This is a genomic window from Streptomyces sp. DG2A-72, from assembly GCF_030499575.1.
Taxonomy (GTDB): domain Bacteria; phylum Actinomycetota; class Actinomycetes; order Streptomycetales; family Streptomycetaceae; genus Streptomyces.
Window position 1 is genome coordinate 1,986,918 of the sequence record NZ_JASTLC010000001.1, and the last position, 56,467, is coordinate 2,043,384.

The 56,467-nt window shown below is 70.4% G+C and carries 53 protein-coding genes and 4 pseudogenes (2 of these 57 only partly in view); 15 read left to right on the forward strand and 42 right to left on the reverse strand.

Annotated features, from left to right (window positions below):
* From QQY66_RS09535 to QQY66_RS09575, 9 genes are all read right to left on the reverse strand, one after another.
* Positions 1-452: the start of a hypothetical protein gene (locus tag QQY66_RS09535; RefSeq protein WP_301978700.1), read on the reverse strand. It extends 634 nt beyond the left edge of the window; the window shows 452 of its 1,086 coding nt (coding positions 1-452); the start codon lies at positions 450-452; its stop codon lies beyond the left edge, outside the window.
* 38 nt (positions 453-490) lie between these two features.
* Positions 491-1,348 carry a phage tail domain-containing protein gene (locus QQY66_RS09540; protein WP_301978701.1) on the reverse strand — a complete coding sequence of 286 codons (858 nt, stop codon included), beginning with the start codon at positions 1,346-1,348 and terminating at the stop codon, positions 491-493.
* Positions 1,345-2,544, reverse strand: a complete 1,200-nt coding sequence (locus tag QQY66_RS09545; protein WP_301978702.1) for a hypothetical protein — start codon at positions 2,542-2,544, stop codon at positions 1,345-1,347. The genes QQY66_RS09540 and QQY66_RS09545 overlap by 4 nt, the downstream gene beginning before the upstream one ends.
* A gap of 43 nt (positions 2,545-2,587) precedes the next feature.
* Complete coding sequence (locus QQY66_RS09550; RefSeq protein ID WP_301978703.1) at positions 2,588-3,262, reverse strand: hypothetical protein; 675 nt, start codon at positions 3,260-3,262, stop codon at positions 2,588-2,590.
* Positions 3,263-3,289: 27 nt separating this feature from the next.
* Positions 3,290-3,661 (reverse strand): hypothetical protein, encoded by a 372-nt coding sequence (locus QQY66_RS09555; RefSeq protein ID WP_301987242.1) that lies wholly within the window; start codon positions 3,659-3,661, stop codon positions 3,290-3,292.
* 47 nt (positions 3,662-3,708) lie between these two features.
* Positions 3,709-3,999 (reverse strand): hypothetical protein, encoded by a 291-nt coding sequence (locus QQY66_RS09560; RefSeq protein ID WP_301978704.1) that lies wholly within the window; start codon positions 3,997-3,999, stop codon positions 3,709-3,711.
* 38 nt (positions 4,000-4,037) lie between these two features.
* Positions 4,038-4,613, reverse strand: a complete 576-nt coding sequence (locus QQY66_RS09565; protein WP_301978705.1) for a phage tail protein — start codon at positions 4,611-4,613, stop codon at positions 4,038-4,040.
* A gap of 86 nt (positions 4,614-4,699) precedes the next feature.
* A complete protein-coding gene (locus QQY66_RS09570) occupies positions 4,700-5,107 on the reverse strand; it encodes a hypothetical protein (RefSeq protein ID WP_210574670.1) in 408 nt (135 codons plus the stop codon).
* Entirely contained in the window at positions 5,104-5,262 is a 159-nt protein-coding gene (locus QQY66_RS09575) for a hypothetical protein (protein WP_301978706.1), read from the reverse strand. The genes QQY66_RS09570 and QQY66_RS09575 overlap by 4 nt, the downstream gene beginning before the upstream one ends.
* A gap of 235 nt (positions 5,263-5,497) precedes the next feature.
* Between QQY66_RS09575 and QQY66_RS09580 the strand changes: the two genes are divergently transcribed.
* Together QQY66_RS09580 and QQY66_RS09585 are read left to right on the forward strand one after the other, a co-directional pair.
* The gene (locus QQY66_RS09580; protein ID WP_301978707.1) at positions 5,498-6,511 is read left to right on the forward strand and encodes a DUF3533 domain-containing protein; all 1,014 of its coding nucleotides are present in this window, start codon (positions 5,498-5,500) and stop codon (positions 6,509-6,511) included.
* 39 nt (positions 6,512-6,550) lie between these two features.
* Positions 6,551-7,738 carry an AAA family ATPase gene (locus tag QQY66_RS09585; RefSeq protein ID WP_301978708.1) on the forward strand — a complete coding sequence of 396 codons (1,188 nt, stop codon included), beginning with the start codon at positions 6,551-6,553 and terminating at the stop codon, positions 7,736-7,738.
* A 169-nt stretch (positions 7,739-7,907) separates the two neighbouring features.
* Here QQY66_RS09585 and QQY66_RS09590 read toward each other — a convergent pair whose 3' ends face one another.
* Positions 7,908-8,990 (reverse strand): S1 family peptidase, encoded by a 1,083-nt coding sequence (locus QQY66_RS09590; protein ID WP_301978709.1) that lies wholly within the window; start codon positions 8,988-8,990, stop codon positions 7,908-7,910.
* 277 nt (positions 8,991-9,267) lie between these two features.
* Positions 9,268-10,137 carry a slipin family protein gene (locus QQY66_RS09595; protein ID WP_301987244.1) on the reverse strand — a complete coding sequence of 290 codons (870 nt, stop codon included), beginning with the start codon at positions 10,135-10,137 and terminating at the stop codon, positions 9,268-9,270.
* A 90-nt stretch (positions 10,138-10,227) separates the two neighbouring features.
* On the opposite strand from QQY66_RS09595, the gene QQY66_RS09600 reads away from it, so the two are divergent.
* Positions 10,228-11,112, forward strand: a complete 885-nt coding sequence (locus QQY66_RS09600; protein WP_301978710.1) for an alpha/beta fold hydrolase — start codon at positions 10,228-10,230, stop codon at positions 11,110-11,112.
* A 169-nt stretch (positions 11,113-11,281) separates the two neighbouring features.
* Here QQY66_RS09600 and QQY66_RS09605 read toward each other — a convergent pair whose 3' ends face one another.
* The 3 genes and pseudogenes from QQY66_RS09605 to QQY66_RS09615 form a co-directional block, all read right to left on the reverse strand.
* On the reverse strand, positions 11,282-12,184 hold the full coding sequence (locus tag QQY66_RS09605) for a S1 family peptidase (RefSeq protein WP_301978711.1): 903 nt from the start codon (positions 12,182-12,184) through the stop codon (positions 11,282-11,284).
* 208 nt (positions 12,185-12,392) lie between these two features.
* Positions 12,393-12,973: pseudogene (locus QQY66_RS09610) on the reverse strand (DUF1684 domain-containing protein).
* Positions 12,974-13,022: 49 nt separating this feature from the next.
* Positions 13,023-13,622, reverse strand: a pseudogene (locus tag QQY66_RS09615) (LLM class flavin-dependent oxidoreductase); the annotation flags it as partial.
* A gap of 533 nt (positions 13,623-14,155) precedes the next feature.
* Between QQY66_RS09615 and QQY66_RS09620 the strand changes: the two are divergent.
* Positions 14,156-14,593 carry a cell division protein SepF gene (locus tag QQY66_RS09620; RefSeq protein WP_210574660.1) on the forward strand — a complete coding sequence of 146 codons (438 nt, stop codon included), beginning with the start codon at positions 14,156-14,158 and terminating at the stop codon, positions 14,591-14,593.
* Positions 14,594-14,633: 40 nt separating this feature from the next.
* On the opposite strand, the gene QQY66_RS09625 is transcribed toward QQY66_RS09620, so the two are convergent.
* Both QQY66_RS09625 and QQY66_RS09630 read right to left on the reverse strand, forming a co-directional pair.
* Positions 14,634-15,812: an acyl-CoA dehydrogenase family protein gene (locus QQY66_RS09625; RefSeq protein ID WP_301978712.1), complete on the reverse strand. Its 1,179-nt coding sequence runs from the start codon at positions 15,810-15,812 to the stop codon at positions 14,634-14,636.
* Positions 15,813-15,869: 57 nt separating this feature from the next.
* Positions 15,870-17,465 carry an MFS transporter gene (locus QQY66_RS09630; protein ID WP_301978713.1) on the reverse strand — a complete coding sequence of 532 codons (1,596 nt, stop codon included), beginning with the start codon at positions 17,463-17,465 and terminating at the stop codon, positions 15,870-15,872.
* Positions 17,466-17,725: 260 nt separating this feature from the next.
* Between QQY66_RS09630 and QQY66_RS09635 the strand changes: the two genes are divergently transcribed.
* A complete protein-coding gene (locus QQY66_RS09635; RefSeq protein ID WP_301978714.1) occupies positions 17,726-18,937 on the forward strand; it encodes a mannosyltransferase family protein in 1,212 nt (403 codons plus the stop codon).
* Between the two features lie 250 nt (positions 18,938-19,187).
* On the forward strand, positions 19,188-20,324 hold the full coding sequence (locus tag QQY66_RS09640; protein ID WP_301978715.1) for a phosphatase PAP2 family protein: 1,137 nt from the start codon (positions 19,188-19,190) through the stop codon (positions 20,322-20,324).
* A gap of 66 nt (positions 20,325-20,390) precedes the next feature.
* Here the strand turns inward: QQY66_RS09640 and QQY66_RS09645 are convergent, their stop codons facing one another.
* Positions 20,391-20,606, reverse strand: a complete 216-nt coding sequence (locus QQY66_RS09645; RefSeq protein WP_301978716.1) for an I78 family peptidase inhibitor — start codon at positions 20,604-20,606, stop codon at positions 20,391-20,393.
* A 433-nt stretch (positions 20,607-21,039) separates the two neighbouring features.
* Here QQY66_RS09645 and ctaD point away from each other — a divergent pair, with 433 nt between their 5' ends.
* Positions 21,040-22,719, forward strand: coding sequence for a cytochrome c oxidase subunit I (ctaD, locus tag QQY66_RS09650; protein ID WP_301978717.1), 1,680 nt, complete (start codon positions 21,040-21,042; stop codon positions 22,717-22,719).
* Here ctaD and QQY66_RS09655 read toward each other — a convergent pair.
* From QQY66_RS09655 to QQY66_RS09665, 3 genes are read right to left on the reverse strand one after another with little or no spacing between them, the layout of a single operon-like run.
* Positions 22,610-23,638, reverse strand: a complete 1,029-nt coding sequence (locus QQY66_RS09655) for a YafY family protein (protein ID WP_301978718.1) — start codon at positions 23,636-23,638, stop codon at positions 22,610-22,612. The genes ctaD and QQY66_RS09655 overlap by 110 nt on opposite strands.
* A 48-nt stretch (positions 23,639-23,686) precedes the next feature.
* Positions 23,687-24,982 carry an ABC transporter substrate-binding protein gene (locus QQY66_RS09660; protein WP_301978719.1) on the reverse strand — a complete coding sequence of 432 codons (1,296 nt, stop codon included), beginning with the start codon at positions 24,980-24,982 and terminating at the stop codon, positions 23,687-23,689.
* Positions 24,951-25,508: a hypothetical protein gene (locus tag QQY66_RS09665; RefSeq protein WP_301978720.1), complete on the reverse strand. Its 558-nt coding sequence runs from the start codon at positions 25,506-25,508 to the stop codon at positions 24,951-24,953. The genes QQY66_RS09660 and QQY66_RS09665 overlap by 32 nt, the downstream gene beginning before the upstream one ends.
* Positions 25,509-25,639: 131 nt before the next feature.
* Here QQY66_RS09665 and QQY66_RS09670 point away from each other — a divergent pair, with 131 nt between their 5' ends.
* From QQY66_RS09670 to QQY66_RS09680, 3 genes are read left to right on the forward strand one after another with little or no spacing between them, the layout of a single operon-like run.
* Positions 25,640-26,116: a hypothetical protein gene (locus tag QQY66_RS09670; RefSeq protein WP_301978721.1), complete on the forward strand. Its 477-nt coding sequence runs from the start codon at positions 25,640-25,642 to the stop codon at positions 26,114-26,116.
* Positions 26,116-28,848 carry an ATP-binding cassette domain-containing protein gene (locus QQY66_RS09675; protein WP_301978722.1) on the forward strand — a complete coding sequence of 911 codons (2,733 nt, stop codon included), beginning with the start codon at positions 26,116-26,118 and terminating at the stop codon, positions 28,846-28,848. Before QQY66_RS09670 ends, QQY66_RS09675 begins: the two co-directional genes overlap by 1 nt.
* The gene (locus QQY66_RS09680) at positions 28,845-29,552 is read left to right on the forward strand and encodes an ATP-binding cassette domain-containing protein (protein WP_301978723.1); all 708 of its coding nucleotides are present in this window, start codon (positions 28,845-28,847) and stop codon (positions 29,550-29,552) included. The genes QQY66_RS09675 and QQY66_RS09680 overlap by 4 nt, the downstream gene beginning before the upstream one ends.
* Here the strand turns inward: QQY66_RS09680 and QQY66_RS09685 are convergent.
* Together QQY66_RS09685 and QQY66_RS09690 are read right to left on the reverse strand one after the other, a co-directional pair.
* Entirely contained in the window at positions 29,458-30,084 is a 627-nt protein-coding gene (locus QQY66_RS09685) for a transglycosylase family protein (RefSeq protein ID WP_301978724.1), read from the reverse strand. The two genes, QQY66_RS09680 and QQY66_RS09685, sit on opposite strands and share 95 nt — an antisense overlap.
* Positions 30,085-30,198: 114 nt before the next feature.
* The gene (locus QQY66_RS09690) at positions 30,199-30,831 is read right to left on the reverse strand and encodes a transglycosylase family protein (RefSeq protein ID WP_301978725.1); all 633 of its coding nucleotides are present in this window, start codon (positions 30,829-30,831) and stop codon (positions 30,199-30,201) included.
* A 535-nt stretch (positions 30,832-31,366) separates the two neighbouring features.
* Here QQY66_RS09690 and QQY66_RS09695 point away from each other — a divergent pair.
* Positions 31,367-32,148 (forward strand): annotated as a pseudogene (locus tag QQY66_RS09695) (hypothetical protein).
* Between the two features lie 175 nt (positions 32,149-32,323).
* Positions 32,324-32,707, forward strand: a complete 384-nt coding sequence (locus QQY66_RS09700; protein ID WP_301978726.1) for a hypothetical protein — start codon at positions 32,324-32,326, stop codon at positions 32,705-32,707.
* A 47-nt stretch (positions 32,708-32,754) separates the two neighbouring features.
* Here QQY66_RS09700 and der read toward each other — a convergent pair whose 3' ends face one another.
* The 5 genes from der to aroH form a co-directional block, all read right to left on the reverse strand.
* A complete protein-coding gene (der, locus tag QQY66_RS09705; RefSeq protein WP_301978727.1) occupies positions 32,755-34,233 on the reverse strand; it encodes a ribosome biogenesis GTPase Der in 1,479 nt (492 codons plus the stop codon).
* A gap of 73 nt (positions 34,234-34,306) precedes the next feature.
* Entirely contained in the window at positions 34,307-34,894 is a 588-nt protein-coding gene (locus tag QQY66_RS09710) for a 1-acyl-sn-glycerol-3-phosphate acyltransferase (RefSeq protein ID WP_301987245.1), read from the reverse strand.
* Between the two features lie 53 nt (positions 34,895-34,947).
* On the reverse strand, positions 34,948-35,643 hold the full coding sequence (gene cmk / locus QQY66_RS09715; protein WP_301978728.1) for a (d)CMP kinase: 696 nt from the start codon (positions 35,641-35,643) through the stop codon (positions 34,948-34,950).
* Positions 35,644-35,743: 100 nt separating this feature from the next.
* Positions 35,744-36,829 (reverse strand): prephenate dehydrogenase, encoded by a 1,086-nt coding sequence (locus QQY66_RS09720; RefSeq protein ID WP_301978729.1) that lies wholly within the window; start codon positions 36,827-36,829, stop codon positions 35,744-35,746.
* Entirely contained in the window at positions 36,826-37,188 is a 363-nt protein-coding gene (gene aroH / locus QQY66_RS09725) for a chorismate mutase (protein WP_301978730.1), read from the reverse strand. Before aroH ends, QQY66_RS09720 begins: the two co-directional genes overlap by 4 nt.
* A gap of 500 nt (positions 37,189-37,688) precedes the next feature.
* Between aroH and QQY66_RS09730 the strand changes: the two genes are divergently transcribed.
* Both QQY66_RS09730 and QQY66_RS09735 read left to right on the forward strand, forming a co-directional pair.
* Positions 37,689-38,366 carry a DUF6529 family protein gene (locus tag QQY66_RS09730; protein WP_301987246.1) on the forward strand — a complete coding sequence of 226 codons (678 nt, stop codon included), beginning with the start codon at positions 37,689-37,691 and terminating at the stop codon, positions 38,364-38,366.
* A gap of 22 nt (positions 38,367-38,388) precedes the next feature.
* Positions 38,389-39,132: a nucleotidyltransferase domain-containing protein gene (locus tag QQY66_RS09735; protein WP_301978731.1), complete on the forward strand. Its 744-nt coding sequence runs from the start codon at positions 38,389-38,391 to the stop codon at positions 39,130-39,132.
* Here QQY66_RS09735 and QQY66_RS09740 read toward each other — a convergent pair.
* From QQY66_RS09740 to QQY66_RS09815, 15 genes and pseudogenes are all read right to left on the reverse strand, one after another.
* Entirely contained in the window at positions 39,058-39,813 is a 756-nt protein-coding gene (locus tag QQY66_RS09740; protein WP_301978732.1) for a nucleotidyltransferase domain-containing protein, read from the reverse strand. The two genes, QQY66_RS09735 and QQY66_RS09740, sit on opposite strands and share 75 nt — an antisense overlap.
* A gap of 3 nt (positions 39,814-39,816) precedes the next feature.
* On the reverse strand, positions 39,817-40,836 hold the full coding sequence (locus tag QQY66_RS09745) for an ADP-ribosylglycohydrolase family protein (RefSeq protein WP_301978733.1): 1,020 nt from the start codon (positions 40,834-40,836) through the stop codon (positions 39,817-39,819).
* Entirely contained in the window at positions 40,833-41,561 is a 729-nt protein-coding gene (locus QQY66_RS09750; RefSeq protein ID WP_301978734.1) for an NUDIX domain-containing protein, read from the reverse strand. Before QQY66_RS09750 ends, QQY66_RS09745 begins: the two co-directional genes overlap by 4 nt.
* A gap of 78 nt (positions 41,562-41,639) precedes the next feature.
* A pseudogene (locus QQY66_RS09755) lies at positions 41,640-42,758 on the reverse strand (MFS transporter).
* A gap of 329 nt (positions 42,759-43,087) precedes the next feature.
* Entirely contained in the window at positions 43,088-43,645 is a 558-nt protein-coding gene (locus QQY66_RS09765; RefSeq protein WP_301978735.1) for a TIGR03086 family metal-binding protein, read from the reverse strand.
* Positions 43,642-44,604 (reverse strand): sigma-70 family RNA polymerase sigma factor, encoded by a 963-nt coding sequence (locus QQY66_RS09770; RefSeq protein ID WP_301978736.1) that lies wholly within the window; start codon positions 44,602-44,604, stop codon positions 43,642-43,644. The genes QQY66_RS09765 and QQY66_RS09770 overlap by 4 nt, the downstream gene beginning before the upstream one ends.
* Positions 44,605-44,700: 96 nt before the next feature.
* Positions 44,701-45,789 (reverse strand): pseudouridine synthase, encoded by a 1,089-nt coding sequence (locus QQY66_RS09775; protein WP_301978737.1) that lies wholly within the window; start codon positions 45,787-45,789, stop codon positions 44,701-44,703.
* Positions 45,790-45,800: 11 nt separating this feature from the next.
* Positions 45,801-46,451 (reverse strand): SMC-Scp complex subunit ScpB, encoded by a 651-nt coding sequence (scpB, locus tag QQY66_RS09780; protein ID WP_301978738.1) that lies wholly within the window; start codon positions 46,449-46,451, stop codon positions 45,801-45,803.
* Positions 46,448-47,491 carry a ScpA family protein gene (locus QQY66_RS09785; RefSeq protein WP_301978740.1) on the reverse strand — a complete coding sequence of 348 codons (1,044 nt, stop codon included), beginning with the start codon at positions 47,489-47,491 and terminating at the stop codon, positions 46,448-46,450. Before QQY66_RS09785 ends, scpB begins: the two co-directional genes overlap by 4 nt.
* Before the next feature lie 18 nt (positions 47,492-47,509).
* Positions 47,510-48,094, reverse strand: a complete 585-nt coding sequence (locus QQY66_RS09790) for a hypothetical protein (protein WP_301978741.1) — start codon at positions 48,092-48,094, stop codon at positions 47,510-47,512.
* A complete protein-coding gene (locus tag QQY66_RS09795) occupies positions 48,079-49,257 on the reverse strand; it encodes a ParA family protein (protein WP_301978742.1) in 1,179 nt (392 codons plus the stop codon). The genes QQY66_RS09790 and QQY66_RS09795 overlap by 16 nt, the downstream gene beginning before the upstream one ends.
* A gap of 373 nt (positions 49,258-49,630) precedes the next feature.
* Positions 49,631-50,755 carry an alanine dehydrogenase gene (gene ald, locus QQY66_RS09800; protein WP_301978743.1) on the reverse strand — a complete coding sequence of 375 codons (1,125 nt, stop codon included), beginning with the start codon at positions 50,753-50,755 and terminating at the stop codon, positions 49,631-49,633.
* A 130-nt stretch (positions 50,756-50,885) separates the two neighbouring features.
* Complete coding sequence (locus QQY66_RS09805) at positions 50,886-52,943, reverse strand: tetratricopeptide repeat protein (protein ID WP_301978744.1); 2,058 nt, start codon at positions 52,941-52,943, stop codon at positions 50,886-50,888.
* Between the two features lie 161 nt (positions 52,944-53,104).
* Positions 53,105-53,731 carry an NUDIX hydrolase gene (locus tag QQY66_RS09810; protein WP_301978745.1) on the reverse strand — a complete coding sequence of 209 codons (627 nt, stop codon included), beginning with the start codon at positions 53,729-53,731 and terminating at the stop codon, positions 53,105-53,107.
* 81 nt (positions 53,732-53,812) lie between these two features.
* On the reverse strand, positions 53,813-55,462 hold the full coding sequence (locus QQY66_RS09815; protein ID WP_301978746.1) for a CTP synthase: 1,650 nt from the start codon (positions 55,460-55,462) through the stop codon (positions 53,813-53,815).
* Between the two features lie 459 nt (positions 55,463-55,921).
* On the opposite strand from QQY66_RS09815, the gene QQY66_RS09820 reads away from it, so the two are divergent.
* Positions 55,922-56,467, forward strand: the 5' portion of a protein-coding gene (locus QQY66_RS09820) for a glycoside hydrolase family 15 protein (RefSeq protein ID WP_301978747.1). It continues 1,257 nt past the right edge of the window; 546 of the gene's 1,803 nt are visible here — the first part of the coding sequence; it begins with the start codon at positions 55,922-55,924; its stop codon lies beyond the right edge, outside the window.

The window sequence follows — 56,467 nt, forward strand, 5'->3', positions numbered from 1 at the left end:
CCGCGCACCGTGGGCGCGCCCGGCGTCGCCGCGGGGGCCCCGGCCACCACATGGACGAGCATGCCGTCGCTCGCGTCGCCGTACTGCCGGTCGGTCTGCTGGGCCACGACGAGGGCGATGCGGGGGTAGGACGAGTCGGCGGGGGCCGCGGTCAGCACGTCGAGGGTCTTCTGCTGGGCGAGCGTGATCAGATACGCGCCCGCCGCGGTCCTCCGGGTGCCCTGGACGACGCCTTGGAAAGGGCGCACGGTCACGTTGCGGGACGGTGTGGCGGTCGCCTCGACGGCGCCCGGGTTGCCGGGGCCCGGCTTGATTCCCGTACGGGCGGCGATCGGGTTGCCGGGGTCGGCGGACGCCGCGGCGAGCACACCGGTGGCGAGCCGGGCATCCTCGGCGTCGACGACACTGCCCGAGAGCCATCCGGAGTCACGTTCGAAGTTAGAGTCAGCCATGCGGGTGCGTTCCTTCTGTAGCTCTTTTGGTGTGCGGGTCAGAGCCAGGCGTCGCGCCACTCGGCGGTCAGCCGGGCGGCCGGGGCGTAGTCGCGGGCGCGGAAGAGCACGGGCGTCGAGCCCGGCCGCAGCGGGAACCAGTCCGAGCCGGGCCGCAGCGCGGAGCGGCGGGAGGCGGTGCCCTGGAGGAGGACCGAGCGCGCGTCGGTGTCGATGACCAGGAACTCGCCTTCCTGGAGGGTGAGTTCGAAGGCGAGTTCCTCACCGGTCGCGGTGTTGGTGATCACCGGCTGGACACAGGGCCCGCCGATCCGCCAGACGGGCCAGGTGGGGACGGTGCCCTGGTTCTCCAGCAGCAGCCGGCCGCCGGAGGAGCCCGATCCGAAGTCCAGGGGGAAGGTGAGCGGAAAGACGACGCCACCGCTGGAGGAGGGCAGCGGGCAGGTACTGGAGTTGAGCCCGAACGAGTACCGCAGCGGATCCGGCGCGGTCATGGTGAGGGAGAACTCGAAGCCGGACTTGCGGTCGACGATCTTCGTCTCGGCGGTGAGCCGGACCAACGCCCGCCGGGTGCGGTGCGGTTCGGTGACGACGAGCGGCGTGAGCGTACTGCCGTCGGCGAGTACGGCGGCCAGCCGGTCCTTGGCCGCTTCGCGGGCCGCCCGGCCGGGGACGACGGCGGTGCCCTCCAGGGTGATCACGCGAGAGCCCCGGTAGGAGGGGGCGTCGAACGCGCCGTGCCGCTCGGGCCGGTCGGTCAGGGTGAGCCGGAGGGGCGGGGTGCCGGCCCAGCCCTGCTCGCTGGTGACCCACCATTCGACGCCGGAGTCGTCGACGGTGTTCCCGGCCCAGCCGTCCACCTCGAACACCGGCTGCTGGAGCTGCTGCCCGCTCATCGCTTGGCCGCCCAGGCGAGTTCACGGGCGGTGATACGGCCGATCTCGTACTCGGACTGTCCGGGGCGGGGGTGGACGTTGACGGTGACCGGGGAGGCCGCGGTGGCGCCACCGGCACCGGCCCCCGAGCGGGCGGCGACTCCGGCGAGGCTGTAACCGGGTCCGATCGCACTCCGCGCGGTGGCGGTGGCGAGCCGCCCGGCGGCCCCCGCCACCCGGTTCCCGGCCCCCTCCATGCCCAGCGCGAGACCTTCGCCGACGTCACCGCCGAAGCCCATCATCACCTTGGACGGCGACGAGATGCCGAGGATGCTGCGGATGGGCCCGGGAATGGTGTTGATGATGAAGTTCTTCACGGTGTTGAGAAGGGCCGAGGCCGAGTTCTTGATGCCGTTGATGAGCCCCATGATGAGGTCGCCGCCCAGACCCATCAGCCGGTCGGGCAGTTCGGCGAAGAAGCCCCAGATCTTCCCGGGTACCCCCCGTAGAAAGTCAACAATCGCGTTCCACTTGTCGACGATCCAGTCCCGCACCGTCCCGACCGCCTCTTTGATCCGGTCCCAGTGCTTCACGATCGCCAGCACGGCGATCCCCACCGGCCCGGTGAGAATCGCCACGAGCAACGGCCAGTTGGCCTTCAGCCAATTGACCACGCTCTTCCCGGCATCGACCAGCCAATTGATGGCGGCCGACGCCCCTTTCATGACCGTCCCCACCACCTGCCCGATAATCTTGAACGCCGCCTGCACGACGGCCTGCACGGTCTTCGACTGCATGGCCATGTCGATGAGCTTGGTGATGAGCGGCATGATGAGCGCGAGGATGGCACCGAGGATGTTGGCCTTCATGGCGGTGTTGAGCCCGCGCTGGGCCGTGGTGGCCGTACGCAGCCCCTGACTGAACCGATTGAAGAACCCACCGCCCGACGCCGCGCTGCGGCCCGCCGACTGGACATCACGAGAGGCCCTGTTGGCAGCGGACCGCACCTGGTTGAGGCCGCTGCTCGCCTGGGTGGCCGAGGTCCTGAGGCGGCTTGTGGCCGTACTCGCCTGAGTCGCCGAGTTTCTGAGCCGGTCGACCGAACCACTGGCGCTGGTCGCCGCGCTCCGCAGCCGGCTGCCGGCCGTGCTCGTCTGGGTCATGGCGCTCCGGAAGCGGGTGAGCGCGCCCGTTGCCTGCACCAGTGCGGTTCTCATGCTCGACTCCTGTAGGGCGGGCGGGGTGGACGGACCAAGGAACTTATTTCTTCAACTGCCGTTCGATCGCGGCCATTTCATCGGCAAGGGCTGCCGTTTCGGGAACCGCGCCCTTCACCACGCGGACGAATTGCGCGATGGTCTTTCTGAGTTGCTGTTCCTGCTGTTGCAGCCGGTGGACGCTCGGGAAAGGGGCGGAGCCCTTGACCCGGGCGAGATCCTCGCGCGGGTTCTTCTTGCCTCTCAGCTGATCGAACTGCTGCTTGGCCCACGCACGGTTCGCACTGATGTCCTTGCGCATGTCACCGATGCTCCGCGGCTTGTCCAGCCTCTCCTCCACCGTGGCCAGCCGGTTCTTGGCCCTGGCGATCTCTTCCTTGGCTTTGTTGGCCTCTGCCAGGAGGTTCTCGGGCTTCTGATCCTTGACTTGCTTCCTCTCCTCCTCCGAGCGGAACCTGTTCAGGATGAATTCGTCGTACCTGTCCTGGAGTCCGAGCATCTTGATGGGGTCGAAGAAATTGAACTCGGCCTTCACCGCGTTGACCGCGATGTTGGCCACCACCCCTTCCACCTTTCCCGGCCCAAGGGCCAGCGCCACCTTTTCCGCTGTGGTGACCTCGATGAATTTCAGCAGGATGGGTTTCGACGCCTCCTTTTCAAGGGCGCTGATCCGCTGCTGCAACTGCTCGATCGGATTCGGTGGTGGAGGAGTGGCCATCTTCAGTCTTCTCTCGTGGAAGGCGTCTCAGGGCGAGCCGAGAAACGCCACGATCTCGGCCGCGGTCGCGGAACGTTCCTCTCCGGCGGCCGACAGGCCGGCGGCCGAGGCGCCCGCAGCCGAGTCGGGTCCGCCCGGTCGCGGCACCGGCTCCGGATAAGGCGCCGGCTCCGTGTCCTCGTCCCGGTTGGCCGTCGCGAACATCCAGTTGGCGACCGCGAGATGGTCGACGACCGCCGCCAGCAGATGATCCGTGACCGTCCAGTCCGCCTGTTCGCCATGGACGGCCCGGGCGAAGGACGAGTCGGCGGGCAGGTGTTCGGTCAGGACGCGCAGGCGGCGGGAGGAGAGGTGGCCCCGGTGCCAGTCGAGGAGGTCGACACCGTAGTGGCGGAGCAGGTCCGCCTCCAGGGCCTCGGCGTGCTCGTCGACCAGCGCGCCGAGGCTCAGCCTTCCCCCAGCGTCATGCCCGTCTCGTTGCCGTACGCCTCCAGGATCGCGGAGACGTCCTGGACGCTGATGTCGTACTTGCCCAGCCGCTCGAACTGCTCGGGCCCGAGCAGCAGCGCCAGCAGGCCGTCGATGTCGTTGTCGTCCAGCGCCGCGATCTGCTTGGCGATGCTGCGCGGGAACTCGGTCGGCAGGTGGAACACATCGCTGTCCACCTCGAACTCCCAGTCCTTCCCGAGGGTTTCGAGACGCTGGGCACGGGCGGCGTTGACGTTGAAACGGGCCATGGCGCGTAGGGCTCCTAGCTGGAAAGAAGGGGAATCGGTCAGGCCGCGCTGAAGCTCGGGTCCTTCATCAGGAACGTCGCCAGCGGCGCGTCGTCCACCGTCGCCAGCGCCGTGAAGGTGACGCCCAGCTTCACGGGGGCCGTACGGACGAGGGCGATCTCCTCCGTCTCGGTCACCTGACCACGGGCGACGATCATGCGATACGTCACCTCGTCCCCGTCGGCGAACTCCAGCCCGAGCATCCGCTCGTCGAACTTCGGCTCGGCCGCCATCTCGTACTTGTAGAGGCCGGACCCGGTCGCCGTCTCCTTCACCTGCCCGCCGCCGAAGAAGAACGGCAGGGTGTCCTCGTTCAGCTGAAGCAGCTGGAACTTGAAACTGAGGTCGCGGTCGGAGTAGACGAACCTCGCCGAGCTGACGCTCTGCCAGGTGTCCACGGGGTCCAGCTTGTCCTTCTTGGAGATCTTGACCCCGTCGGTGGTGGTGTAGCCGAGGTCCTTCCACTCGGCACCCCACGCCGCACCGGTGTCGGCGGGCGGTGCGGTGGCGAGCGGGGCGATGAGGACCCGGCCACTGCCCGCGACCCGGATCTCCTTGGCGTTCGTTCCGGCCATCACTGCTCCTTGGTGGGAGATGGACATGACGTGCTACGGATGTGGTGCGCACCAGGCGCTGAGGGGACGTACGAGAGGGAACCGGCTCAGGCCGGGCGGACCACCAGCCGGGTGGTCGAGACATAGCGGTTGGCGGTGGCGTGCCGATAGTCGGGCAGCCAGCGCGGCCCGTCCTCCTCGACGACGTCCACGACGGTCGCCGCGCCGTGCACCGCGCCCCTGAGCTGGAGCATCAGAGCGCGGGCGACGAGGGAGACGGTATGGGCCGCGGCCTTGGACGGCCCGTACACCTCAAGATCGACCAGTGGATTGTCGAGCCGGGGATCCTCCGCCCAGGCCCCGCCGACCCGGGAGACCAGCACGGCACGCTGCGAGCCGTCGAACCCGGAGGGCGGCTGGACGTCCACAAGGACACCGGCCAGCTCACTACGGTCCTTCAGGAGATCGACGACCAGCTGCTCCACGTCCGGAAAGGTGACGTACGGCTCGCTCATCCCCGGGGCTCCGGCTCGCCGTCCCGCTCGGCCTCGGCCTCCGGCACGGGCCGCGCGATCACACCGAGCACTCCGCGCGCGGTCGAGTCGTCGACCTCGACGACATCCCCCGGCTCATGCCCGTTCCACCAGTAGGTCAGCTGGATTTTCTGCACAGCGCTTTCCCCCGAGCGTTCGGCTGTACGGCTGTGAAAGAACTGACGGGAGATCAACTTCCGCTGCGGTCAACAAGGTTGAGGTCCCCCGGAGCCCCAAATGTAACGGGCACCCCAAGCACAGCGTGAGCCACAAAAGATCTCGAACAGATAACGATAATGAAGAACGTGTGTACGACACCCATTCGGCCGCACCCCACCTGCGGAAACGCCCACCCCCTCGGACCGTAGGGGCATGACACAGAACAGCTTCCTCTCCGAGGTGAAGGACGCCGTCACCCCAAGAGCCACCCTGCTGGTCATCGGAGTGATCGCCCTCCAACTGCTGTTCATCGCCTCCTACGTCGGGGCACTGCACAACCCGAAGCCGAAGGACGTCCCCTTCGGCGTGGTCGCACCCCAGGTCGCGGCCGAGCAGGCGGTGACCCGGCTGGAGCGGCTGCCCGGCTCGCCCCTGGACCCGCGCGCGGTGGCCGACGCGGCGACGGCGCGCGAGCAGATCCTGAACCGGGACATCGACGGGGCGCTGATCATCGACCAGGCGGGGACGACGGACACGCTCCTGGTCGCGACCGGCGGTGGCACTGTCCTCGCCACCGCCCTGGAGACGATCGCCACCACCCTGGAGAAGGCCGAGCAGCGCACGGTCAGGGTCGTCGACGTGGCCCCGGCCTCGCCCCAGGACTTCGACGGGCTGTCGTCCTTCTACCTGGTCGTCGGCTGGTGCGTCGGCGGCTATCTGTGCGCCTCGATCCTGGCGATCAGCTCCGGCGCCCGGCCCGCCGACCCGCGCCGCGCGACGATCCGGCTGGTCGCCATGGCGCTGGTGTCGATCATCGGAGGGCTCGGCGGAGCGGTCATCATCGGGCCGATCCTGGGCGCCCTGCCCGGGAGCGTGGCCGCCCTCTGGGGGCTCGGCGCGCTGATCACGTTCGCCGTAGGGGCCGCAACGCTCGCGCTCCAGGGCATCTTCGGGATCGTCGGCATCGGCCTGGCGATCCTCATCGTGGTGATCGCGGGCAACCCGAGCGCGGGCGGCGCCTTCCCGCTGCCGATGCTGCCGCCGTTCTGGAACGCGATCGGCCCTGCGCTGCCGCCGGGCGCGGGGACGTGGGCGGCGCGCTCCATCGCGTACTTCAAGGGCAACGACACGACGGCGTCGCTCCTGGTGCTGTCGGCGTGGGCGGCTGCAGGGATCGTGATCACGATGGCCGCGGCGACGTTCCGACGGAGGCGGGCGGCAGGCTGACCCGGGCCCGTTGTCAGTCCCGTCTGCAAGCCTGGACACATGCTTCGCACACTCGCCGTCGAGAACTACCGGTCCCTGCGTCGCCTGATCGTGCCCCTGGACAGACTGAACGTGATCACGGGAGCGAACGGCACGGGCAAGTCCAGCCTGTACCGCGCCCTGCGGCTGCTGGCCGAGGCCGCGCGCGGCGGCGCCGTCGCGGCTCTCGCGCGCGAGGGCGGGCTGCCGTCGGTGCTGTGGGCGGGGCCCGAGAAGATCAGCCGTGCGGTGCGCGAGGGCCGCCTTCCGGTGCAGGGCACCGTCCGCTCGGGCCCGGTCAGCCTGCAACTGGGCTTCGCGGGGGACGAGTTCGGGTATGCGGTGGACTTCGGGTACCCGGTCCCGGCAGGTGCGCCGTCCATGTTCGACGTCGACCCGGAGATCAAGCGCGAGTGCATCTGGAGCGGGCCGGTGCTGCGCCCCGCCGCCGTGCTCTCGGACCGCACGGGGGCGGCCGTGAAGGTGCGCGGCGCGGGCGGCGCCTGGTCCCGGGCGCACGGGACGCTACGGCCGTACGACAGCATGCTCGGCGAAATGGCCGACCCCCAGCACGCGCCGGACGTGCTGGCGGTGCGCGAACTCATCAGATCCTGGCGGTTCTACGACCATGTCCGCACCGACGCCCACGCCCCGGCCCGCGCCGCCGTGATCGGCACCCGCACGCCGGTGCTCAGCGGCGACGGCTCCGACCTGGCGGCGGCGCTCCAGACGATCCGCGAGGTCGGTCACCGCGAGGCGCTGGACGAGGCAGTCGACGCGGCCTTCCCCGGCAGCCGGGTCGAGGTCATGAACCACGGCGGCCGGTTCGAACTCGCCCTGCGCCAGCACGGACTGCTGCGCCCGCTCACCGCGGCCGAGCTGTCCGACGGCACCCTGCGCTATCTGCTCTGGGCTGCCGCGCTGCTCACACCCCGGCCGCCGTCGCTGCTGGTCCTCAACGAGCCCGAGACCAGCCTCCACCCGGACCTGATCCCCCCGCTCGCCGATCTGATCCTCACCGCGACGAGGGACATCCAGATCATCGTCGTCACCCACGCGAGGCCGCTGGCCGACGCCTTGGCCAAGGGCGCGATACGTCACCGCCTGGACGTCAACTCCATAGAGCTGGTCAAGGAGTTCGGACAGACAGAGGTGGCGGGCCGCGGAGGCCCGCTGGACGAGCCCCTGTGGTACTGGCCGAAGCGCTGAGTGGGTCCGGCGAGTCCCCGTCCGGTTCGGCAGCGCCCCAAAGAGGCGCGGGGAACTGCGCGACCAGCCACGACGCAACCCGCAGCCGACACACCGGACTTCCAACCGCACGCGAAAGTCCCGCCCCTCATACAAGGGGCGGGACTTCACGGTGTTACAAAAGCGGCGGTCAGCCGATTTCCGTGCCCGTGGCAGACAGCGCCTCGGTCACCGGCTGGAAGAACGTCTCGCCGCCGGAGGTGCAGTCGCCGCTGCCGCCGGAGGTGAGGCCGATCGCCTGGTCGCCGGAGAACAGCGAGCCGCCGCTGTCACCGGGCTCGGCGCAGACGTCGGTCTGGATCAGGCCGTTGACGATGTCGCCGTTGCCGTAGTTCACGGTGGCGTCCAGGCCGGTGACCTTGCCGTCGTGCACCTGCGTGGTCGAGCCGCTGCGGGTGACCTCCATGCCGACCGTGGCCTCGGAGGCGCCCGCGATGGCCTGCGAGGAGCCGTTGTAGAGGTTGACCTCGCTCGGGTGCTCGACATCGGCCGTGTACTTGACCAGGCCGTAGTCGTTGTCCGGGAAGCTGGAGACCTCGTTGGTGCCCAGCTCGTTGCCGTCCGAGTCCTGCCAGTTGGTGATGGACTCGGTGCAGTGACCGGCGGTCAGGAAGAACGGCTCGCCGCCCTTGACGACGTTGAAGCCGAGCGAGCAGCGACCGCTGCCGTCGGTGATGGCGTCGCCGCCCGCGATGAAGGGCTTGAACTCGCCCTTGGTGCGCTTGAGTTCCGCCGTGGCGCCGAGCCCGTCGACCACCTTGGTCAGCTTGGCCCACTCGGCCTTGGAGACCGTGCGGTCGGCGGTGACGACGACCTTGTTGGTGGCCGGGTCGGTCATCCAGGAGGTGCCCGGGATGGTCGCGTCCTGCTTCAGGGTGGTCCGGGCGCTCTTGAGTTCGGCGAGGGAGTTCGCCACGACTCTGGCCTTGGCGCCGGCCTCCTCGACGGTCTGGGCGGCGGCCTCGTCGAGCACGTTGACGACTAGGTTCTTCGTCTGCGCGTCGTAGTAGGTGCCGGCCGCGTCGGTGCCGAGTTCCTTGCCCAGCGTCGAGGCGAGCTTTCCGGCCGCCATGACCGAGAGCGTCTCGGGCGCGGAGTTCTCCGTGCTCTCGCTGGCGTTCGCAGTCTGCAAGGTGACACCCGCGGCTACGAGTGCGGCGATGCCCGCACCTGCTACGGCGGCACGCCGCTTGGGTATGCGTCGGTGCTTCAACTCACGTCCTCCTGTGGGGGGTCGGTCCGAAAGGCTGTGGGGGCCTGGCGAACCGGAAGGCGTACGGCACGGGGGACGGCGCACAACAAAAAAGCCGCGTCCGTGCCGGTTGAACAACGCTCACTATCCCGAGGCTTACAGGGGGCACACAAGGTCGACTTCCGGACGCGCGTAGAACGCGGTTGCGCGCCCCCTCACCTTGACCGTGCACAGTCATCCCTGGTGTGTTCGCGCTGCAAACACTACGAGCGGGTAATTCATGAGCTGTCTGTGAGGACTAGTCCTGTCTTGAAATCGACCCTTCGAGGTCCGGATCCAAGCGCGGTTCGGCGGGCGGCAGTTGTTCCTGCGCCGGGCGCGGGGGCACCGCCGGGGCCGACGGCGCCTGTCCCGGCGCCTTCTCCAGGAAGCGCAGCAGTTCCACCGGGATGGGCAGCACGAGCGTCGAGTTCTTCTCGGCGGCGACCGCCATCACCGTCTGGAGCAGCCGCAGTTGCAGGGCGGAGGGCGTGTCCGCCATCTGTTCGGCGGCCTCGGCGAGCTTCTTGGACGCCTGGAGTTCGGCGTCGGCGTTGATGACCCGGGCCCGCCGCTCGCGGTCGGCCTCCGCCTGCCGCGCCATGGAGCGCTTCATGGTCTCGGGCAGCGACACGTCCTTGATCTCGACGCGGTCGATCTGCACGCCCCAGCCGATCGCGGGGCTGTCGATCATCAACTCCAGGCCCTGGTTGAGCTTTTCGCGGTTGGACAGCAGATCGTCCAGGTCGCTCTTGCCGATGATGGAGCGCAGCGAGGTCTGCGCCATCTGCGAGACGGCGAAGCGGTAGTCCTCGACCTGCACGACGGCGTCGGCCGCGTCGACGACCTTGAAGTAGACGACGGCGTCCACCCGCACCGTGACGTTGTCCCGGGTGATGCCCTCCTGCGCGGGCACGGGCATCGTCACGATCTGCATGTTGACCTTGCGGAGCTTGTCCACGCCGGGAACGATCATCGTGAACCCGGGCCCGCGCACATCGGACTTCAGCCTGCCGAGCCGGAACACCACACCGCGTTCGTACTGTTTGACGACCCGCGCCGCCGACATCACGTACACCGCTCCGACAGACGCGAGCGAGACGCCCGCCGCCACCAGCTCCTCGACCATCACGGCCCCCCAGGGTCCGAATCGGGCGCACAGGGTGTGTACTTCGACGGTAACTCCGGGATGTTCGCGTTGGGGAGACGGAGGACGCAGGTGGTCGACGGCGTACGGATGCGGGACGGCCGATGGCTGGCGGTGACGGAGCGAGGAGATCCGGACGGCACGCCGGTGGTGCTGCTGCACGGCACCCCGGGCTGCCGCCACGGCACGGTGCCGGAGGACGTCCTCACCGCGCGCCCCGGCGTGCGGTTCATCTCCTACGACCGTCCCGGCTACGGCGATTCGGACCGCCGGCCGGGACGCCTGGTGGCCGACGCGGCCCGGGACGTGGCCGCGCTGGCGGACGCTCTCAAGCTCGACCGGTTCGCCGTCCTCGGCCACTCGGGCGGCGCCCCGCACGCACTGGCCTGCGCCGCGCTGTTGCCGGCGCGGGTGCGGCGTACGGCGGCGCTGGTGTGTCCCGCACCGCCGAACGCCGCTGGACTGAGCTGGTTCGAGGGCATGGCCCCCTCGAAGGTCGAGGACTTCACCCGGGCCCTCACCGACCCGCTGGACTTCGCCGACCGGCTGGCCGCGCGCGCCGCCGCCATCCGCAGCGATCCGGCCCAGCTGCTGGTGTCCATCCGCGACGGGCTCACCGACTCCGACCGGCGGATCATCTCCGACCCGGCCATCAGCGACATGCTGCTGCGCAACTACCGCGAGTCGCTGAGCACCTCGGCGTACGGCTGGCTCGACGACGATCTCGCCCTGCTCAGCAGCTGGGGCTTCGACCCGGCGGTCATCACCCGGCCGGTGCTGCTGTGGCACGGCGCCCTGGACACCTTCTCTCCCGTGGGCCACTTCAAGTGGCTCGCGGACCAGATCCCCCGGGCCCGCCCCGTCCTGGACCCCGACGCCGGCCACTTCGGAGCGCTCAAGGCCCTGCCCGCCGTACTGGACTGGCTGTGCGCCACACCGGAGTCCAGGGCCTCATGATCCAGCCACCCGGGCTCCCCTCCAACTGCCGTTCCTCTCCCGCATGTTCCCGCCGCACGACAGCGAGCCCCCGCACGCGGGTGCGTGCGGGGGCTCGCCTGCTGCCGGCTGCAGGTGGTGCCGTGCGAGTGCGGTGGTGCGAGGCGGCTGGGAGTATCCGCCGAACGGCCTAGTAGACGCTGACGCCGTAGGCGCTCAGGGCCTCTGTGACCGGCTGGAAGAAGGTCGTTCCGCCGGAGCGGCAGTTGCCGCTGCCGCCGGAGGTCAGACCGTACGCGGTGCCGTTGCTGCCGTAGAGCGAACCGCCGGAGTCGCCGGGCTCGGCGCAGACGGTGGTCTGGATCAGACCGCCGACGACGTCGCCGCCGCCGTAGTTGACGGTCGCGTTGAGGGCGGTGACCCGGCCGCTGTGCGTACCGGTGGTGGAGCCGTCGCGGATGACGGTGGTGCCCACGCTGGGCGTGGCCGCGCGGGTGATGTCCACGCCGTTCGCGGTGCCGGGCCGGCTGACGGAGCCGGAGTAGCGCACGATGCCGTAGTCGTTGCCCGGGAAGCTGGAGCCGGCGGTCGAGCCGATGACCGTGGTGCGGCCGGAGTTGGAGTACCAGGTGCCCGCGCCGTCGGTGCAGTGACCGGCGGTCAGGAAGTACTGGTTGCCGCTGCTGTCCTGGACGTTGAAGCCGAGCGAGCAGCGCCAGCTACTCGCATAGATGGCGTCGCCGCCCTGGATGAACTTCTGGAACTTGCCTTCGGTGTGCTTGATCGTGAGCGCGGAGGCGTTGGCGCCCGCCTGCTCCTTGATCTTGGCTATCTCGGCCTTGGAGACCGTGCTGTCGACGGTGACGACGACCCGGTTGGTCTTCGCGTCGACGGCCCAGGCGGTGCCGGGGATGTCAGCCTTGAGCACCGAGGAGCCGGCGCTCTTGAGCTGGGAGGCGCTGAACGTGGTGGGGTCGGCGGCGTTCGCGTTGGGGATCGCGATCGCTGCTGCGGCCACGAGACCGGTACTGACGGCGATCAGCCGGGTCCGTCTCTGAATGCCGCTGCGGGGGGTGGTGCGCTTGATCCTCACTTTTCGTTCCTCCACATGGGAAGTTGGGGGCCCGCGTGGGGTCGGGGCCCGTGAGGCGCAGTCAGTGGCCCGAATGTCCGGATTCCGAACACGTCGTGCCCCTGACAAGCGCTGGAGGGAGTATTCGGCCGAACGACCGGTAGACGCAAGGGCGCCTTTCGGCCGTCAACCATTGAACGAACTGTGAAATGTGCGCGCCCCGCCCCGTTCAGAGCAGCGTGCGCGCCCCCGCCGCCACGGCGACGCCCAGCGTGCTCCCCGGCAGCGGGAACGGGCAGATGAAGTGGTCGGCGAAGGCGCAGGGCGGCAGCAGCGCACGGTTGAAATCGACGTTCGTACGGCCCTCGGCGTCGGGCGCGGCCGGGCGCAGGAAGCGGAAACGGTAACTGCCGCGTCCGTTCGTACCATCGCCGAAAACCGCCCACAGCGAGCTGTCCGCCTCGACGCTCGCCTGAAGCGTCAGCTGCTCCCCGTCGAGGGTGAACACCAGCTCCCCGCCGAGCCCGAGCCCCCACTGCCGTCCGTCGGCGTTGTCGACCCGCACGGTGCGCCCGGAGTCGTACGGCGTGAAGCGCCCCGGCACCGACCAGCGCGGCTTGTAGGCCCCACGCCCCTTCGCGCACCAACACCACCAGTCGGCGCTCCCGTACGCCACCCGGGCCGCACTCGCCGACCCGGATCCCGGGGATGTCCGGAAGCCGCCCGCCCGGGTGGTCCGTAGGGCGCGGAGACCGAGGCGACGCGGCGCTCGTGCCACTGCCGCCAGGCGTCGGACGCGTCCCTCGTCATCTGCGCGCTCCTGGAGCAGCGGCACCACCCGGTCCACGAACTCGTCCAGTCGGGGCGCCGATGGCTGCCGTCGTATCTCCGCGGCCTTCTCCTGGGCGTCGGCCGCGGTGTCGCCGAGGACGACGGTGGCAGCGGGCATGATCTTGAGGTCGTCGGGGGAACGACCGTAGGCCGCGAGGCGCCGTTTGACGTCATCGTAGAAGGCCGGGCCCTCCGGCCTGGATGCCGACGGGGTGCCCCTGCGGGGACAGCGGCACCGTGAACTCGCCCGCGATGTCGAAGTGCCGCCCCCGGTGGGAGAACTCACCGGCGTCCCACAACTGCCGTGCCACATCAACGAATTCGGCGGCCAGCGTGTACCGGTCCGCCCGGTCGAGATGGCCACCGCGCCGGAAGTTCTCCCCGGTGAAGGCATCGGACGCCGTCACCACGTTCCACGCCGCCCGGCCGCCGCTGAGATGGTCCAACGTGGCCAGCCTGCGGGCGAGTTCGTACGGCTCGGCCGGCCCAGCCGCTCGGTGACGGCGGCGAGCGCGCTCAGCACGGTGATCGACTCGGGCCGGCCCAGCCCCTCGGCGAGAAGAAGAAGTCAGACGGTGGTGTTGTTGACGCCGGGAAAGTGAGCGGCCAGATGGATCTGTACGGTCATGACGCTCCCCCTGACACGGCGTCACATGGAAGGGCTCGGTGTGGGTGATGGTGACGGTGGGCACCAGGCCGATCCGGCTGGTGACGGGCGCCACCCGCGACAGGACGGCGAGCGCCTCGGGCCCTGGGCGGGCGCGCAACGGGCAGGTCCCGCCGTACGCCTGCCACCCGCGTTCCCATCGGCCTGAGCCTTCGTCAGAACCGAGATGAGCAGCCCGTCACGACGATCCCCCGTGATGCGTGCGATGTTGAGCGACCGCATCGTACCGACCGAACATCACACCAATGAGACCGTCTCTGTTCACCCGTACGCCCCGCCGGTCACCCATACGACGCGAACAATCATATTTCACTCACAGTCAGCAGCACTGTTCGGCAAGACCCTTGGGAGACCAGGGCTCTCGACGAATTCGCTGTGCACCAGTACCGTCACAAACCCCCCGCGCGGCGTCTATCCACTTGGCGCGACGTCCGCATCATGGATGACGATAGGGATGCGGAAAGCAAAAGAGACCGCTGTGAGAGGAGGCGTCCATGGGATCGGTACGCAAGGCGAGTGCCTGGCTTGGCCTCGTCGACGACAACGATGACGAGCGTTACTACGACGACGACTACTCCGAAGGGACCGAGCCCGGGGAGGCCTGGGTCACCGATCCGCGGGTGAAGGTGGCCTCGGACGTGGCGGTCGAGAAGGGCCGCCGGATCGGCACGGTCACTCCGGACAGCTTCCGGGACGCGCGCGCCATCGGCGAGCTGTTCCGCGAGGGTGTCCCGGTCATCATGAACCTCACGGCCATGGAGCCGGGCGACGCCAAGCGCGTGGTCGACTTCGCGGCGGGCCTGATCTTCGGTCTGCGGGGTTCGATCGACCGGGTGTCCAACCGCGTGTTCCTGCTCAGCCCGGCCGACACGGAGATCGTCAGCGGGGAGCCGGCGGCACACCGCGCCGACGGTTTCTTCAACCAGAGCTGAGGCAGGGCCGCCCGTCGGCCCTGCCCGCTCTGCCGGGCCCTTACCGGAACGCGTCGAGTCCGGTGAGCGCCTTGCCCAGCACGAGCTGGTGCATCTCGACGGTGCCCTCGTAGGTGAGCACCGACTCGAGGTTCGTCGCATGCCGCATCACGGGGTACTCCAGGGAGATCCCGTTGGCCCCGAGGATCGTCCGAGCCGTACGGCAGATCTCGATCGCCTCTCGTACGTTGTTCAGCTTGCCGAAGCTGACCTGCTCGGGACGCAGGCGCCCGGCATCCATCCGCCGCCCCAGATGATGGGCGAGCAGAATCCCCTTGTGCAGTTCGACCGCCATGTCGGCGAGCTTGGCCTGGGTGAGCTGGAATCCCCCGATGGGCCGCCCGAACTGCTCCCGCGTCCTCGCGTATTCCACAGCGGTCTCGAAACACGACCGCGCCGCCCCCATCGCCCCCCACACGATGCCGTAGCGCGCGTGGGAGAGACAGCTGAGGGGGCCGCGCAGACCGGTGACCTCCGGCAGTGCGGCGTCGGCGGGCAACCGTACGTCTTCGAGGACGAGTTCGCTGGTGACGGAGGCGCGGAGCGACCACTTGTGCTTGATCTCCGGGGCGGAGAAGCCGGCGGTGTCGGTGGGCACGGCGAACCCGCGGATCCCGTCGTCGGTCTGCGCCCAGACGACGGCGACACCGGCCACGGAGCCGTTGGTGATCCACATCTTCCGCCCGTTGAGCACCCAGTCGCCGCCCTCCCGCTTGGCATGCGTGCGCATGGAGGCGGGGTCGGAGCCGTGGTCGGGTTCGGTGAGACCGAAGCAGCCGATGACCTCGCCGGAGGCCATACGGGGCAGCCAGCGCTGCTTCTGGTCCTCCGAACCGAACCGGTGGATGGCGTACATGGCGAGGGAGCCCTGCACGGACACGAGGGAGCGGATGCCGGAGTCGGCGGCCTCCAGTTCCAGGCATGCCAGCCCGTACTGCACGGCGCTCGCACCGGCGCAGCCGTACCCGCTGAGGGACATCCCCAGTGCCCCGATCCCACCGAGTTCACGGGCCAGTTCCCTTACGTCGGGCAGCTCGCCCTTCTCGTACCAGTCCGCGACGTACGGCAGGACCCGGTCGGCGGCCCACCTGCGCACGGTGTCGCGGATCGCGAGGTCCTCCGGGTCCAGCAGGTCATCGATGCCCAGGGGGTCGGCGGGATCGAACGGGGGCAACGGCATGGGACACCCTCCGGATGATTAACTAGCACCGGTAGTTACGGTACCCGGGGTTCGCCGTCACACCGAGACGCGGGACTCCGCGACTTCCCGAGGACCGGGAAGCTCCACCGTCGCCGCCTGCTCGCACTGCATCACCCGCGGCAACCGCAGCGCCATCACCGCGCCCAGCACCAGCAGCCCCGCGCTCACCAGCAGCGTCACATGCAGTCCGTGCACGAAGGAGTCCTGGGCGGCGCGGCGCAGGGCGACACCGGCCGGGCCGCCGAGACGGTCGGCGACCTCGTACGCCTCGCCCAGCGAATGCTCCGCCGCGGCCGACGCCCGCCCCGGAACCCCCGGCACGGACGACAGTCCGGGCGCATACGCCGCGTTCATCACGCTTCCGAGCAGCGCGATCCCGATCCCGGCACCGAGCTGGTACGACGTCTCGCCGATCGCGGCGGCGCCGCCCGCCTGTTCCTGCGGGGCCTCGCTCAGCATCGACTCGTACGCCCCGAACAGCGTCGTCTCCAGACCGAAGCCCAGCAGCACGAACCCGAGCAGCAGCAGACCGGGATTGTCCTCGCCGCCCATCGCCATCAGCGTCAGTACCGCGACCGCGGTCAGCGCGAACCCGGCGCACACCATCCGCCGTGGCCCGAACCTGCGCAGCATCCGCGCCCCGGCAAGACCCGCCGCCATCGCGGCGAACGTCAGCGGCAGCAGCCGTAGACCCGTCTCCAGCGGGGAGAGCTCCAGCACCAGCTGCAGATACTGCGCCGCGATCAGCTCGAGCCCGACCAGCGCCAGCATCGCCAGCACGATGCAGCCCACTGACGTGCTGAACGCAGGGCGGGCGAACATCCGCAGGTCGACGAGCGGATGCTTGAGCCGCCGCTGCCGCCGTACGAACAGCACGAGCAGCACGGCGCCCACCACCAGCGGCAGCGCGGTGGCCCCGTCCACTTCGCCGCTCCCGAGCCGCTTGACCCCCAGGACCACCCCGAACAGACCGGCCGCCGCCATCAGCGCGCCGACGACGTCCCAGGGCCCCCTGCCGTCGCCCTTCGACTCGGGCAGCAGCAGGCGTCCCACGGGAAGGCTGACCAGCATCAGCGGGATGTTGACGAGGAAGACCGAGCCCCACCAGAAGTGTTCGAGGAGGAAGCCGCCGAGCAGCGGCCCGACCGCCGCGCCCACCGCGGCCACCGCGCTCCAGATGCCGATGGCGAGGGCCCGCTCACGCCGGTCGGGGAAGACCTGGCGGAGGATCGACAGGGTCGCGGGCATGATCATCGCGCCGCCGACGCCGAGCAGCGCCCGTGCGGCGATCAGCACCTGGGCGGTGTCGGCGAGGGCCGCCATGGCCGAGGCGACGCCGAAAAGCCCGTATCCGAGGAGCAGGATCCGTCTGCGGCCCACCCGGTCGCCGAGCGTGCCGAAGAGGATCAGCAGCGAGGCGCAGACGAGCGGATAGATGTCGACGATCCAGAGCAGTTCTATCGCGCCGGGCTTGAGGTCCTCGGTGACGGCGGGCACCGCCACGTGCAGCACGGTGGCGTCGACGGCGACCAGGAGCAGGCTCACGCAGAGGACGACCAGGACGACCCAGCGGTTTGCACCGGCCCCGGCCGCCCGACGGCGCAGCGCAGCGGCCGTGGTCGTCCCGGACATGTACGTACCTCCCAGATGTTCCCTCGCGTTCGGCGGGCACACGGGGTGGGGCTCCCCGTGACTCGGCCGGAGAGGAGCGGTGGTCTCCGGCCCGCGCAACGAAAGGCGAGTGACACGTCAATGTACGCGAGAACGCGCCGGTCCTGCGTGGCGGACCTCTCACACCTCCCGCGGAACATGTGTGGCGTACGCCACTCCGCCTCCCTCTCCACCACGTAGCGCGGGCCGGTCCGGTTCCGGGGGCCGTCGATAATCGGACCGTGACCGATCTTGCAACGCGCGTGGCACCAGCCGGACTCACGGGGACGGCCCGGGCCCTCCTCGGGTACGCGGCCGTCCGTGCCCTGGGCCTGCTCACCCTCGCCCTGTGGAGCGCGGCGCGCGACAAGAGCGCGTACACCCTGCTGACCGCCCGCTGGGACTCCCTCTGGTACACCAGGGTCGCCGAGCTGGGGTACGGCTACGAGGTCCGCCTCCCGAACGGCGACATCCACTCCAACCTCGCCTTCTTCCCGCTGCTGCCCTGGCTGGAGCGGCTGCTGCACGCGACGACCCCGCTGTCGTACGCGGGCGCCGGCTTCCTCGTCGCCGTGCTGGCCTCGCTCGCCGCGGCCTGGGGGATCCACGCGGTCGCCAACCTTGTGTACGGCCCGCGCGCGGGGTTCTGCGCGGTGCTGCTGTGGGCCGTGCTGCCCGTCGGGATCGTGCAGTCGATGGCGTACAGCGAGTCACTGTTCACCGCACTCGCCGCCTGGTCGCTGTACGCCGTCCTGACCGGCCGCTGGCTCACGTCCGGCACCCTGGCCCTGCTTGCGGGCCTGACCCGCCCGGTGGGCCTGGCGGTCGTGGCGGCGGTGTGGGCGGCCGGTATCGCCACTTTCGTACGACACCGAAGCGCGGCGCCCGACGAGGGCGCACGCAGCCCGGAACACGCCCCCTTACTTGCCCCCGGTACGCCGGAAAACGGCGCATCCGCGTGGCGGCGCGCCCTCGGCATGCTGCTCGCGCCCCTCGGCGCCGCCGGGTATGTCCTGTGGGTCGGCCACCGCACCGGCAAGGGCCCGCTCGGCTATCTCGACGTCCAGGCGGGCTGGCGCAACGGCTTCGACGGCGGCTGGGCGTTCGCCCGATTCGTCGCCGCAAAGTTCACGTCGTTTCCGTCGGCCCTGGCGGGGGTCGGGCTGATCGCCGGCATGGGCCTGGTCGTCTGGCTGTACGTCGTCTGCGTACGGCAGCGCCAGCCGCTGCCGCTGCTGGTGTACACGGGTGTCGTCACCGCGCTGGCGCTGTGCGCGTCGAGCTACTTCGGCTCGAAACCGCGCCTGCTCATGCCCGCCTTCTCCCTGCTGCTGCCCCTCGCCCTGGCCCTGGCCCGGCTGCGAACCACCAGGTCGGCGCTGGTGCTGGGCGCTGTGGCGGCCGGCTCGGCGGTGTACGGGGCGTTCTGGCTGAACGGCTCCGGTCCGCCCTGACGGGCCGCCGCAGAGCCACTGACGGCGGGTGAGCGTCCGGAGAATTCCCGGCCATCAACTGGTGAACGGATTTATAAGCGGAGTAAAACCTGGCCCCTGAAGTGATCAAAGGAATTGAAGGGAAGAGGCGCAGGGGATTGCAGAATCCTCGGAAATAAACCCCGTCCTGAGAGCTTTCCCACATCACATCGTCATTACAAAGGGCCAGCTTCTGCGGGTAACTCCACTCACTCCCTGTAACGTCGATCGTGTGCGTACCGAACCAAAGCCGAGCCGGCTCGACCGGATCTTCGCCCGGCTGGACCGCGAACCGGAGCGGCCCGTCCTAGACGTGCCCCGGATGACGCGGCACCGGGTGGTCCTTTTCGGCGCGACGCTCGCCTTCTACCTCACGATCGTTCTGGCGGTCGTGCTCACCTCTTGGCTGGTCCGGTTCGACTGGCAGGCGATGCTCTTCCGGCCGTACCAGCAATGGCCGGAGATCCACGCCTTCCTGGACTACTGGGTGGTCCTCGGCCAGCGCGGCCCGACGGCGGTGATGGTCACGGCCTGGCTGGGCTGGCGCTCCTGGCGGCAGCACACGCTGCGCCCGCTGCTGGCCTTCGGCGCGGCCGTGCTGCTGCTGAACATCACGGTGGCCGCGGTGAAGTACGGCCTGAGCCGCTCCGGTCCGCACTACGCGACGGACGTCGGCTCGAACGAGATGTGGCACTGGTTCCAGGCCGGCAGCGACATATTTCCTTCGGGACACACCGCGAACGCCGTGGTGACCTGGGGCATCCTCGCCTACCTCGCCGCCACGCCGCAGGCCCGGCGCTGGCTGTCGGCCCTGTCGGCCGTGGTGTCGCTCAGCGTCGGCCTGACCACCGTGTACCTGGGTACGCACTGGCTGAGCGATGTGCTGCTCGGCTGGGCCGCGGGTCTGCTGATCCTGCTGGCGCTGCCGTGGTTCGAGCCGCTGGTAGCCCGCGCCGAGGCCGAGATCTTCGACCTGCGCGACCGCTGGCGCTCCCGCCGCGCCGCCCCGGCGACCGTCCCGACGAGCCCGGTCGAGGTGCCGGTGGCGCTCAAGCCGCGTACGTCCGCCCAGGAGGAGCCTGCCGCGCCGGAGCCGGTCTCCACGGCACCCGAGCCGGTCTGCACGGCGCCCGAGCCGGTCTGCGCGGCGCAGGAGCCGGTCTCCACGACGCAGGAGCCGGTCTCCACGACGCAGGAGCCCGTCTCCACGGCCCAGGCGCCCAAGGCGCCCCTCTATCTGGCGCCGGGCCCGCACACGACCCGCTCGGACCGCACGCCGGTCACTCCGGTCGGCAGCCGCCGCCCGCCCCAGGCGGACCGCGTCACGCGCGGCACAGCCACCTCGGCCCGCCCCATGACGGGGGGCTGACCGCGCACAGCACGACGGCCCTGGTTTCCCGCGTCGGATGCGGGAAACCAGGGCCGCCGCCGTTTCTCAGCCCTTCCAGGCCCGCGCCACCAGGCCGTCCTTGACCTCGAAGTTCAGCCGTCCCACGCGGTACTCCATGGTGATGATCGCGCCCGGCGGCAGGGACCGCACGGTCGACCAGCCCCGGTCACGGGCGCGTCGCTCGGCCGCTCCGGCATCGAGGCCCACATACGAATCCGGGCTGTCCTGAGGTTCGGCGGGGGGTTTCGGAATGGGTGCCATGGCGCCACGCTAGGCCCCATTGAGCGGGCACGGAAGTCGGATCCGTGCACCGTGGGTCACTGATCCCTCTCGGGTCACACTTTTGTCACAGGATCACGACATGCGTTTCCGGTGCACTCCGTCACACGAACGGGCGCGCGCGTACGCCTTACGCAGGCATTCGAACGTAATTTCCGCGTGTCGCCCCGACTCTCCGAAAAGCCCGGCGGAAAGTGCCGGGGTAACCGCCACGGATCCGCATTCCATTCCGATTCCGCGTGGGGCCCACGGGGGCTGACGTCGCACAGGAAATGCATGGCTGAGGCACAGAACCCCGGTACGCCCCCTGTCGCGGCGCGCGACGACGCGAGCATCATGACGTGAGCTCGCGGGCACTCGCGCGCCGCGGGCGGCAGCGGCCCGTGGCGCGACGAGCGAAGGGGCGAGCGAGCGTATGGGGACCCAGACCGTGCAGACGGCGATGCGGCCCGTGCGGAAGAGGCCGCAGGGACGGGTGATCGTCGACTGGCTGACGACCACCGACCACAAGAAGATCGGCCATCTCTACCTGATCACGTCGTTCGCGTTCTTCCTCGTCGGCGGCCTGATGGCGCTGATCATGCGCGCCGAACTCGCCCGTCCGGGGCTGCAGCTCATCGACAACCAGCAGTTCAACCAGCTGTTCACGATGCACGGCACGATCATGCTGCTGCTGTTCGCGACGCCGACCTTCGCGGGTTTCGCCAATGAGCTGATGCCGCTGCAGATCGGCGCCCCCGACGTCGCCTTCCCGCGCCTGAACATGCTGTCGTACTGGCTATTCCTGTTCGGTGGCCTGATCGTGCTCGGCTCGCTGCTGGTGCCCACGGGGCCCGCGGCCTTCGGCTGGTTCGCCTACGCACCGCTGAACAGCGCGGAACGCTCGCCGGGCGTCGGACCCGACCTGTGGATCATGGGGCTCGCGCTGGCGGGTTTCGGCACGATCCTCGGCGCGGTCAACTTCATCACCACCATCATCGGGATGCGCGCCCCCGGCATGACGATGTTCCGGATGCCGATCTTCGTGTGGAACACGCTGTTCACGTCGATCCTGATCCTGATGGCGTTCCCGGTGCTGGCCGCGGCGCTGCTCTGTCTGGAGGCGGACCGGCGGTTCGGCTCGCAGATCTTCACGGCGGCGAACGGCGGCGCACTGCTGTGGCAGCACCTGTTCTGGTTCTTCGGGCATCCCGAGGTGTACATCATCGCGCTGCCGTTCTTCGGCATCATCACGGAGATCATTCCGGTCTTCAGCCGGAAGCCGATCTTCGGCTATCTGACGCTGATCGGCGCGACGATGGCGATCACCGGTCTGTCGGTGGTGGTGTGGGCGCACCACATGTTCGCGACGGGCGCGGTGCTGCTGCCGTTCTTCTCCTTCATGAGCTTCCTGATCGCGGTGCCGACGGGCGTGAAGTTCTTCAACTGGACCGGGACCATGCTCAAGGGCTCACTGTCCTTCGAGACGCCGATGCTGTGGTCGGTGGGGTTCCTGGTGACGTTTCTCTTCGGCGGTCTGACGGGCGTGATCCTCGCCTCGCCGCCGATGGACTTCCACGTCACGGACACCTACTTCGTGGTCGCGCACTTCCACTACGTCGTGTTCGGCACCGTCGTCTTCGCGATCTTCGCCGGGTTCTACTTCTGGTGGCCGAAGTTCACCGGGAAGATGCTCGACGAGCGGCTCGGCAAGATCCACTTCTGGACGCTGTTCATCGGCTTCCACACCACGTTCCTGGTGATGCACTGGCTGGGTGCCGAGGGCATGCCGCGCCGCTACTCGGACTATCTCGCCGCCGACGGCTTCACGGCGCTCAACACCATCTCGACGATCGGCTCGTTCCTCCTCGGCCTGTCGACACTGCCGTTCCTCTACAACGTCTGGAAGACCGCCAAGTACGGCACGAAGGTCGAGGTCGACGACCCCTGGGGCTACGGCCGCTCCCTGGAGTGGGCGACCTCCTGCCCACCGCCCCGGCACAACTTCACGACACTGCCCCGGATCCGCTCCGAGTCCCCGGCGTTCGACCTGCATCATCCCGAGTACGCGGAGCTCGCTCCAGAGCGCGAGACAGCCGGTCCCGAGCGGTCCTGATCGTGTCAGTGAGCTCCATGGGCTCCAGCACCTCAAACTCGAAGCCCATCAGCATCACGTGAATGACCATCACGTCGAGACTCGCGGCCCCGGTGCGCAGGACGCAGCTGTTCTCGCCGTCGGGCTCCAGCACCCCGGCCGACGGCGAGATCTGCTCGGCCGCCTCCGCGAGGGGCACCAGCAGCCGCACGACGGCGTGCGAGGCGTACGCGCGCGTGGAGACCCCTTGGGAGACATACGCGGCGAGGTCGTCGGCGGGCGGCTTGCGCGGGGTGAAACGCGGGCCGTGCGGCGGCTTCGGGGTGATGCGGTCGACGCGGAACGTACGCCAGTCGTCGCGGTCCAGGTCCCAGGCGACCAGGTACCAGCGGCGCTCGGTGCACACCAGGCGGTGCGGTTCGACGGTACGGCGGGTCACGGCTCCTTCGTGCGTGCGGTACTCGAAGCGCAGTCTCTCGGCGTCCCGGCAGAGGTTGGCCAGCTCGGTGAGGACGGCCGGGTCGACGGCGGAGGGCTGGGGGCCGCGCAGCATCGGCACGGTGAAGGCGTTCAGGGCGCCCACGCGGCGGCGCAGCCGGCTCGGCAGGACCTGTTCGAGCTTGGCGAGGGCCCGTACGGAGGTCTCGCCGATGCCCTCGATGCCCTGTCCGGCGGCCGTGCGCAGCCCGACGGCGACGGCCACCGCCTCGTCGTCGTCCAGGAGCAGCGGTGGCAGCTCGGCGCCCGCGCCCAGCTGATAGCCGCCGCCCGTGCCGGGGCTGGCGTTGACGGGATAGCCCAGCTCGCGCAGCCGGTCCACGTCCCGGCGCACCGTGCGCGGCGTGACGCCGAGCCGCTCGGCCAGGTCGGCGCCGGACCATTCGCGGTGGGCCTGGAGGAGCGAGAGCAGGCGCAGCAGTCGTGCCGAGGTCTCCAACATGGTCGTGAGTCTGCCAGCCCTTGCGGACAGGCATGGTCCGCAAAGTCGTCATTGCTCGTACGGCAGTTGCGGCACGTCGAAGCACGTGTCGTTCATGTCTCCCTGGGAGACCCAGCCCTTGCCGTCCTGCCAGCGGGCCACCGACAGACAGGTCCTGCGGGTCTGGGGCGGCTCGGCCAGCCGCTCGAAGCGGACCGGAACCAGCAGCCCGTCGGCGGTGTAGCCCTCGCTGCGGTTCATGAAGTCGTCGACACACGCGCGCGTGACGCCCTCCTGGGCACAGGACCGGGCCGCCTCCGTGAACCACGCCGCGGCGGCCCACCCCTCCAACTGCCACTGGGAGTGCGTCTTCAGCCCCTCGGTGGCGTCCCGGAACTCCCGTACGGCCTCATGGTCCGTGTCCTCGTGGTTCCGGCTGGATCCGTTCGCCCACAGGGCGTTGCGGCAGCGCGGCGAGTCCTTGTAGTCGTCGGGGACGGCGGACGTCCAGTTCTGTACGTTCGTGACCTTGGCGGTGACCTCGGCGCCGACGTCGTCCATCGCCTTGCACAGCTGGGCGTTGCCGTGCCCGTCGATCGCGTCGAAGACGAGGTCGGCGCCCTGGTCCTTGAGGTCGGCCGCCACGGCACGGAAGTTGGGCAGCGCGAAGTCGACCTGCTCGGTGACGACCTTGTAGCCCTCGGCCTTCAGCCCTCGCTCGACGAGCCGGGCGTAGGCGGCGGACGCGGCCTGGTTGTACGAGACGACGGCGGCCGTGCGGGCGCCGTGCTCGCGCTTGAAGTACCGGTAGACCTCGGTGCCGCCGTACTGCTTGCCGTCCCAGCCGGTCGTGCCGTCGCGGGGCGCGAGGCTGCCGTAGATGCCGTAGAGGTGCGGCCAGGTGTCGTAGGCGGCGCCGATGGGCTGGCCGCCGATGTCGGGCACGCGCGCGCGTGAGACACGGGAGGCGCCCGCGTAGTCGAGCGCGGTGGTGGCGACCAGGGCGACGACCTCGTCCTCGTCGATGAGCTGGTGCACGCACTCGTTGTTGCCGACCCCGCTGCCGCCGTCGTCGCACAGGCGCACCTCGACCGGGCGCCCGTCGATGCCCCCGCGCGCGTTGAGGCGGTCGAAGTAGGCCTTCGCGCCGTCGCGCGGGCCGGTGAAGGCGTTGCCGCCGACGGGGCTGGTGGCGCTGGTGATGATGCCGACGAGCAGCGGCGCACCGGCGGTCGCCTGCGGGGTCGTACGGCCGTCGCTCTCGAAGTCGCTCTCCGGCAGGCGGCTGCCGCAGGCCGTGCTCAGGGCGAGCAGCAGCACCGCCGAGAGGGCCTCAGCAACCCGGGAGGGCCGACGCCGAGGCATTGCCGCTCATGCTCACCAGCGCGCACAGGGTCTTGGCGGACACCTTCCAGGCGCCGTCCTGCTCGACCGCCGTTCCGGAGGCGCCGGGCAGTGCGGTGGCGCCCTTGAGCGTCAGGTCGTACGTCACGTTCGCCTCGGTCGGCGAGGTGAACTCGACCGCGGTGACCTTCGCCTGGACCTGCCCGCCGCGTTCGTCGCCGCTGAAGGCCGCCAGCACGGGGGCCATCCGGTCGCCGTTCTCGAGGACGGACTGCTTGTCCTGTGCCGAGGTCGCCGGATCGAAGAACTTCTGCCAGTTCTGCTCGATCTCCCGCTCGGCCGCCGCCGTGTCGGCGGGCCCCGACGCGGCCGGACTCGTCGGCTGCTCGGTCTGCTCGACGGTCGGTGTCGGCAGCGGTGTCTCGCTGCCACCGCCCTCGTCGTCGCCGCAGGCCGCGAGGGCCGGGGCGAGGAGGAGGAGCAACGCGGCCACGATCGCGGTACCGCGTCCTGCGCTCCCCCGCCTGAGGTCGCTCCCGAGAACCATCTGGCTCACCACCGGGTGTCGGTCCGGGCCGGGTGCGCCCGGTGCTTTCAGGGTCAGCTTGCAGAAGGCATAGTGCAAGTCCATTGGCCGACATGGAATATCGCCAGAGACATGACGTGTGGGAGCCAGAGATGCGGACAGCCCGACTGCCGACCGTGCACCCCGTCCTCTGGGCCGGCTGGGCGGCGCTCGCCGCGGGCGCGGTGCTGTGTGTGATCGGCTGGTACGGCATCTCGGGCGAGCGGTTCGCCGAGCGGCAGCTGCCCTATCTCGCGTCCTGCACGGTCCCCGGAGCCGCGTTGATCATCGCCGGTGCGGTGCTGCTGACGCATGGCCGCAGCGCGCTCGCCGCCGCGCGCGTGGAGGAGCTGTACGGCCTGCTGGTCGCCTCGGAGCCTGACGGCACGGTGGACTCCGGGCAGGCGGCGGCCTCGCCCCTCGCGGTCAGCGCGGATCTGCTGATGGTGCCGGGCGGCACGCTGTTCCACCGCGCGGACTGCCCGTTGGTCGCCGGGAAGGCGGAGGCAGTGCCGGTGGACGGGAAGCTGGTGGCGAGCGGCGAGCTGGGGCCCTGCCCGATCTGTGAGCCCGCCGAAGCAGACGGCTGATGTCGTCCCTCACGTACGACCTCACGCTCGCCGGTCTGTCGGTCGGCAGCGCCGCCGCGCTCACCGGGATCGGTCTGATCGTGACGTATCGCGCGACCGGGGTGCTCAACTTCGCGCACGGGGCCATCGCCATGGTGTGTGCGTACGCGCTGCGGCAGTGCGTGGTCGAGTGGGGCTGGCCGCTGTGGCTCGGCGCGCTGGTGACGCTGGTGGTCCTGGCGCCGGGCCTGGGGGTGGTGCTGGAGCGTTTCGTCTTCCGCCCGCTGTCTGTGCTCGGCAGCGATCCGGCGCAGACACTGGTGGCGTCGATCGGGGTCTTCGTGCTGCTGGTCGGCGGTGCGGCGCTGGTGTGGGGGCAGGGTGCGCGGGACGACGCTCCCGAGCTGGTGTCGGCGGACCCTTGGGGACAGCTGGCGGTGGTGGCCGTACTGGCGACCGGTGTCGGTGCGGTGATCCGGTGGACGAGGTTCGGGCGGGAGCTCAGGGCCGTCGTGGACGACCGGCAGCTGGCCGTGCTCGGCGGGATCGACGCGGACCGGGTGGCGGCGGCCGGCTGGGCGTTCGGGTCGTTCACGGCGGGTCTGACGGGCGTGCTGCTGGCGCCGTACGTCCGGCTGGACCCGTACGGCCTGCCGCTGCTCGTCATGGAGGTCGTCGCGGTCGCGGTCGCGGCGCGGATGCGCAGTCTGCCGGTCGCGGTCGTGACGGCGCTGGGGATCGGGGTGGCGCAGAGCCAGCTGACGCGCCTTCATCCCTCGGGCTGGGGCGAACCGTTGCTCCAGGCCGTCGGCGCGAACCTGTTCGTGGTGGCGCTGCTGAGCGCGGCCCTCGTCCTGCCCCGCGTCGGCACCCGGGACGCACTGCCGCGCACGGCCACCGCGCGCGTGCCGACCCCGCCGGGCGCCTGGATCGTGGCGGTGGTCCTGTTCCTGCTGCCGCTGGGCTTCGCGGGCTCGGACCTCCATACGTCGGTGCAGGTGCCGGCGCTGGGCGTGGTGCTCCTCTCCCTGGTGGTCGTCACGGGCCGCGGCGGCCAGATCTCGCTCGGCCAAGCGGCGTACGCGGGCCTGGGCGCCCTCTTCACCGCCCTGCTCGCGGCGGGCCGCTTCCCCGGCCTGCCCCGCCTGCCGGAACTGGCCGCGCTGGCGGTGGCGGTGCTCCTGGTAGCGCCCCTCGGCCTGCTCACCGGCTGGCCGGCGATCAGCCGCCAGGGCCTCGCCCAGGCGCTGGCGACCTTCGCGGTCGGCGTGGGCGTGAGCCGCTTCGTGTTCGCGCAGCCGTACGCCACGTCGGGCCTTTCGCTGGACCGCCCGGCGGGCTTCGACGGAGACCGCGCGTACTACGTCCTGGAGTTGGCCCTGCTGGCAGCCGCGCTCCTCGCGACGCACGCGCTGCGCAGGGGCCGTACGGGCAGAGCTCTCGCGGCCATGCGCGACCACGAGTCGGGCGCGTCGGCGGCAGGCGTAAAGGTCCCGTCCCTCAAGCTCCTGGCCTTCGTCTCCGGCGCCGCCCTGGCCGCCCTCGGCGGCGGAATGCTCGGCATGGGGCTCCGCGCCTTCGACCCCGGCGCCTACGACCCCGTACGCGGCCTGCTGTGGTTCGCGGCGGTGGTGGTCCTGGGCGCCGACTCCACCCTGGGCGCACTGGCAGCGGCTGCCCTCCTGGTCGGCCTGGACGCGGGGGCGCGAGGCGGAGTGGCAGCGGCCCTGATCGGCGTGCTGGCGGTGCTGGTCGGCCGGTTCCCCGGAGGACCGTACGAGGCACTGCGAACGGCGACGCGACGCCTACGACCACGGCGGAACGCGACACTGACGACGGCGGGGGTGGAGCTACGCAGGCGCCTGCGACGACCGGAACAAGACCGGGCCCCTCACCCGGAACCGACGACCGCGACGACGAACGACGGCACAGCCACGGCTACGACAGCCGACACGAGGCTGCGTCAGGGGCTACCCACAGGCCACATCAGCGCCCAGTCCCCACAACAACCACCCGCACCCGACGACGGAAGTGGCACGGGTGGTGCGGGTGGGAGCCCCGACCCGGTCCTCACCACCCGCCACCTCCACGCCCACTACGGCGGCTTCACCGCACTCGACGACATCGACCTCGACGTCCTCCGAGGCCGGATCACCGCCATCGTCGGCCCCAACGGCGCAGGCAAGAGCACCCTGTTCCACTGCCTCGCCGGCACCCTGCGCCCCGCACAGGGCCACGTACGGCTCGACGACCGGGACATCACCCGGCTGCCCGCACACGCCCGCACCCGGCTCGGCATCGCACGGACGTTCCAGCAGCTGGCCGTTTTCCCCTCGTTGACGGTGGCCGAAAATGTTCGCGTGGGCGCCGAGCAGGGGCGGATCGCCGATCAGACGGCCGTAGAGCGGACGCTGAGGCTGTTCGGTCTGGACGGGCCGGTCCGGGAGCTTCCCGCCGCGGGCCTGCCCACCGGCACCCTGCGCAGGGTGGAGCTGGCGCGAGCCCTCGCGGGCAGCCCGCGCGTGCTGCTGCTCGACGAGCCCGCCGCGGGCCTGGACACCCCCGAAGTGACCGCGCTGGCCCGCATCCTGAAGGCCCTCGCCGCCGACGGCACCGCCCTGCTCGTCGTCGAGCACGATCTCGACCTGGTCGCCGACCTCGCCGACGTCGTACACGTCATGGCGGCGGGCCGCATCGTCTCCTCCGGCCCGCCCGACCGCGTACTGGACACGCTGGAGGCGGCCGGCCGATGACCTCCACGATCTCCCTGCGGCACGCGCGCGTGCGCTACGGCCCCCTGGAAGCCCTGCACGGCGTCACCCTCGCCGCCCCCGGCCCCGGCCTCACCGTCCTGCTGGGCCGCAACGGATCCGGCCGTACGACGGCCCTGCGCGCCCTGGCCGGAACCGTGCCCCTGTCCGGCGGCGCGGTGGTGTGGGACGGCGTCGACGTGACCCGGACGCCGGCGTTCGAGCGGGCCCGGCGCGGGCTGTGCATGGTCCCGGAACGGCAGGCGGTGTTCGGCTCCCTCACCGTCCGCGAGAACCTCGAACTGGCGGCTGCCGACGTGACCCCGGCCCTCGACGCCTACCCGCAGCTGACGCCCCTGCTGCCGCGCCGGGCAGGCACCCTCTCCGGCGGCGAGCAGCGCATGCTCGCGCTCTCCCGCGCCCTGCTGGCACGCGCGCGCGTGGTGCTCGTCGACGAACCTGCGCAGGGCATGTCCCCCACGGTCGCGGCACGGACGTACGAACTGCTGGCCGCGCTCGACGCGTGTGTGGTCGTCGCCGAGCAGCGGCTGCCGCCCGCCCTCGACGGCCGGGCGGCGCTCGGGTACGAACTGCGCCGCGGGGCCGTCGTGTTCAGCGGCGAGGCGGGGGAACTTCAGCGACGGGAAGCGGCGGACCGAAGAGACCAGGGTCCGGGTCCGGCACACGGTTCCCGTCCTCCGGGATGACCAGCAGTATGTCCACCTTCAGCTGGTCGGGACGGCGGCCGAGCCGCTTCTTGTTGGCCTTGTGGAGCGCCTGCCAGCCGCCCCTGACGCCGTATCTGCGGGCGATCGACGTCAGCGTGTCGCCGCTCTTCACGGCATGCATCCGCCCCTTGAGCCCGTATCTCTTGGAGCAGACGGGCCAGGCCTCCCAGCCCTGCACGGCCACCACCTTCCGGGCGACGGCGATCTGCTCCTCACGCGAGGCGAGATCCGCGCGCGGGGCGTACTTCAGGCCGCCGAAGTCCTCCCACGTGGACTGCCCGAACTGCAGCCCTCCGTAGAAGCCGTTGCCGGAGTTGACGTTCCAGCGCCCGCTGCTCTCGCACTCGGCGAGACAGCCCCAGGGCCACTTGCCCTTGCCGCAGTCGCGGGGCCCGAGCAGCGTGTCGAGCAGCGGAACGGGGACCGGCAGCGGCGGCACCTCGTGCGCGGCGGCCGGCGTGACGGTGGCGAGCAGCGCCGCCACGGCGAGCGTGATCAGCTTGGTGTACATCGACTCACGCTAAGCAGTGCGCCTCGTACGGCCGCCGCGGCGCGTCCGGTGTGCCGAGGGGCCCCACCCGGTCGGCGCACCGGACGGGGCCCGTGCCCGCAGCAGCGGGGCGGCTCAGATGTCGAGGCGCTGTCCGGGCACGATCACATCGGGATCGCTGCCGATGACGGCCTTGTTGGCGGCGTGGATCCGCTGCCAGGTGGTCCCGTACCGGGCGGCGATGCCGCTCAGCGTGTCGCCCTGGCGGACCGTGTAGTCGCCGCGGGACGCGCTGCGGTTGGTGTGGGTCGGCGGGCGTTCCGGCGCCTTCGGCGGAGCCGCCTTCGTCGTGGCCGAGCCGGTCGCGGGAGCCGCGGGTGCGCTCCCGTACGCTCCGGCCCGTGCCGAGCAGGTCGGCCAGGCACCCCAACCCTGGCCGCGCTGGACCTTGGTGGCTACCGCGATCTGCTGCTCCCTGGAGGCCTGGTCGGCCGTCGGCGCGTAGGCCGTGCCGCCGTACGCGCGCCAGGTGCCTGCGGCGAACTGCAGTCCGCCGTAGTAGCCGTTACCGGTGTTGATGTGCCAGTTGCCGCCGCTCTCGCACTGGGCGATGCGGTCCCAGACCCCGCCGTCCGCCGCCGCGGCGTTGCCGCTCGCGGCCAGCAGTCCGAGGGGGGCAAGCAGAGCGGCCCCGGCGAGGACCGCCGTCGTACGTGTCGTACTCGTCTTGCGGACGTTGTCGCGGGTGGTATCGGCACAATCGGACATGGAAATCCCTCTCCACGGACCCGGGGTCCCCCAAGGCCGGGCGCGCGTCCCGCGATTGGTCGCGGTCGGCGCGCTCGGCCCCGTCCGCCGGAGGCTGTACGACGAGCTGGCTTGGTGCGGCCGGCGGACGTTCCCGAGCGGTGCTCGTTGCACACGGCGGAGGAATGTACGGACGACGGTGGGGCGGCATCAACCAACTCCTTGTCATTCCAGGCCAGTTCGCCGTTACCTCGGGTATCGGCGATTTTCGGACACCCACTTCATTCGTGAATTTCATGATTTGTCGACCGGGCACCCAGATGATCTGTGACCCACATCACCGATCCAACTTCCTTGGGTTTCCCAGCACTTGACAGGGAGTGTCCGATTCCGGACCCTGCGTGACCCAACGCATCGGATGGTTCGACTCCGTTCGCCTTGGGGCGTGACTCCCGCCACAGATCGCCCGTTGTCTCTTCATGAGCCCGGGACCCGCCCGGTTCACGGGCCGGGAGCCACCCGGTCCCGATACGCACCACATCCGAGGGAGCCACCCGTGCCGCGCATGCTCGACGTCAGCGACGACGTACGCGCCGAGATCGGCGACGATGAAGCCGACCGGCTGCTCGCCGGAGAGAACGCCCCTGGCAGTTACGACTGCACATCCTGCCGCACCCCGGGCGACTCCGAGCAGGAGCGCACCAGCACCGTCCTGTTCATCGGCGACGAGACCGCCGTCCTCGCCTTCGCCCACGCCACCTGCCTGCCCTCGCAGGTCGTCCAGGTCACCGAGGAGCAGCTGCGGGGCGCGGTGCGCTCCATCAGCGGCGACACCGTGGACCTGGAGCCCGACAAGATCGTCCCCGAGCAGGCCGTGCTCGGCGTGACCAGCGGACTCGTCCTGATCGCCGGTGAGTTGCACCCGGCGCTCGTCGTCGAGCCGACCGCGCCCATCGTGCGGCCCGGTGCGACCGGCGCCGGCGACGACTTTCTGCCGCTGCTCATCGAGCAGGGTTTCATGCCGCTCACGGCGATCGAGTCGGTGCCGTCGGTGTTGCACGGCTGGTCGGTGCTGCTGGCGATGGGGCAGTTGCATGCGGTGCTGCAGCCGGGTCCCTCCGGGGGCAGCCGGTCGCGTGGTGGCAGGCGCATCAGCCGTTGCAGGTGACCGATGGGTGGCGGACCGCCGCGAACAAGCATCAGCAGGTACTGATGTTCGCGGCGCCGGTGGGGGCGATCGGGCGGCAGCCGCGGGAGGATCTGTTGCGGGATGCGCTGGACAAGGCGGCGGCGAATGGGAAGTTGGTCGCGGCGGCGTTGCCTCTGGCTGGGACGTGAGTGCGCCTAATGTCCGGGGGCCACTTGTGGCTTGGCGGCTGCGGGTTCGTTGTGGCTTGTCGCGCAGTTCCCCGCGCCCCTGACGGGGCGTCGTATGCGCCCCTAATGCATCAGTGACCTGCGATATCGGATTCTGCGGCCGCATCTCTTGTGGCTTGGTCTCGTTTGGACATACGTGCACGCATACGACGTTCCCCGCCGCCCGTCCTTCTCGTCGATTCCGTCCGCTCGGGCGGCTGCGGAGAGTTCGGGTGGGTCATCGGCCACGCCGATCTACGACGAGCTCTACGCCGAGTACGTCAAGTCCTTCCGTACGTTGCCGGGTGACCGCAGGGGCGAGGAGGAGTTCGGGTTTGTCGCGTTCGGGTATCTCGATCACGGCGGATCCGGTCCGGGTTCGTGCAGCAGCTCGTACGGCGCCTACAGCATGGGGGCGTACAGCACCCGGCACGGCGGCGGGCAGCAGTCGCAGTGGCAGCGGGTCGGGCAGCTCCGGCCGCAGGGTGCGGGCATGCACCATGTACCGGCGCTGCCGCCGGGGCCGCGGCGCGGCATCTGAGGTGTGAAGGGAAAGGGCGGCTCCGGCAGGGGCCGCCCTTTCGCTGTCTACTTCTTCTTCGCGCCGCGCTTCTCGCGCACCCGCACGGAGATATGGATCGGCGTCCCCTCGAAGCTGAACTCCTCGCGCAGCCGGCGTTCGATGAAGCGCCGGTAGCCCGCCTCGATGAAGCCGGAGGCGAAGAGCACGAACCGCGGGGGCTTGGTGCCGGCCTGGGTGCCGAAGAGGATACGGGGCTGCTTGCCGCCGCGGACGGGGTGCGGATGGGCGGCGACCAGTTCGCCGAGGAAGGCGTTGAGGCGTCCGGTCGGGACGCGGGTCTCCCAGCCGTCGAGGGCCGTCTCGATCGCGGGGACCAGCTTCTCCATGTGGCGGCCGGTGCGCGCGGAGACGTTCACCCGCGGCGCCCACGCCACCTGGCCGAGCTCGGTCTCGATCTCCCGCTCCAGGTAGTAGCGGCGCTCCTCGTCGAGGGTGTCCCACTTGTTGAAGGCCAGGACGATCGCACGTCCGGCTTCGACGGCCATCGTGACGATGCGCTGGTCCTGCACCGAGATGCTCTCGGAGGCGTCGATGAGGATCACCGCCACCTCGGCCTTCTCCACGGCGGCCGCGGTGCGCAGCGAGGCGTAGTAGTCGGCGCCCTGCTGGAGGTGGACGCGCTTGCGGATACCGGCCGTGTCGACGAACTTCCAGGTGACGCCGCCGAGTTCGATCAGCTCGTCGACCGGGTCGCGGGTGGTGCCCGCGACCTCGTTGACGACGACGCGCTCCTCGCCGGCCACCTTGTTCAGCAGCGAGGACTTGCCGACGTTCGGGCGGCCGATGAGGGCGATGCGGCGTGGTCCGCCGACCCCGGTGCCGAAGGTCTGCGCGGGCGCCTCAGGGAGCGCCTCCAGGACCTGGTCCAGCATGTTGCCGGTGCCGCGGCCGTGCAGCGCGGAGACCGGGTACGGCTCACCGAGACCGAGCGACCACAGGTACGCCGCGTCGGCCTCGCCGCTCGGGCCGTCCACCTTGTTGGCGGCGAGCACCACGGGCTTGCCGGCCTTGCGCAGCAGTCGTACGACCGCCTCGTCGGTGTCGGTCGCGCCGACCTTGGCGTCGACGACGAACACGACGGCGTCGGCGGCCTCGATGGCGTACTCGGCCTGCGCGGCCACGGAGGCGTCGATGCCGAGGACGTCCTGCTCCCAGCCGCCGGTGTCGACGACCTTGAAGCGGCGGCCGGCCCACTCGGCCTCGTAGGTGACACGGTCGCGGGTGACGCCCGGCTTGTCCTCGACGACGGCCTCGCGGCGGCCGATGATGCGGTTCACCAGAGTCGACTTGCCGACGTTCGGCCGGCCGACGACGGCGAGCACCGGCAGCGGGCCGTGGCCGGCCGCCTCGATCGCGCCCTCCACGTCCTCGAGGTCGAAGCCCTCCTCGACGGCGAGCTCCATGAACTCCGCGTACTCGGCGTCGCCAAGTGCTCCGTGCTCGTGCTCCTCGCCCGAGCCGTCGGAGTGGATCTGGTCGTTCATGAAGTCCGTACCTCGTTCAGTGTGGTGATCGGTGGATCCCCCGATCTCGGGTGATCCACTACTCAAGTGTCGCTCAGCGCCCGGTCAGGCGCCTGGCGTTTTCCAGGTGCGCGGTGAGCTGCTTCTGGATGCGTTCGGTCGCCTCGTCGAGCGCCTTGCGCGTACGCCGTCCGCTGCCGTCGCCCGCCTCGAAGGGGTCGCCGAAGACGACGTCGATGCGGGAGCGCAGTGCGGGCAGCGCCTTTATCAACCGTCCGGGCCGCTCGGTGCTTCCCAGGACGGCGACGGGGACGATCGGGGCGCCGCTGCGCACCGCGAAGTACGCGAGCCCGGATCGCAGCGCGGCGAAGTCGCCCTCGCCCCGGGTGCCCTCCGGGAAGATGCCGAGCACACCGCCGGCCGCCAGCACGTCCAGGGCCTGGGTGATGGCCGTACGGTCGGCGGTCGAGCGGTCCACCTCAAGCTGGCCGACGGCCCGCATGAAGGGGGCGAGCGGGCCGACGAACGCTTCCTTCTTGACCAGGAAGTGCGACGCGCGGGGCGCCACGCCGATGACCATCGGGCCGTCGATGTTGTGCGAGTGGTTGACGGCGAGGATCACCGGGCCGGTCGCGGGGACCCTCCAGCCGCCCAGGACGCGCGGCTTCCACAGCCCGTACATCAGGCCGACGCCGATGCGCCGCCCGACCTCCGCGCCCCGCTCCGTTGGTGCCGTCACTTCGCTGCTCGCTTCTCCTCGACGAGGGTGACGACGCACTCGATGACCTGCTGGAGCATGAGGTCGGAGGTGTCCACCTCGACCGCGTCGTCGGCCTTCGCCAGCGGAGAGGTCTTACGGCTGGAGTCGGCCGCGTCCCGCTTCAGCAGCGCCTCACGGGTCGAGTGGACGTCCGACCCCTGGAGCTCAGCGCTGCGGCGGGCGGCACGCGCCTCCGGGGAGGCGGTGAGGAAGATCTTCAGGTCGGCGTCGGGCAGCACCGTCGTACCGATGTCGCGGCCCTCGACGACGATGCCCCGTGCGGCGGAGGCCGCGATCGAGCGCTGCAGCTCGGTGATCCGCGCTCGCACCTCGGGCACCGCGCTGACCGCGCTGACCTTGGAGGTGACCTCCTGGGTGCGGATCGGCCCGGCGGCGTCCGTGCCGTCGACCGTGATCGTCGGGTTCTCCGGGTCGGTACCGGAGACGATCTCCGGCTTCCCGGCCGCTGCGGCGATCTCCGACGGGTCGTCGGTGTCGATCCCGTTGGTCACCATCCACCAGGTGATCGCCCGGTACTGGGCGCCGGTGTCCAGGTAGCTCAGGCCGAGCTGCGCGGCCACGGCCTTGGACGTGCTCGACTTGCCCGTGCCGGACGGGCCGTCGATGGCGACAATCACGGCCGGGGCGGTCGGGGCGGCGCCGTTTTCCACGGATGGACACCTTCCTGGTGCGGTGCGGTGGGAGTGTGCGGGGCTCGATCGTGCCCCGCACAAGGTTACTGGGTTCGGGTCACTCGTCCGGCCCACGGCATCACTGCCGGATCGCCCAGCCCCGCTCCCGCAGCGCCGCCGTCAGCACCGGGGCCGCCTGCGGCTGCACCATCAGCTGCATCAGACCGGCCTGCTGCCCGGTCGCGTGCTCGATCCGTACGTCCTCGATGTTGACCCCGGCCCGTCCCGCGTCGGCGAAGATGCGGGCCAGCTGCCCGGGCTGGTCGTCGATGAGCACGACCACGACCTCGTACACCTGCGGCGCGGCCCCGTGCTTGCCGGGGACCCGGACCTGGCCGGCGTTGCCCCGGCGCAGGACGTCCTCGATGCCGGCGGTGCCCTCGCGGCGCTTGGCGTCGTCGGAGGACTGCAGGGCGCGCAGGGCGCGGACCGTCTCGTCGAGGTCGGCGGAGACGTCCGCGAGGAGGTCGGCGACCGGCCCCGGGTTCGCGGAGAGGATGTCGATCCACATGCCGGGGTCGGACGCGGCGATCCGGGTCACATCGCGGATGCCCTGCCCACACAGTCGTACGGCCGCCTCGTCGGCGTTCTCCAGACGTGCGGCGACCATGCTGGAGACCAGGTGGGGCATGTGGGAGACCAGGGCGACGGCGCGGTCGTGGGCATCGGCCTCCATGACGACCGGCACCGCGCGGCAGTGCGAGACCAGCTCCAGGGCGAGGTTCAGCACCTCGGTGTCGGTGTCCCGGGTCGGCGTGAGCACCCAGGGGCGGCCCTCGAAGAGGTCGCCGGTCGCGGCCAGCGGGCCGGACTTCTCACGGCCCGACATGGGGTGGGTGCCGATGTACGACGACAGGTTGAGACCGAGCGCCTCCAGCTCGCGGCGTGGACCGCCCTTGACGCTGGCCACGTCGAGGTAGCCGCGGGCCACGCCCCGGCGCATGGCGTCGGCGAGCACCCCGGCCACATGGGCGGGCGGGGCGGCGACGATCGCGAGGTCGACGGGGCCCTCGGGCGCCTCGTCCGAGCCGGCGCCGAGCGCGGACGCCGTACGGGCCTGCTCCGGATTGTGGTCCGCGAGGTGGACGACGACGCCTCGCTTGGCCAGCGCCAGGGCGGCGGAGGTGCCGATGAGGCCGGTGCCGATGACGAGTGCGGTCCTCACTGGGCGATGTCCTTGCGCAGGGCTGCCGCGGCGCCGAGGTAGACGTGCGCGATGTCGGCGCGGGGCTTGTCGGACTCGATGTGCGCGAGGACACGGACGACACGCGGCATGGCGCCCTGGATGTCCAGTTCCTGCGCGCAGATCAGCGGTACGTCGACGATGCCGAGCTTGCGGGCGGCGGCGGCCGGGAAGTCGCAGTGCAGGTCGGGCGTGGCCGTGAACCAGATGCTGATCAGGTCGTCCGCGGTGAGGTCGTTCCGCTCCAGAACGGCGGTGAGCAGGGCTCCGACCTGCTCGTCCATGTGACCGGCCTCGTCCACCTCGAGTTGGACGGCGCCTCGGACCGCTCGTACCGCCACGGCTTGGCTCCTTGCTGACGTACGGATCGTTGGTCCGTCCAGCCTAGTCAGCCCGCATCGAGCGGGGGCGCCGCGCCCGCCCGCTGAGACGGGGCCTCAGGTTCGGTCGCGGCCATGTCGGGGGTGACGAGCCCGCCTCAGAACCTGCCAATGTCACCCGAATCACCCTATTACGCTACTCAGGGCCAGAACGCCCCTGTGCGCCTCTGGAACGCCAGCCGTCGGGTCCGCTCTCATGGGGCAGGAAGCTCGCCTCGGGGGAGGCCCCGACCGCGTCCCCCTCCCCCACACCCTCCCCGACGCCGACTACACGGGCCGCACGACGGACGACTCCGCCTCCGTCGCCGTCTCCCTGCGTGACGGCAAGGCGGTCGCCTACTTCTGCGACGGCCGCGACAAGGAGTCGTGGCTGAAGGGCGGCGGCTTCACCGCCGACCAGGCCCGGCCACCGCCGCCCGCACTCGGCCCGCCATCTGGTGCCGGCGCTGGTCGGCGCCGCGGTGGCGGTCGCCCTGGGGGTGTACGGGAAGCTGCCGGGTCCCGGCTGGTCGTCGGCGCTGCACCGCGGGTCGGGGCGGGTCGCGTTTCTGGTGTCGGTTCCGGTTGCGGTGCACTGCCTGTATGCGCTGGGCTATCAGACGTACGAAACACGGGTTTTGTGGCACTCCATCCTGGGTTGCTTCTTCTTCGATGCTTTCAGTGCCAAGATGCTGCTGCTCCGTTCGGAGCGCCTCCGCCCTCTGGTTCTTCCGCACCTTCGGAGTGACGACATGACCCCTGACCCGACCCGGCGCACGGTGCTCCTCGCCACGGGCGCGGCGGCGCTTCTCGTGGGCTGCAGCGAGAACGGCGACGACGAGGGCGACTCCGCGAAGGAGAACGCCTCCCCCGGTCAGGAGCTGGCGAAGACGTCCGACATCCCGGTCGGCGGCGGCACGATCTTCAAGGACGAGAAGGTCGTCGTGACCCAGCCCAAGGAAGGCGACTTCAAGGCCTTCTCGAACATCTGCACCCACCAGCAGTGCCCCGTGGCGAGCGTCTCGGGCGGCACCATCAACTGCACCTGCCACGGCAGCAAGTTCAGCATCGAGGACGGCTCGGTGAAGAATCCCCCGGCGACGAAGGCACTGCCCGAGAAGCAGATCACCGTGGACGGAAATTCGATCCGCCTGGCGTGAACCGCCGCGTACGCTGCCGGGCATGCAGCCCGAGGCCCTGGTGCGCGACCACACGATCTACTCCTGCGTGATGGGTTCGCGCGCCTTCGGCCTGGCCACGGACGGCAGCGACACCGACCGCCGGGGCGTGTACGCGGCCCCCACTGCCCTCTTCTGGCGCTTCGAGAAGCCGCCGACACATGTGGAGGGGCCGGCCGAGGAGCAGTTCAGCTGGGAGCTGGAGCGCTTCTGCGAGCTGGCACTGCGCGCCAACCCGAACGTCCTGGAGTGCCTGCACTCCCCGCTCGTGGAGTACGTCGACGACACGGGCCGCGAGCTGATCGCCCTGCGAAGCGCGTTCCTCTCCCGCCAGGCCCACGAGACATTCGCCCGGTACGCTCTCGGCCAGCGCCACAAGCTCGACGCCGACGTCCGCAATCACGGCGCCCCGCGCTGGAAGCACGCCATGCATCTGCTGCGCCTGCTGATGAGCGCCCGCGACCTGCTGCGCACGGGCGAGCTCACCATCGACGTCGGCGACCGCCGCGAGCCACTGCTGGCGGTGAAGCGCGGTGTAGTCCCCTGGCCCGATGTCGAGTCCTGGATGACCCGCCTGGCAACCGAGACGGACGAGGCGTACCGGCACAGCCCACTGCCCGCCGAACCGGACCGCCGACGCATCGAGGCCTTCCTCGCCCGCGTCCGCCGTACGTCAGCCCTCCAACCGGACCCGTACGACGAACTCGTGCAGGGCGTCGTACACGGCCGGAGCATCCGGCAGGACTGACACCGCCTGCGCCTCGTCCAGCACTCCATGCAGCCGCTCGATATCGGCCTGCACGCGCGCGTGCAGGGCCACATCGGCCGCCCCGTGCTCCTGTTCCGCCTTCGCCGTGATCAGCTCCGGCACGTAGGCCGGTGCCTCGGCGATCTCCGCGAGCAGTGTGGGCAGATGGGCCCGCACCTCGCCGCTGCGCATCAGATGGATGCCGGTGAGCAGCACACGGAACGTGTAGAGCAGCGGCTTGAGTTCGCCGGTCTTCTCGAACAGCCGCCGCTGTGTCACCGCGAACCCTCGGTAGTGGTGGGCGTGGTGGCTGGTGAGGACGCCGGGGGCGAGGGCGGCGAGTTCCCGGTGGGCGTCGGTGGTGTGCACGACGAGCGGCGAGAGCAACTGCTCCAGCACATAGCCGTTGCGGCGCAGCATCAGCCGTACGAACTTGCGCAGGTCGTGTGTGACGAGGTCCATCTCGACGCCGTCCCGGTCCCACATCCTGGACCGGGTCTCCTCGGGCTCCCGCAGTCCGACCAGATCGGCGGCCGGCAGCAGATGCACGCCCCGCAGGTCCACGTCCGAGTCGCGGGACGGGAAGCCGTACAGGTGCGCGCCGGAGACGGTGGCGAACAGCAGCGGGTCGGGCTGCTCGGCCACCACCGGTGTCAGGTCGATGTCCAGGGCGTCGATCACGGGTCAAGCGTCCCAGAGCGCCCCGAGGGTCAGCAGGTCACCCCGGTACTCGATTCGGTCGGCCCACTCCGTGGGCCATGCGTCGGCGCCGAGGTACGCGCCGGCGAACGCGCCCGCGAGGCAGGCGATGGAGTCCGAGTCGCCGGAGGAGCAGGCGGCTCGGCGCAGGGCGGTCAGTGGCTCGTCGACGAAAAGCAGGAAGCACAACAGTCCGGTCGCCAGGGCTTCTTCGGCGATCCAGCCCGCACCGGTGGCCAGGCACGGGTCGGTCCCGGGCGACACGGTTCGCACAGCCTCCCGGAGGCGGTCGAGCATCGCCAGGCACTCATCCCAGCCGCGCGCGATGAAGTGCTCGGCCGTCGGGTCCTGGCTGCGCGTCCACAGGTCGCCGAGCCAGCGGTGGTGGTACGTGGAGCGGTGCTCCAGGGCGTACGAGCGCAGCAGCCCGACCAGTCCGGTCGGCTCGGCGCCCTGCGCCAGCAGTCGTACGGCATGCGCGGTGAGGTCGGACGCGGCCAGCGCCGTCGGGTGCCCGTGGGTGAGTGCGGACTGCAACTGGGCGGCGCCCGCGCGCTGTTCGTCGCTGAGGCCGGAGATGAGGCCGAGGGGCGCTACGCGCATGTTGGCGCCGCAGCCCTTGGAGTCGATCTGGCTGGCCTGCTGCCAGGGGCGGTCGCCCTCCAGCAGGACACACGCCCGGATGCAGGTGTTGCCGGGCGCCCGGTTGTTCTCCGGGGAGCGGTTCCAGGCGATGAACTCCTGCCGTACGGACTCGGCCATCGCCGACGGCTCGAGCACTCCCCGGTCCATCGCCGCCCGCAGCCCCTTCCCCAGCGCCAGCGTCATCTGCGTGTCGTCCGTGACGATCGCTGGCCTCGGCAGCCCCATCTCCCGCCATGGGCCGAACTTGGCGAGGATCGACGGCACGTCGTCGAACTCGGTGGGGAAGCCGAGCGCGTCGCCGAGGGCGAGTCCGGTGAGGGCTCCGGTGGCGGCGCGCTTGGCGACGGTGGTGGCGGTCATACGGGGCGTCCTTCCCGGGACGGTCGGAGGAGGGGCGGATGCAGGGCGGTGGCGGTTCCCGCGCGGTACAGCGCGGCCGGTTTGCCGCGGCCACCGGTCAAGCGGGCGGCACCGGGGACGGGTTCGACGAAGCCCGGCGTGGCGAGCACCTTGCGCCGGAAGTTGGGCCGGTCCAGCGCGGTGCCCCACACGGCCTCGTAGACCTGCTGCAGCTCGCCGAGGGTGAACTCGGGCGGGCAGAAGGCGGTGGCGAGGCAGGTGTACTCGAGTTTGGCGCCGACGCGGTCGTGGGCGTCGGCCAGGATGCGGTCGTGGTCGAAGGCGAGGGGCTGTGCACTGTCACATTCCACCCAGCGCGCCTGCGCCGCGTCGCTGCCGGCATGCGCCTCCGGTGCGTTCGGCAGCAGCGCCGCGAACGCCACGGACACGACCCGCATCCGGGGGTCGCGGTCGGGCTCGCTGTAGGTCCGCAGCTGCTCCAGGTGCAGCCCGGAGACATCCACCAGGCCGGTCTCCTCGGCGAGTTCACGCCGGGCCGCCGTCTCCGCCGACTCGTCCGGCTGCACGAAGCCGCCGGGCAGTGCCCATCGGCCGGCGTACGGCTCCTGCCCGCGCTCGACGAGCAGCACATGCAGTGCGCCCGCGCGCAGGGTGAGGACGGCGAGGTCGACGGTGACGGCGAAGGGTTCGTGCGCGTACTTGTCGTAGCCACTCGGTACGGTCACATCCGCTCGCCCCCTTTATGGTCAGTGCGACTAATAGTCACCACGACTATAAAGGGGGCGACGGGACTGTACAACCCCTCAACTGGCCCCGCGCGACGGTGCGAACGCCGCAGTCGCCGCTCCGATCGCCGCGATCCCCGCCGTCACCCACGGCGCCGGACCCGCTCCGTCGACGAACGTCTCCGGTGTGGCGTAGCCGCCGTACGTCGTGAACACGGCCGCGGCGACGGCCACTCCGAAGACCCCGCCCAGCTCGCGCAGCGCGTTGTTGACGCCGGCCGCCACACCCGCGTCACCGAGCGGCACGGACGCGGTCACCGCGTTGGCCACGCTCGGGAAGACCATGGAGATGCCGACGCCGGCGATGATCAGCGGGCCGACGAGACGGTCGTATCCGACACCGGGTTCGACCTGCCAGGCCAGCAGTGCGAGGCCGGTCGCCCGCAACACCAGGCCGCCCAGCATGAAGGGCCGGGTCCCGTACCGGTCCGCGAGGGCGCCCGCGATCGGCGCGATCAGGAGCGGCGTCGCGTTCAAGACGAGGATCCGCACGCCCGCCTCCAGCGGGTTGTAACCGAGCCCGAGCTGGAAGAGCTGCGTGGTCATGAAGAGGGCGCCGAGCAGCGAGGCGAACAGCATGAAGGCCGAGGCGTTGGCGGTGGAGAAGGAGCGCCGGCGGAAGTACTCCAACGGCAGCATGGGATAGCGGGCGCCCTTCCACTCCCACCTCAGGAAGGCCGCCAGGAACACGACACCGACGGTCAGCGCGGCCAGTGTCTCGGCGCTCCCCCAGCCCACCTCGGGCGCCCGCACCGGCGCCCAGGCCAGGCCCGTCAGCCCGACGGCCGCCAACACCGGCCCCACGATGTCGAGTTGGGGCCGCGTGCCATAGCTCTCGCGCAGCTTGGTGGCGGCCAGGGGCAGCATCGCGATACCAATGGGTACGTTCAGTCAGAAGATCCACTGCCAGGACAGGCCCTCGGTCACCGCACCGCCGAGCACGGGTCCGGCCGCCACGCCGAGCCCGGTCACCCCGCCCCACACCCCGATCGCCACGCCCCGCTTCTCGGCCGGGAACGCCTCGCTGATCAGGGTCAGGGTGAGCGGAAGGAGTACGGCCGCCCCGGCGCCCTGCACCGCGCGCGCGGTGATCAGCTGGCCCGGGCCGCTCGCGAGGGCCGCGGCGGCGGAGGCCAGGCGGACCCACCAGTCGGATTAGCCAACGGTAGTCACGCGGTGGCAGAGTGTGATGCACACGCCCGGCGCCCGGGCGACGTCGGGCACCCTCCCCGGTCAGGACGTATGTGCCCGACCGGCCAGCGTCCGGAGGGACGTGCCACGCGGGCCGACGGTTTCACTTGTCGGTACCAGGGCACGAAGACGATTGGCGTCGCGGGGCGTTGTTTGTCCCGCGTGTTGATCCAGCGCAGTTCGCAGGATCGTTGAGCCAATCAGAGACGCTCGCCCCGAAGTCGGCGCGGCTCCTTCCGTGAGGGCACGAGATACTCACGGAAGGCAGACCGGGCTCACCCCGGAAAGGAATCGCGGCGCCCGAGGAACGCCAGCAGCCGTGCTTCCGGTCGTGCGGACATGGGCACGGCGAGCTGCGCGGCGAACCGCACTCCTCGGTCCGCGTCCGCCACGACATGCCGGGCGACGGGCAGCAACTCGACCGCGAGCGGGCCCGGAATGTGCCGTGGCAGCCCGCAGGCCTGGGCCACGTCCCAGCCGTGCACGGCGATCTCGACGGCACCCACGGCGGCCATCACCCGCACGTCCAGCGGCCGTTCGCCGACCAGGACCCGGTCGCGGGGACCGGACGCCGCCCAGGCGCCGAGCACCGCGCACGCGCGCGTGCGGACGCCGCACGCCGGGTCGGCTCCGGGACGCGTGGGCACAAGCGCTATCCGCCCGCCGGTCAGCCCCTCGTGCAGCGCGTCCAGCGAGTCACCGAGATGCCCGAGCAGATCCTCCAGGTCCCACTCCGCACACGGCGTCCGGCGCCCCAGCCCCGCACGCTCCACCCCGGCCACGCACCCCAGCGCGTAGGCGAGCGAACGCTCCAACAGCTCCCCGGAGTTCACGACAGCACCTCCGGCATCCCGAAGCGCTCGAACAGTCCCGGATCGATGAAGACGGTCATCCGCTCGACCGCACCCTCCGACACCGTGAGCACCTGCATCGAGTGCGCCCGGTAGACACCGTCCGCCTCCCGCTTGTACATCGCCGCGGCCTGCTGTCCGTTCGCGCGCGTGGGCAGCATCCGGATGAGGCCCTTCTCGCCCGCCCGCAGCTCCAGGAACCGCAGCACGTGCTTCCTCCCGCTGAACCACTCCAGATAGGGCGGCATCTCCAGTTCGACGCCGTCCTGGAGCAGCTCGACCAGCGCGTCCACGTCGGCGGTCTCGAACGCGGCCACATACCGGTCGAGCACCTCCCGGTCGGCCGCGCCCTCCGGCTCCACGACGAGGTTCTTGTCGGGCGCCACCTCGTCGAGCCGGGCACGCGCGCGTTGGAGGGTGCTTTTCACGGCCGCCGTCGAGGTCCCGAGGAACGCGGCGACCTCGGCCGCCCGCCACGCCAGCACGTCCCGCAGGATCAGCACGGCCCGCTGCCGCGCGGGCAGGTGCTGCAGCGCGGCGACGAGCGCGAGCCGCAGACTGCCGCGCGCGGCGACGACGGTCACGGGGTCGATGAGCGAATCCGGCAGCGGCTGCAGCCACGGAACGTCCGTCTCAGGCGGCCTCAGCGGCTCCTCAGGCGCCTGAGAGGGCGCCCCGAGCCCGCGGGGCAGCGGACGGCGCGTACGGCTCTCCAGCGCCGTCAGACAGGTGTTGGTGGCGATCCGGTGCAGCCAGGTCCGCAGCGAGGCCCGGCCCTCGTAGCCGTCGTAGGACCGCCACGCCCGCAGATACGTCTCCTGCACCAGGTCCTCGGCCTCGTCGACCGAGCCCAGCATCCGGTAGCAGTGCGCCAGCAGCTCCCGCCGGTACTGATCCGTCAGCCGTACGAACTCTTCGCGGTCCGTCGTCGTCGCAGCCATGCCGCTCCCTCCGTCACCGATGAAGACCGCGGGGAGCGCCAAAACGAATCGGCCGGCCCGAAAGAAAATCCGGGACCGGCCGTCACGTACCCGCTTCTAGAGATCGACTTCGTTCATCAGCATCCCGACCTCGGTGTTCGACAGCCGTCGCAGCCAGCCCGACTTCTGGTCGCCCAGGGTGATCGGGCCGAAGGCCACGCGCACCAGCTTGTCGACCGGGAAGCCGGCCTCCGCGAGCATGCGGCGCACGATGTGCTTGCGCCCCTCGTGCAGAGTGACCTCCACGAGGTAGTTCTTGCCGGTCTGCTGGACGACCCGGAAGTGGTCCGCGCGCGCGTAGCCGTCCTCCAGCTGGATGCCGTCCTTGAGCTGCTTGCCCAGGTCACGCGGGATCGGGCCCACGATGTGCGCGAGGTAGACCTTCTTCACGCCGTACTTGGGGTGGGTCAACCGGTGCGCCAGCTCGCCGTGGTTGGTGAGCAGGATGACGCCCTCGGTCTCGGTGTCGAGCCGCCCGACGTGGAAGAGCCGCGTCTCGCGGTTCGTCACGTAGTCACCGAGGCACTGACGCCCTTCGTTGTCCTCCATCGTCGAGACGACACCGGCGGGCTTGTTCAGCGCGAAGAACTGGTACGACTGCGTGGCGACGGTCAGCCCGTCGACCTTGACCTCGTCCTTCTCCGGGTCGACCCGCTTGCCCTGCTCCAGGACGATCTCGCCGTTGACCTCGACCCGCGCCTGCTCGATGAGCTCCTCGCAGGCACGACGGGAGCCGTAGCCCGCGCGCGCGAGGATCTTCTGCAGCCGCTCGCCCTCCTGCTCGGCGCCCGGGAAGGTCTTGGGCGGCTTGACGTCCTTCTTGCCCGCGTACCGCTCGCGGTTGCGCTCCTCGGCCCGGGCGTCGTACTCACGGGACGTGGCCGGAGCCCAGCGCCCCCGCCCGGCGCCCTGGCCCTGCTTGGGCCCGCCCTTGGCGCCCCCGCGCGCGGAGCTGCCACGCCCGGACTTCGGGCCCTCATGGCTCCCGCCGGGGCCCACGTCGTAACGGCGCTCCTCGGGGCGGGGCTTGCTGGGACGGCCCTGACCCTGGCCCTGCCCCTGCTTCTGGTCCCTGTTGTTGCCGGCACCGCGGTTGTTACCCCGCCCGCCGGTCCCGCCACTCTTGCCGCTGCCGCTGCTTCGCATCAAAGTTCCGTCTAGTCGTCTGCGTCGTCTGCACCGGGCGCATCGGGTGCGTCCGGGTCGAACGACGGCACCCCTTCCTGGGTCTCGGCCTCGATCGCCTCCGCCTCCGGGAGGAAGGGCGCGAGCTCCGGGAGCTCGTCCAGACCGCGTAGGCCCATCCGCTCCAGAAAGTAGTTCGTCGTCGTGTACAGGATCGCACCTGTTTCGGGTTCCGTGCCCGCCTCCTGGACGAGACCCCGCTGGAGGAGGGTCCGCATGACCCCGTCACAGTTCACTCCGCGCACCGCCGAGACGCGGCTGCGGCTGACGGGCTGCCGGTACGCCACGACGGCCAGGGTCTCCAGCGCCGCCTGCGTGAGCCGGGCGGTCTGGCCCTCCAGGGCGAGCCGCTCCACGGCGGGCGCGAACTCGGGGCGGGTGTAGAAACGCCAGCCGCCCGCGACGAGCCGCAGCTCGAAGCCGCGCCCCTGCACGGTGTAGTCGTCGGCCAGCTCCCGCAGCGCCTTGGTGATCTGCCGCTTGGGCCGTTCCAGTATCTTCACGAGGTGCTCCACGGTCGCGGGCTCGTCGACGACCATGAGGACGGCCTCCAGGGCGGGCTTCAGCTCCAGATCGGCAACGGCACGCAGCCCGGCCGGCAGCTCGGTGGTCTCCTCGCTCACGCCTTCTTCTCCTCGTCCTTGGGCGGCTCGGGCGGCCGGTCGAACTCGTCGGTCACCATCGGCTCCGCGTCCCCCTCCCCACCGGTCCAGCGCACCATCAGCTCCCCCAGGGCGGTCTCCTGCTCCAGCGCCACGGCCTTCTCCCGGTACAGCTCCAGCAGCGCCAGGAATCGGGCTACGACCGTCAGGGTGTCCTCGGTGTCCTCGATCAGCGAGCGGAAGCTGGCCTCCCCGAGTTCCTTCAGGCGCGCGACCACGATCCCGGCCTGCTCCTGCACGCTGACCAGCGGTGCGTGGATGTGGTCGACGTACACCTGCGGCTTGGGCTTGGGCTGCATCGCCTTGATGGCGAGCTTGGCGAACCCTTCCGCCCCGATACTGATGACGACCTCGGGCAGCAGCTCGGCGTGGTGGGGCTCCAGTCCGACCGTACGGGGATAGCGGCGGGCCTCCTCGTCCAGCCGGCGGCTGAAGATGTCGGCGATCTGCTTGTACGCGCGGTACTGCAGCAACCGAGCGAAGAGCAGGTCACGTGCTTCGAGGAGAGCGAGGTCGGCCTCGTCCTCCACCTCCGCGGAGGGCAGCAGACGCGCCGCCTTCAGATCGAGCAGCGTGGCCGCGACGACCAGGAACTCGGTCGTCTGGTCGAGGTCCCAGTCCGGGCCCATCGCCCTGATGTGCGCCATGAACTCGTCGGTGACCTTGGAGAGGGCCACTTCGGTGACGTCGAGCTTGTGCTTCGAGATCAGCTGGAGGAGGAGGTCGAAGGGGCCCTCGAAGTTGGACAGCCGAACCTTGAAGACACCGTTGGACTCGCCGTCGTCCTGCCGGACCGGCTCGACGGCCTCAGGAACAACCGCCTCGGGAATTACAGGTTCCGGCTCGGGGACAACCGCCTCGGGAGCCACGGCTTCCGGCTCCACGCCGACCGGCGCCGCCTCGGAAACCGGCTCGACCCGCGGAGCGCCCGGCCCCCGCCCCAACGCACGCCGACGCCCGGCGGAGCCGGACGCAGGGGCGGGAAGGTCGTTCGAGGTCATAGCCCCCGCAGGCTACCGCTACCGCCCACGGAGCCGGCGTACGAGGATGCTCGCGTCCCCACGGGACTCCAGGTCGGCCAGCACCACGGCCACCGCCTCGCGCACGATGCGCCCGCGGTCGACCGCGAGCCCGTGCTCACCGCGGAGCACCAGCCGTGCGTGCTCCAGGTCCATGAGTTCCTCGGCGGACACGTACACGGTGATCTTCTCGTCGTGCCGCTCCCGGCCGCTGGGCCGGCGTGCGGCGGCCCGCCCCCCGCGCTTGCGGGGCTGAGCGGACGCGGCCGCCGCACCACCGCCAGAACCTTCCTGCGCCCCTTGACGTCGCGCGGAGCGCTCCGCCGCGGCGGAGCGGCTGCGGGACTCACCGGCGTCGGCCGACTCCGCGTCGGACGCGACATGCTCGGCCCCGTCGCCGTCACCGCCCTGCGCGGGCACCGACTGCGGCGCGTCATCCGCGGCAGCGGCGTCGCTCTCCCCCGCCGGAGCCGGCACCCGGGCCTCGCCGTTGGCCTGGCGCCGGGGAGTGGACGCCTGAAGCGCCATCCCCCCTGTCGTACGGAACAGTTCGTCGGCCCCCGGCAGACTCACTCGGCGTGACACCGGGCGAGCACCTCCCTGGCGAGCTGGCGATAGGCGGCGGCACCGACGGAGTTGGAGGCGTACGTGGTGATCGGCTCACCGGCGACCGTGGTCTCCGGGAAGCGGACCGTGCGGCCGATGACCGTGTGGTAGACGTGATCGTCGAACGCCTCGACGACACGCGCGAGCACCTCACGGCTGTGCACGGTGCGCGAGTCGTACATCGTGGCGAGGATCCCGTCGAGCTCCAGCTCCGGGTTGAGCCGCTCCTGGACCTTCTCGATCGTCTCCGTCAGCAGCGCCACGCCACGCAGGGCGAAGAACTCGCACTCGAGCGGCACGATCACCTTGTGAGCCGCCGTCAGGGCGTTCACGGTGAGCAGGCCGAGCGAGGGCTGACAGTCGATCACGATGTAGTCGTAGTCGGCCATCAGCGGCTTGAGCGCCCGCTGCAGCGTGGACTCGCGCGCGACCTCGGACACCAGCTGTACCTCGGCGGCCGACAGGTCGATATTGCTCGGGAGCAGGTCCATGTTGGGGACCGCGGTCTTCAGGAGCACCTCGTCGGCCGCCATGCCCCGCTCCATGAGCAGGTTGTAGACGGTGAGGTCGAGCTCCATCGGATTGACGCCGAGACCGACCGACAGCGCGCCCTGCGGGTCGAAGTCCACGAGCAGGACTCGGCGTCCGTACTCCGCGAGCGCGGCACCCAGGTTGATGGTCGACGTCGTCTTGCCGACGCCGCCCTTCTGGTTGCACATCGCGATGATCTTCGCGGGACCGTGGTCGGTCAGCGGACCCGGGATCGGGAAGTACGGCAGCGGCCGTCCGGTCGGGCCGATGCGTTCGCGGCGCTGGCGGGCAGCGTCGGGCGCGAGCGTGGCCGCGTACTCGGGGTCGGGCTCGTACTCCGCGTCGGGATCGTAGAAGTGCCCGTCGGGCAGTTCGTCGTAGTCGGCGAAGTGGTTGTGGGGCGCGCCACTTCCGTCGCCGGCCATGGCGTTCACGTGATGGCCATCCATGCTCTGGTGTGCTGGCTGAGTCACACCTGACTTCAAGTGACTCTGTTGGGCTGCGAAGGTGCGCACCGCTACGGAGCCGACAGCCTCGAACCCCGCGGGGCGCTCGGCCCGTGCAGGCGTTCCTGGTTGACCACCCCCGGGAGAAAATGTCGACTCATTCACAAGTCGTCTTACCTCCTTGGTGACCAGGAAACTTCTAGACAGGTCAGCGTGGCACCATGCCGACGGTTGGCGACTCTATGGCGTGTCGGGCGTCCGCAGCAACACAATCCGCCGTACCCGGCAGGATGTGTCGGCAATGAAACATCCCTCTGTCAAGGGCGTACGGCCGTCGCACGGCAGGTTTCACCGGTGTACGAATCGGTTCAAGGGTTACGTTCGAGGCGAGTTGACCGAGAGCCGCAAAGTGACCATACACACACTCGGCCGGACCTTGTCGGGCAAGGTCCGGCCGGGTGGGCGAGGTTGACGGGCCGTGTTGACGTATCGCCTTTACGAAAAGGTGACTTAGCCGCGCGGGGCGGTCCGGCGTGCCTCAGCCGAGCAGCGACTCCAGCTCCACGTGCTCCAGCCCGTGCGCCTCTGCGACCTCGCGGTAAACCACCTTGCCGTCATGGGTGTTGAGGCCCTTGGCGAGCGCGGGGTCACGGCGCAGCGCCTCGACCCAGCCTCGATCGGCGAGCTCGACGATGTACGGCAGCGTCGCGTTGGTGAGCGCGTAGGTGGAGGTGTTGGGCACCGCGCCGGGCATGTTGGCGACGCAGTAGAAGACCGAGCCGTGGACCGGGAAGGTCGGCTCGGCGTGCGTGGTGGGACGCGAGTCCTCGAAGCAGCCGCCCTGATCGATCGCGATATCGACAAGGACACTTCCCGGCTTCATCCGCGAGACGAGCTCGTTGGTGACGAGCTTCGGCGCCTTGGCGCCCGGGATGAGCACGGCGCCGATGACGAGGTCGGCATCGAGGCAGGCCTTCTCGAGTTCGAAGGCGTTGGAGACGACGGTCTGGATCTTCGTACCGAAGACCTTGTCGGCCTCCTTGAGCTTGTTGATGTCGCGGTCGAGCAGGGTCACGTGGAAGCCCATGCCGATGGCGATCTGCGCGGCGTTCCAGCCGGAGACGCCGCCGCCGATGACGACGGCCCGGCCCGCCGCCACGCCGGGGACACCGCCGGGCAGCACACCGCGGCCGCCGTTGGCGCGCATCAGGTGGTAGGCGCCGACCTGCGGGGCCAGCCGGCCCGCGACCTCGGACATCGGGGCGAGCAGCGGAAGCGCACGGGTCGGCAGCTCGACGGTCTCGTAGGCGATCGCGGTCGTGCCGGACTCCAGCAGCGCGTCGGTGCACTCCTTGGACGCGGCCAGGTGCAGGTAGGTGAAGAGCGTCTGGTCCTTGCGGAGGCGGTGGTACTCCTCGGCGATGGGCTCCTTGACCTTCAGCAGCAGGTCGGCGGTGACCCACACCTCGTCGGCGGTGTCCAGGATCTGAGCGCCCGCGGCCACGTACTCGGCGTCCGGGATCGAGGATCCGACACCGGCGTCGCGCTCGATCACGACCTGGTGGCCGTGGCGCACCAGCTCATGCACGCCGGCGGGGGTGATGGCCACCCGGAACTCGTTGTTCTTGACCTCGCGGGGGATGCCGACCTTCACGTCGATCACGGTCCTTGGCTCAGAGGGTGCATTACAAGACTTACCCGGACGTGCGTGGGCACACCAGGAGACACCGCAGGAGAAGGTGCGGCAGAGCCAGTCTAATGAAGGTGTTCCCGCTGTCTAGCCTTTCATTACTTCAATCTTCGTCGGATGTACTGCGGATTTCGCAGGCGTTAGGACCTTGTTCCGGCTCTGGATCACTCTCCGGGAGCTCCTCACCCAGCATGCGCTCGGCCGCCCCGCGATGCAGTCGAGCGGCAGTGGGGTCGCCGAGACGGTCCAGCGTGTCGGCGAGCCTGAGCTGCAGCGCTGCCTGCAGCCGTACGTCCTCGGCGCGGCGGGCCCACTCGATCGCCTCGTGACAGGTGCGCAGCGACTCCTCGGGCCGTCCCGCGTACTCCTGAACCCGCGCCAGCTCGCTCAACGCCCGCGCCTGGGCGGCCACATCGCCGTTCTTGCGGTACCCGGCGACCGCGGCACGCCAGCAGCGCAGCGCCTCGCCGTAGCGGCCCGCATAGGTGTGGGCCGCGGCGATACGGCCGTACAGCCGGGCGGCGTCCTCGCGCTCGTCGCGCGCCAGCCGCTCGGCGAGGGCCCGGCCGAACCAGTCGGCGGCCCGGTCGTAGTCCCCCAGCTCCTGGTGCGCGCCGCCTACGGATTCCATCGCGCGCCCGGTCGCATACGGATCGTTTGCTTCGCGTCCGGCGTCCAGAGCCGCGCGATAGCGGACCAGCGCCTCGGCGGAACGGCCGGTCTGTGCGTCCAGATCACCGAGGTTCAGCAGGGCGGCGGCCTTCTCGCGGGGCAGCTTGCGGCGCTCGGCAACATCGAGGACCAGGCGGTGGATGTCGTACAGGTCGGATGCGGCGGCCCGGGTGCCGAAGTGGGCCGCCATCGCCCGCACCAGCTGGGCCATCAGGCGCCGGGCGAGAGTGTCCAGCTCCCCGTCGGCGACCGCGAGCCGCGCCGACGCGAGCAGGGCGGGCCTGCGGACGGTCAGCCAGTCGGCCGCCGCGCGCGGGCTGGGGAAGCGCAGGGAGCGCGGCATGCCGACGAGCTTCTCCCGCGCGAGCGGGCTGTCGGTCTCGGTGATCGCCCGGCACGACTGCAGCAGCCGCACGGTCCGCTCCAGCATGCGGGCGCGGGCGAGCTGGAGCTCGGCGGGGCGGTCCTGGGTCTCGGTCAGCGCCTTGAGCAGGGGGTGCAGACAGCCGGGGACCTGGTACTGCGGCAGCGGCGCGGGCACGCTCCGCAGCAGGCCGAGGGAGACGAAGTCGTCCAGGGCGGTGCGGGCGCCGTCCACCGAGCAGCCGGCGAGCGCGGAGGCGGTGTGCGGGTCGATCAGGCCGGCCGGGGCGAGGGAGAGCAGGCGCAGTATCCGGGCGGCGGTGCTCGGCAGGGACGCGTAGGCGAGCCGGAAGACCCGGCTGAGCGGCGTGCCGTCGTCACCCTCCGCATGCAGCTGCTTGGCGAAGTCGGCGACGGCCGCCTTAGGGCGGGCGGCGAGCCAGCCGCCCGCCAGCATCAGCGCGGCGGGCTGGGCCTGGCACTCCTCGACGAGTCCCTCGGCGGCCCGCGGGTCGACGGTGATGCGGACCGAGCCGGTGTGCCGGGACAGCAGTTCCACAGCCGACTTGGTGTCGAGGCCGCCCAGGGTGCACGGGCGGACGTCCGCGATCCCGGTCAGCGGGCCGCCGGACACGGCGACGACCAGGCATTCCGCGGTGTCCGGCAGCAGCGCGTCGACCTGCTCCGCGGTGGCGGCGTCGTCGAGCAGGAGCAGAACACGCCGGTCGGCGAGGGCGGTGCGCAGCACCTCGGCCAGGTCGTCGTCACGGGCGCCGGGCGGGGTCGGCAGTTCCAGGGCGGTGAGCAGTTCGCGGGCGGTGCGCTCGACGGGGACGGGGGTGCCGTCGGGCTCGCTCAGTCGCGCCCGCAGCACTCCGTCCCGGTAACGGTCCGCTACCTGCCGTACCAGCTCCTCGCCGAGTGCGGTACGTCCCGAGCCGGGCCTGCCCGCGATCAGCAGCACGCGCGCGCGGGGGGCCTTGCGGCCGGAGAGGGTGTCGAGTCCCGCGCGCTCGATGTCGGCGCGCAGCTCCTTCAACTCCCGTGTGCGGCCCAGGAATCGAGACTCCGCAGCAGTGTGTGCGGACAGCTGCACGCCACCAGTGTCCACCGCCTGATCCGTCACGGGCCACACTCCCGTCCCACCACACGTGCCAACCCGCCGGGACTCCGGCTCGGGCATTTTCAGAGCCTAGTTCACGCTCTGCAACGTTCCATGAGGAGCGCGGCGGACACGTCGCCCGATCGGATCAGCCGATGGTCACACCGGGTGTGGGCCAACCGTGTTCAGGCCTCGAAGGGACGCGCCGGCCAGGGCGCGTCCGCGAGGCGCAGGGCGTCGAGTCCGTCACCCTGCTGGGCGGCGACCAGTGAAAGGACGCCCACGATCAGGCAGTTGTTGTGCAGCTCGCCCGCGAGCACGCCCCGGACGAGCTCGTCGACGGGCACGCGCGCGTACTCCAGGTCGGTCTCCTCGTGCTCGACCTCGAAGCGCTCCCCGTCGGCCTCGGACAGATCGCGGGCCAGGAAGATCCGTACGGCCTCGTCGCAGCCGCCGGGGGTGGTGTAGACGTCGGTCAGCACCCGCCAGTCCTCGGCCTTGACGTGCGCCTCCTCGTACAGCTCGCGCTGGGCGGCGTGCAGCGGGTTCTCGCCGGGGATGTCGAGCAGCCCGGCCGGGATCTCCCACAGCTTCTGCCGTACGGGGTGGCGGTACTGCCTGATGAGCAGGACACGGCCGTCGTCGTCGAGGGCGAGGACAGCCACGGAGCCGGGGTGGACCTGGTAGTCACGGCGGACCACCGAGCCGTCCGGCATGACCACCTCGTCGGTGCGGACGGAGGTCTTGTTGCCCACGAAGGGGGTCTCCGTCGCCCGGATCTCCCACTCCTCGGGAGTGTCCTTGATGGTCATGCCGTGTCCTTCCGGATGTGCAGGAAAAAACCGGGGCGCGACCTTGAAGGTACGCACCCCGGCAACCGTACAACTGGTGTGTTACTTGGAATTCTTCCGCTCGACCGAGGCCTTCACCAGCCCGGCGAACAGCGGATGCGGACGCGTCGGACGCGAGCGCAGCTCGGGGTGCGCCTGGGTCGCGACCAGATAGGGGTGGACGTCACGCGGATACTCGACGTACTCGACGAGCTTGCCGTCCGGCGAGGTGCCCGAGAAGACGATGCCGGCCTTCTTCTCCAGCTCCGCGCGGTAGGCGTTGTTCACCTCGTACCGGTGACGGTGCCGCTCCTCGACGTACTCCTTGCCGTCGTACACCTCACGCACGATGGAGCCCTCGGCGAGCTTGGCCGGGTACATGCCCAGCCGCATCGTGCCGCCCATGTCGCCCTCGCCCGCGACGATGTCGAGCTGCTCGGCCATGGTGGAGATGACCGGGTGGCCGGTGGCGGAGTCGAACTCGGTGGAGTTGGCGTCCGAGATGTCGACCAGGTTGCGCGCGGCCTCGATCACGATGCACTGCAGGCCCAGGCAGAGTCCGAGCAGCGGGATCTTGTTCTCGCGGGCGTACTTGATCGCGCCGACCTTGCCGAGCACACCGCGGTCGCCGAAGCCGCCCGGGATGCAGATGCCGTCGACGTCCTCCAGCTGGGCCTTGGCGCCGGCCGGGGTCTTGCAGTCGTCCGAGGTGACCCACTTGATCTTCACGCGGGCCTTGTTGGCGAAGCCGCCCGCGCGCAGCGCCTCGGTGACCGAGAGGTAGGCGTCGGGCAGGTCGATGTACTTGCCGACCAGCGCGAGAGTGATCTCGTGGTCGGGGTTGTGGACGCGGTCGAGCAGGTCGTCCCAGGTCGTCCAGTCCACATCACGGAAGGGCAGGTCCAGCTTGCGGACGACATAGGCGTCCAGGCCCTCGCCGTGCACGGTCTTCGGGATGTCGTAGATGGACTTGGCGTCGGGGCAGGCGACCACGGCCGACTCGTCGACGTCGCACATCAGCGAGATCTTGCGCTTGATCGCGGTGGGCACCTCGCGGTCGCAGCGCAGCACGATCGCGTCCGGCTGGATACCGATGTTCCTGAGCGCCGCAACCGAATGCTGGGTCGGCTTCGTCTTCAGCTCTCCCGAGGGGCCGATGTAGGGCAGGAGCGAGATATGGACGACGAAGACGTTGTCACGGCCGACCTCGTGCCGGACCTGGCGAACCGTCTCCAGGAACGGCAGCGACTCGATGTCGCCGACGGTGCCGCCGACCTCGGTGATCACGACGTCGACCTCGTCGGTGGCCATGCGGCGGATACGGTGCTTGATCTCGTTGGTGATGTGCGGGATGACCTGCACGGTGTCACCCAGGTACTCGCCGCGCCGCTCCTTGGCGATCACCGTCGAGTAGATCTGCCCTGTAGTGACGTTGGCGGAGCCGTCCAAGTCACGGTCGAGAAAGCGCTCGTAGTGCCCGATGTCCAGGTCTGTCTCGGCGCCGTCGTTGGTGACGAAGACCTCACCGTGCTGGAACGGGTTCATCGTGCCCGGGTCGACGTTCAGATACGGGTCGAGCTTCTGCATCACGACGCGCAGGCCCCGGGCCTTGAGCAGCATGCCGAGGCTGGAGGCCGTCAGGCCCTTGCCGAGAGAGGAGGCGACACCCCCGGTGACGAAGATGTGCTTGGTCGTCGTGGATTTGGGCGGCATGGCCAAGAGGGGGCTCCCGTGGTCGCGGTCTGGGTTGCGTTCCGGGGTTTTTCTCCCACCGGTCCACGGGCTACCAGGGTATCAGCGCCAGGGGACGACGGCTTCCGGCCACGCTCCGCACACGGGTCGGCACGGACACGTACCGCTTACTTCTTTCTCACCCGTTGCTCACCCGTTCAGCGCACCCGCGTTGCCCGGAGCGGCACGCAGATCATCTACGTGCGTCGTATCCTGCTCGGACACTCGCTGCCGAGCCCGGCCGGCAAAACGGCACCACCCCAGCCCGTACCCACCGGAACAACGAGAGCTCGTCAGTTCGTTGAGCAACGACTGTTGTTTTGCCTCACGGCATGAGCGACTGATTTGCTTCATCGCTCAACGACGCATGACAAAGACCCCTTGACCGCACTAGCGACAGCCCCCTTGTGGGGTGACGTGGCCGTTCGACTGGAGTTGCACGTGGCCGGGCGCATCGAAGACTACGCACTCATCGGAGACATGCAGACCGCTGCCCTGGTCTGCCGGGACGGCACAGTGGACTGGCTGTGCCTGCCCCGCTTCGACTCGCACGCCATCTTCGCCGGTCTGATGGGCACCGAGGAACACGGCTTCTGGCGGCTCGGCCCCGCGCACGCGGCCGACGCCGAGCCGCCCGTCGCGGCCCGGCGCACCTACCGCGGGGACTCGCTGATCCTGGAGTCCGAGTGGGACACCCCGCGCGGCACGGTCCGGGTCATCGACTTCATGCCCCCGCGTGACGGCGCCCCGCAGCTCATCCGGATCGTGGAGGGCGTCTCGGGCCGCGTCCCGATGCGCTCGGCGCTCCGGATGCGGTTCTCCTACGGCCGGATCGTCCCCTGGGTGCACCGGCACGAGGGCCGTACGGTGGCCGTCGCGGGCCCCGACTCCGTGTGGTTCGACACATCCGCCGAGACCTACGGCAAGTCGCTCACGACGTACTCGGACTTCACCGTCGGACCGGGCGACCGGATCGCGTTCACCATC

What these genes read in the sequence shown, in the direction of transcription:
- QQY66_RS09540 (WP_301978701.1), bottom strand. Translation starts at nt 1,348, where the DNA reads ATGAGCGGGCAGCAGCTCCAGCAGCCGGTGTTCGAGGTGGACGGCTGG.
- QQY66_RS09545 (WP_301978702.1), bottom strand. Translation starts at nt 2,544, where the DNA reads ATGAGAACCGCACTGGTGCAGGCAACGGGCGCGCTCACCCGCTTCCGG.
- QQY66_RS09550 (WP_301978703.1), bottom strand. Translation starts at nt 3,262, where the DNA reads ATGGCCACTCCTCCACCACCGAATCCGATCGAGCAGTTGCAGCAGCGG.
- QQY66_RS09560 (WP_301978704.1), bottom strand. Translation starts at nt 3,999, where the DNA reads ATGGCCCGTTTCAACGTCAACGCCGCCCGTGCCCAGCGTCTCGAAACC.
- QQY66_RS09565 (WP_301978705.1), bottom strand. Translation starts at nt 4,613, where the DNA reads ATGGCCGGAACGAACGCCAAGGAGATCCGGGTCGCGGGCAGTGGCCGG.
- QQY66_RS09570 (WP_210574670.1), bottom strand. Translation starts at nt 5,107, where the DNA reads ATGAGCGAGCCGTACGTCACCTTTCCGGACGTGGAGCAGCTGGTCGTC.
- QQY66_RS09580 (WP_301978707.1), top strand. Translation starts at nt 5,498, where the DNA reads ATGACACAGAACAGCTTCCTCTCCGAGGTGAAGGACGCCGTCACCCCA.
- QQY66_RS09585 (WP_301978708.1), top strand. Translation starts at nt 6,551, where the DNA reads ATGCTTCGCACACTCGCCGTCGAGAACTACCGGTCCCTGCGTCGCCTG.
- QQY66_RS09595 (WP_301987244.1), bottom strand. Translation starts at nt 10,137, where the DNA reads ATGGTCGAGGAGCTGGTGGCGGCGGGCGTCTCGCTCGCGTCTGTCGGA.
- QQY66_RS09620 (WP_210574660.1), top strand. Translation starts at nt 14,156, where the DNA reads ATGGGATCGGTACGCAAGGCGAGTGCCTGGCTTGGCCTCGTCGACGAC.
- QQY66_RS09625 (WP_301978712.1), bottom strand. Translation starts at nt 15,812, where the DNA reads ATGCCGTTGCCCCCGTTCGATCCCGCCGACCCCCTGGGCATCGATGAC.
- QQY66_RS09630 (WP_301978713.1), bottom strand. Translation starts at nt 17,465, where the DNA reads ATGTCCGGGACGACCACGGCCGCTGCGCTGCGCCGTCGGGCGGCCGGG.
- QQY66_RS09645 (WP_301978716.1), bottom strand. Translation starts at nt 20,606, where the DNA reads ATGGCACCCATTCCGAAACCCCCCGCCGAACCTCAGGACAGCCCGGAT.
- ctaD (WP_301978717.1), top strand. Translation starts at nt 21,040, where the DNA reads ATGGGGACCCAGACCGTGCAGACGGCGATGCGGCCCGTGCGGAAGAGG.
- QQY66_RS09655 (WP_301978718.1), bottom strand. Translation starts at nt 23,638, where the DNA reads ATGTTGGAGACCTCGGCACGACTGCTGCGCCTGCTCTCGCTCCTCCAG.
- QQY66_RS09660 (WP_301978719.1), bottom strand. Translation starts at nt 24,982, where the DNA reads ATGCCTCGGCGTCGGCCCTCCCGGGTTGCTGAGGCCCTCTCGGCGGTG.
- QQY66_RS09665 (WP_301978720.1), bottom strand. Translation starts at nt 25,508, where the DNA reads ATGGTTCTCGGGAGCGACCTCAGGCGGGGGAGCGCAGGACGCGGTACC.
- QQY66_RS09670 (WP_301978721.1), top strand. Translation starts at nt 25,640, where the DNA reads ATGCGGACAGCCCGACTGCCGACCGTGCACCCCGTCCTCTGGGCCGGC.
- QQY66_RS09675 (WP_301978722.1), top strand. Translation starts at nt 26,116, where the DNA reads ATGTCGTCCCTCACGTACGACCTCACGCTCGCCGGTCTGTCGGTCGGC.
- QQY66_RS09680 (WP_301978723.1), top strand. Translation starts at nt 28,845, where the DNA reads ATGACCTCCACGATCTCCCTGCGGCACGCGCGCGTGCGCTACGGCCCC.
- QQY66_RS09685 (WP_301978724.1), bottom strand. Translation starts at nt 30,084, where the DNA reads ATGTACACCAAGCTGATCACGCTCGCCGTGGCGGCGCTGCTCGCCACC.
- QQY66_RS09690 (WP_301978725.1), bottom strand. Translation starts at nt 30,831, where the DNA reads ATGTCCGATTGTGCCGATACCACCCGCGACAACGTCCGCAAGACGAGT.
- der (WP_301978727.1), bottom strand. Translation starts at nt 34,233, where the DNA reads ATGAACGACCAGATCCACTCCGACGGCTCGGGCGAGGAGCACGAGCAC.
- QQY66_RS09710 (WP_301987245.1), bottom strand. Translation starts at nt 34,894, where the DNA reads ATGTACGGGCTGTGGAAGCCGCGCGTCCTGGGCGGCTGGAGGGTCCCC.
- QQY66_RS09735 (WP_301978731.1), top strand. Translation starts at nt 38,389, where the DNA reads ATGCAGCCCGAGGCCCTGGTGCGCGACCACACGATCTACTCCTGCGTG.
- QQY66_RS09745 (WP_301978733.1), bottom strand. Translation starts at nt 40,836, where the DNA reads ATGACCGCCACCACCGTCGCCAAGCGCGCCGCCACCGGAGCCCTCACC.
- QQY66_RS09770 (WP_301978736.1), bottom strand. Translation starts at nt 44,604, where the DNA reads ATGGCTGCGACGACGACGGACCGCGAAGAGTTCGTACGGCTGACGGAT.
- QQY66_RS09775 (WP_301978737.1), bottom strand. Translation starts at nt 45,789, where the DNA reads ATGCGAAGCAGCGGCAGCGGCAAGAGTGGCGGGACCGGCGGGCGGGGT.
- QQY66_RS09785 (WP_301978740.1), bottom strand. Translation starts at nt 47,491, where the DNA reads ATGACCTCGAACGACCTTCCCGCCCCTGCGTCCGGCTCCGCCGGGCGT.
- QQY66_RS09810 (WP_301978745.1), bottom strand. Translation starts at nt 53,731, where the DNA reads ATGACCATCAAGGACACTCCCGAGGAGTGGGAGATCCGGGCGACGGAG.
- QQY66_RS09815 (WP_301978746.1), bottom strand. Translation starts at nt 55,462, where the DNA reads ATGCCGCCCAAATCCACGACGACCAAGCACATCTTCGTCACCGGGGGT.